Genomic DNA, 56,023 nt, shown 5'->3' with positions numbered 1-56,023 from the left:
CGGCACCCACTGATCGACCTTAGCGACCATGCGGTCCCAGTCGAGCAGGATATAGAAGGCGACAACCGGTGTGATGACGAGCAGCGAGATGACGTCGACGATCGCCTTGCCGGAATTCCAGATCTGGGCAAAGAGCCCCGTCAGGAAACCCATGCCTTCCGACAGGATGGTGGAGAAATTATTCTTGATGGTGCCGAGCTGGCTTTTGATCCAGCCGGGCAGCACGGAATCCTGGTAGTCGGTGATGAATTGCTGCAGCAAGGTGATATAGCCCGGCAGGCGCTGGGCGAAATCGTTGAACTGGGTAATGAGCACGGGAATGAGGATCATCAGCGCCAGCGCAAAGACGATGACGAAGGCCACCAGAATGACGATGGTTGCCATCAGGCGGCTCAGGCCCAGCCGCTCCAGCCTGTCGGCCACCGGATCGAGAAAATAAGCGATCGTCATGCCGGCGATGAAGGGCAGCAGGATCGAGCTGAAGATGTAAAGGAAAGCGACGAAGACGAGCAGAACCGTCGCCCAGAATATGACTTGGCGCTTTAATATCGTTCCGCTGACCTGTTGTGGCATCGCTTCCCCGCTGATCGCTCGCCCCTGCCCATGCCGCTTCAGAACGACCCTGGCCGCTTCAGCACATAGGATGGACGCGCAAAGATGGTCAACCCTGTTGCACCGAATCCGGAAAGCGCACAGGGATTAGCTGGAAAATGGGGGCTTTTCCCTTGCAACGCTTGCATAAAGCGCACTCTCATGCAATTGCGACCGGCATGTGACGCGGTCCTTTATCCGCAGCTTTAAATCCTCCGGAGATCAGCATGAGCCAGTCTGGAAAAAACGGTCTGACCTATAGCGATGCAGGCGTCGACATCGATGCCGGAAACCTGATGGTGGAGAAGATCAAGCCAGTCGTGCGCTCCACGCGCCGTCCGGGCGCCGATGGCGAGATCGGCGGCTTCGGCGGGCTCTTCGATCTCAAGGCCGCGGGCTTTACCGACCCGGTTCTGGTTGCCGCCAATGACGGCGTCGGCACCAAGCTGAAGATCGCCATCGATGCCGACTATCATGACACGGTCGGCATCGACCTCGTCGCCATGTGCGTCAACGACCTGGTGGTCCAGGGCGCAGAGCCGCTGTTCTTCCTCGACTATTTCGCGACCGGCAAGCTCGATCCGGATCAGGGTGCAGCGATCGTCGGCGGCATCGCTGCCGGCTGCCGCGAGGCGGGCTGTGCGCTGATCGGCGGAGAAACGGCGGAAATGCCGGGCATGTATTCCTCGGGCGATTATGATCTCGCCGGCTTTGCGGTGGGTGCGGCCGAACGCGGGAAGCTGCTGCCGTCGGGCGATATTGCGGAAGGCGACGTCATTCTCGGCCTCTCCTCCTCCGGCGTCCATTCCAACGGCTTCTCGCTGGTGCGCAAGATCGTTTCGCTTTCCGGCCTCGGCTGGGATGCGCCGGCGCCGTTTGCCGAGGGCAAGAAGCTCGGCGAAGCGCTGCTGACGCCGACCCGCATCTATGTGAAGCCGCTCTTGAAGGCGATCCGCGAGACGGGCGCGCTGAAGGCGCTCGCCCACATCACCGGCGGCGGTTTCCCCGAAAATATTCCGCGCGTGCTGCCGAAGCATCTCGCCGCCGAGATCGACCTTGCCGCCGTCGAGGCGCCGGCCGTTTTCTCGTGGCTTGCCAAGACAGGCGGCGTCGAAGCCAAGGAAATGCTGCGCACCTTCAACTGCGGCATCGGCATGATTGTCGTCGTCGCCGCAGAGAATGTTGCAGCAGTCTCCCAGGCGCTTGAAGCGGAAGGTGAAAAGGTGGTGACGCTCGGCCGCATGGTCGCCCGCACCGAGGGCGAAGCCGGCGTTATCTACAAGGGCACGCTCGCTCTATGAACTCGCCGCGCAAACGCACCGTCGTCTTCATTTCCGGCGGCGGCTCCAACATGATGGCGCTGCTGCAGGCGGCGAAGGCTGAGGATTATCCGGCCGAGATCGTCGGCGTGATTTCCGACAAGGCGGATGCAGGCGGTCTCGCCAAGGCAGCGGCCGAGGGCATTGCGACCTTCGCTTTCGTGCGCAAGGACTATGCCAGCAAGGACGCGCACGAGGCGGCGATCCTTGCCGCGCTTGACGAGCTTTCACCCGATATCATCTGCCTCGCCGGCTATATGCGGCTGCTCTCGGGCGCCTTCATCCAGCGCCATGAAGGCCGGATCATCAATATCCACCCTTCCCTGCTGCCGCTCTTCCCCGGGCTTCATACGCATCAGCGGGCAATCGACGCCGGAATGCGGATTGCCGGCTGCACCGTGCATTTCGTTACCGAAGGCATGGATGAAGGCCCTGTTATCGGCCAGGCGGCCGTGCCTGTGCTTGCGGGTGATACCGCCGATGCGCTGGCGGGACGCGTACTGACGATCGAACACCAGCTCTATCCACAGGCGCTGCGGCTCTTTGCTGAAGGCAGGGTGAAGATGGAAGGCGGGAAAGCGGTTGGAGCGACCGCTTCCGCCACCGCGCCGAAATCCCAGCTTATTTCGCTGATCGGCGACTAGCTTCAGGCCGCAAGAGCCTGAAGCGGATGCAATGTGCCGTCGCTATAGATGAACTGGCCGCCACGGAAGGTGGCGCGGATGCGATGGCCGTCGCCCGGCTCGACCGCCACCAGATCGGCGCGCTGGCCGATGGCGATCTCGCCACGATTCAGGCGACCGGCGGGCACGGCCCGCGTTGCCGGTCGCCATGGCAACGGCTGCCGGCGGGGCGCCCTCCACGATATCAGCGAGCTTGAAGATACAGGCGCGAAGGCGGCCAGATGATAATCGGCGGCGATGACGCCGAGCAGTCCGGCTCTCGCGGTATCGAGCGCGCTCAGATTTCCCGACATTGACTGGCCACGCGGCGGGTTCGGCGCGCCCATCACCAGGAACCAACAATCCCGAGCCATCGCATTGACTAGTTATAAACTAACTAGTAAGATTATGACTATGACATCAATCAAACGTTCTCCAATAGCGCTCGCTGTCCTTGCAATGCTCATGGAAGAGCCGCTGCATCCTTACCGAATGCAGCGGCTCATCAAGGAGCGCGGCAAGGACGAGGTGATCAATGTCTCGCAGAGGGCGAGCCTTTATCAAACAATCCAGCGGCTCGAACGCGAGGGTTTGATCACTCCGCAGAAAACTGTCCGGGACGACAAGCGTCCCGAGCGGACGGTGTATGAGATAACCGAGAAGGGCCGCGACGTCGCGCTGGACTGGATGCGGGCGATATTGTCGACCTTAACGCGGGAATATCCGGAATTCCCGGCAGCCATATCATTTCTTCCTCTGCTTACGCCTGATGATGTGGCGAGCCAGCTTGAGCTCAGAGCAAAAGCCATCGAGTCGGAGCTTCGCCGGATCGACGACGCCCTGCAGGAAGCGCGGGCCGTTCCAAGGCTCTTCCTTCTCGAGATGGAGTATCTCCGGGCGCTTCACGCAACCGAATTGTCCTGGGTCAACAGCATTGTCGGAGACCTGCGCGCCCAGCGCATCACCTGGACAGAAGAGTGGCTGAGGCAGATCGCCGCGAAATTCTCCATCGATCCTAAACTCGATCAGGACTAGCACCATGAAGGTTTTGATTATCGGCGCCGGGACCGGCGGCTTGGCGCTTGCTCATCTGCTCAAGCAGGCTGGCGTTTGCATTGCGGTGTATGAGCGCGACCTCGCGCCGAACGCCGATACCGGTGGTTATCGCGTCGGCATCAGCCCGGCTGGAAGCCGAGCGCTGAAAGCCTGTATCCCCAGCGAGCTCTACGATCTCTATGTCGCCACCTGCTCCAGGTCGCCGCGCTATTTCAACATGCTCACTGAACAGCTGGGCGAAGTGCTGAGCTTCGATATCGATGATCAAAGCCCGAAAGCTCTCGACGGTGAAAGGAACGTCATTCGAAAGACACTGAGGCGGGTTCTGCTCAGAGGGCTTGAAGACGACGTCTTCTTCGAGAAGGCGCTTGAAGGTTACTCAAGTAACGTCGACGGGTCGGTCACCGCTTGCTTTCAGGATGGAAGCCTCGCGACAGGCGATGTCCTTGTGGGGGCCGATGGCACGAGCTCGACCGTACGCAAACAACGTCTGCCGGAAGCGCGTCTGGAAGACACGGGGATCGTATCGCTCGGGGGAAAAATTCCTATGACGGCCGAGGCGAAAGCTCTGCTGTCGGACAAAATGTTCAAAGGCATGTCGCTGATTATGGCACCGATGGGCTTCGGTGCAATCGTCCACTCGCTCGAGTTCGCCAACATCAGAAGCGGTTCTGGTTTTGCTGCTCGTTGGCCGGATTTCGTCGAAGCACTCGACGAGGACAGCATCGGCTGGGGCATATGGGGCGCTCGGCAGAACTTCCCGCGGGACCCGACCGGCCTGAGCGGCGAACAGTTGCAAAAGCTGGGCTTGGAGATCACTCGGGACTGGCACCCGCACCTGCGTGCACTCATCCGTATGACCGAGCCCTCAACGATCCACGATGTCAAGATGAGGACCTCCGTTCCGCTGACGCCTTGGACGAGTTCGAATGTCACCCTTCTCGGTGACGCCATCCATACGATGACACCCGGACGAGGCGCGGGCGCCAATACAGCGCTTCGCGATGCCGCTCTGCTTGGACGCATGCTGGTCGAAGCGGACCAAGGACAAAAGCCGCTCCTCGAAGCCATACATGCCTACGAAGTCGAGATGCTTCGCTATAGTACCGAAGCAGTCCAGGAATCGAAAAAACAGATGGATGCCAGCGACCTGGCCCATCGGCCAATTGTCGGCAGACTTCAGCTGGCTGCGACGCGTGGCGCCATGCGCACCATCAACGCAATACCTGCACTAAAGCGGCGCGCCTTTCGGCAGATGATGCGAGTTCGCGGGGAAAACTAAGGCCGTCGAGGATAGTGTCGATCCGCCTCGGATGTAACTCGACGAATCAGGCGTCGATCGTCTCACCCGCTATCGAAGTTTGCCCTTATTCAGCAGCGCCCATTGAAGCAGCGTGATCGTCTTGAGATCGATGATCTCGCCCTTTTCGACCATCGCAAGGGCTTCCGGGAGCGGGATTTCCAGCACCTCGATATCCTCATGCTCTTCCTCAAGGCCGCCGCCGTCGGATGTGCGGTCGGCGGTATCGATCCTTGCTGCGAAGAAATGTACGACTTCGGTAATGGAGCCCGGAGCCGGATAGGACTTGAAAAGGAAACGGATGTCGCGGACCGTATAGCCGGTCTCCTCCATCGCCTCGCGACGGATCGCGGCCTCGGGTTCATCGCCGTCGAGCAGGCCGGCCGGGACTTCGATCATCCAGGCGGGATCGTCGTTTACATAGGCAGGCAGACGGAACTGCTTCACCAGCACGACGACATCGCGCTTGGGATCGTAAAGCAGAATGCAGGCGGCGGGCGTGCGGTGATAGACCTCGCGCGGCAAGCGATGCGTCACACCATTCCGGTCGGTGTAATCGATCCGGTAACTGGTCAGCTTCGTCCAGCCGTCGGACAGTATCTCCTTGCCGACGATTTCCACTTTTGCCTTAGATTGCGTCATATGACGTCCTTGCGAAGCCAGACCTTGTTGTCATGGACGGCAGCGCCGCCATAGGGCGCCACGGGATCGGCGCCGGTGAGTACGTTGATGCCTTCGCCGTCGACATGCGCCTTGTTGGGCCAGAGGCCTTCGGCAATCAGCACGCCGGGCTTGACCTCTGTCGTCACGCGGGCGTGGAGGCGCAGGTCGCCTCTGATATTGCCGATGCGGACGAGATCGCCGTTATCGACGCCATTGGCCTCAGCATCGGCGGGATTGATCATCACTTCCGGGCGGCCTTCCTTCTGACGTGAGGTCTTGGTTTCCGAGAAGCTCGAATTCAGGAAGTTGCGCGCCGGCGAGGTCGCCAGGCGGAAGGGATGCGCGGGATCGGCGAGCTCGATGACATCGACCTGATCCGGGAACGGCGGCAGCTCTGCATAAGGGCCGAGCGTACCGACGGAAGCCGGCGGCTTGTTCGGTGCGGGATCGTTCACCCAGTCCGGTCGGAAATGGAACTTGCCGTCGGGATGGGCGAAACCATCAAGATAATGTGCTTCCTCGAAGGCTGGCTGGCGGTCGAACCATTTATGCTCGAGGAAATAGTCGTAGTCCGGCAGGTTGCTCGCCGCCAGAACGCGATCGACCATCTCGCGCGCCGTGAAGCCGAAGCCGGGGCGATCGGCGACGCCGAGACGTTTGGCCAGTTCTTCGATGACGAAAAGATTGGTGCGCACGGTCAGTGGCGGCTCGACGAGCTTCGGCCCAAGCAGGATATGGTTCTGACCGCCAGCGCGGTAGATGTCGTCATGCTCGACGAACATGGTGGCGGGAATGACGATATCGGCCATATCGGCCGTCTCGGTCATGAACTGCTCGTGCACGGCGACGAAGAGATCGTCGCGGGCAAAGCCGCGCTTCACTAGCCGCTGTTCCGGAGCGATATTCACCGGATTGGTGTTCTGGATCAGCATGGCCGTCACTGGTCCGCGATGGCGGAGTGCGACGGCATCGCCGGTCAGCGCACGGCCGATCTGCGACTGGTCGATCATTCTGATGTCGGCATCCTTCATCGACTTGCCGGTCAGCTCCGCATTGTTCATGCGGAAGATATCGCTGTTGGAATGGAAGGCGCCGCCGCCCTCATATTGCCAGGAGCCGAGCACGGTGGCGATCGAGGCGGCCGCATGCATGGCGACCGCGCCATTGCGCTGACGGGTGAAGCCGTAACCGAGGCGGAAGAAAGTCTTTTTCGTCGTGCCGACGAGCTTGGCGAAGGCTTCGATCTCATCGACCGAAAGGCCGGTGATGGCGGCGGCCCATTCCGGTGTCTTTTTCTCCAGATGCGCTTCGAGGCCGGCGGGATCGTCGGCATATTTCGCCATGTAGTCGCGGTCGGCATAACCGTCGCGGAAGGCGATGTGCATGACGGCGCAGGCAAGTGCCGCATCGGTGCCGGGCTTGACGATGAGCGCCATGTCGGCCTGCTTCATCGTCGGATTGTCGTAGATATCGATGACGACGATCTTGGCGCCGCGCTCCTTGCGCGACCTGATCGCGTGGGTCATCACATTGACCTGCGTGGCAACCGCATTGGTGCCCCAGATGACGACGCAGTCGGTGCGCGCCATCTCGCGTGGATCCGGGCCGCGCAGCATGCCTGTCGCCATGGTGAAGCCGGTCCAGGCGGGGTTGGTGCAGATCGAGGAGAAGAAGCCGGAATAGCGCTTTGCATGGCGCAGGCGCTCGATCGAGTCGCGCTGCACCCAGCCCATGGTGCCGGCGTAGAAATACGGCCAGATGGCTTCGCTGCCATCCTTTGCCTCGGCCTTCACGAAGGCTTCGGCAATCTCGTCCAGCGCGTCATCCCAGGAGATCTGCTGCCACTGGCCCGCCCCCTTAGCGCCGGTGCGGCGCAACGGATGCATGAGACGATCGGGATGGTAGAGACGCTCGGCATAGCGGGCGACCTTGGCACAGATGACGCCCGACGTGTAGGAATGGTCATTGGCGCCCCGGACCCGGCCGATGCGGCCGTCTTCCGTCAGGTCTATCTCCAGTGCGCATGTGGAGGGACAGTCGTGCGGACAGGCCGTGTGACCGATCCGGGATTTGGCGTGGATGGGGGTCGCAATGTTCATGCGATTTCTATATGCCAAGGCTCGACCGCCCAAAAGGCACAAAAACTCCCAATGGTCCGAATTCATAACAGGCATCAGCGAAAATGAACTATCGCCACATCTACCATGCAGGCAATTTTGCCGATGTGCTGAAGCATGCGGTGCTGGCGCGGCTGGTCCGCTACATGCAGAAGAAGGACGCGGGCTTCCGCGTGCTCGACACACATGCCGGTATCGGCCTCTACGATCTCTCCTCCGAGGAAGCGCAGAAGACCGGCGAATGGCATGATGGTATCGGCAAGCTCCTGGAGACCGATCTTGGGCCGCAGGTCTCCGAGCTTCTGGAGCCCTATCTCTCTGCCGTGCGCGAACTGAACCCGCAGGGCGGCCTGCGCTTCTATCCCGGCTCGCCGAAGCTTGCCCGCATGCTCTTCCGCCCGCAGGACCGGCTTTCGGCGATGGAACTGCACCCGGAAGATTTTGTCCGGCTGCACCGCGTCTTCGAAGGCGATCACCATGCGCGCATCACCGAGCTTGACGGCTGGCTGGCGCTCGGCGCGCATCTGCCGCCGAAGGAAAAGCGCGGAATCGTGCTCGTCGATCCGCCTTTCGAGGAGGACGGCGAATATGAACGACTGGTGGATGGCCTCGCCAGGGCCTATCGGCGCTTTCCTGGCGGCACCTATTGCCTCTGGTATCCGTTGAAAAAGGGTGCGCCGATCAAGGAATTCCACGAAGCGCTGCAGGCGACGGACATTCCGAAGATACTCTGCGCCGAACTTGCCGTGCGCAGCGACCGAGAGACGACAGGGCTGACAGGCTCGGGCCTTATCATCGTCAATCCGCCCTTCACGCTGAAGGACGAGCTGCACCAGTTGCTGCCGGCCCTGAAGGACCATCTGGCGCAGGACCGTTTCGCCTCGCAACGGGCCTTCTGGCTGCGCGCAGAGACGAAGCCTGTCAAGGCCGATTGACCGACTCGGCGCCTAGGAATAGTCCGGCGCCATCCGTATACCAAAAAGGTGCCCCATGAAGCTTCTCTGCTCTCCGACCTCGCCTTTTTCCAGCAAGGTGCGCTTAGCTGCCCGCCATCTCGGCCTGGAGATCACGGAAATACGGGTCGATACGAATGCGGGACCGGCGATCCTCGTGGACAACAATCCGCTCGGCAAGATCCCGACGCTGCTGACGGATGACGGTGTTTCCATCTTCGACAGCATCGCCATCATGCATTATTTCGACCGGATGACGAAGGGCGCGCTCTACCCTTCCAAGAAGGGCAAACGCACCGATGCCGAAGTGCTGGAAGCGCTTTGCGACGGCCTCTGCGACTGCCTGCTGGCGATCGTCTATGAGCGCCGCTTCCGCGATGAAGAAAAGGTGCATCAGCCCTGGATCGACCGTCAATGGAAGAAGGTCGCCACTGCGCTGAACTATCTGGCGGCCAATACGCCGAAGCTCGGCAAGAGGCTGCATGGCGGGCATTTCGCACTCGCCGCCACGATCGGCTACCTCGACCTGCGCTTCAAGGGCCAGTGGGAAGAAGACCATGCCGAGCTGATCGGCTGGCTGGGAGAATTCGAGAAGAAGTTCGACGGCTATGAACGGCTGAAGCCTCAAGCCTGAAAGATTTGAAGGGCCTGAGAGATCTGCAGGATCTGAGAGACCTGGGATCGACGAAGACAACAAAAAAGCCGGGCACAAAGCCCGGCTTTTCTCGTATTCAGTGTGATCCGAATTAGAACTTGACGCCGATACCGACCTTGACGCTGTTTTCGTCGAAGCCGCGCGAAACGCTGCCGGAGTTCAGGTTGTAGTCCTTGTCCTGATAGTCGGTGTAGCGGTATTCGAGACGCGTCGTGATGTTGTTGGTCACGAAAGCTTCAACACCGGCGCCGACCGTATACCCATAGGCGGTCTTGCTGTCGGAAGACGTACCGTCGGAAACCTTGGTGTTGGCGAGCGCCAGACCTGCAGTACCATAGAGCAGGAAGGGGTTCAGGTCGTAACCGACGCGGCCGCGGACGGAGCCGTTCCAGTCGGTCTTGTTCTTGATGCCACCCTGGGTGACGTCTGCATTGCCATAACCGAGATCGGCTTCAGCGCCGTAAACGATCTGGCCCTGCTGGAAATTGTAGCCGGTAAAGAGTTGACCACCCCAATCATAGGTGTTGCGGTCGGAACCGAAGCTGCCCGCATTATAGGTCGCGGCGCCACCAAGGTAGAAGCCCTGCCAGTTGTTGACCGGAGCCGGGGTGTCCTCAGCGACCGGTGCCTGCGGGACCTGGTCCACGGCATCGGCTGCCTGGGCTACCGAGAAACCGCCAACGGCGAGAGCGGAAGCCATGAGACCAGCAAAAAGTATACGCATAATTATCTCCTTTCAGTCCCGCGCGCTCGTCAACTCAAACTTCGGCGAAGCATTCACGGGGGATTACTAAATGTCCCTTCCGGTTCGAGAGAGAAATTGGAATGCAAATGCGGATTTGAAAGAGCCAAATTGTGATATCATTGTGGCTCCGCGGCGGCAGAAATTCGATGTTGCTTGGCTGCAACATACCGTTTATTAAGGATAATAAACAGTTAAACTTACAATACTTATTTTAATAAATCGCGATCGCAAATAATACATAGAATATCCGGACCGAACAGGCAATGTTTTCGGCCTATTTATATAATCAGAGCCTGCCCTTATATAGTCAGCAAACGAACTCGCTGGACCAGAAGGCAGCATCTTGACCAAGAAAAGACTTCGCGCGGCGCTTGTGACGGGTGCTGCCAAAAGAATAGGCCGGGCAATCGCCGAAGACCTTGTTGCTGATGGATTTTCGGTCGCAATCCATGCCAACGGCTCGCTCGCCGAGGCTGAGGATTTTGTGGCGGAATTGCGGCAAAGGGGCCATCAAGCGGTTGCGATCAAGGCCGATCTCGCCAAAATCGATGAGACCGGAGGACTTGTCGGGAAGGCTTGCGAGGCGCTCGGCCCGATCGATCTTCTCGTCAACAACGCGTCGATTTTTCTCGAGGATTCGCTCCGCAAATTCGATGCGCAGGTGTGGGACGAGCATTTCGCCGTCCATGTTCGCGCGCCTTCGATACTCGCCGCTAAATTCGCCGAACAGCTGCCGGAAACGGCCGAAGGGCTGATCGTCAACATTATCGACCAGCGCGTCTGGGCGCTGCGGCCGAGCTTCTACTCCTATACCCTGTCGAAATCGGCGCTGTGGACGGCGACACAGACCATGGCACAGGCGCTGGCGCCGCGCATCCGCGTCAACGCGATCGGCCCCGGCCCTACAATGCCGAGCGAACGGCAATTGCAGGAAGACTTCCAAGCGCAGGTTTCAGCCCTTATCTTGAAGCGGGGACCTGAGCTCAAGGAATTCGGCCGAACGATTCGTTTTCTGTTCGAGACCCCTTCGATCACGGGTCAGATGATTGCACTCGACGGCGGCCAGCATCTCGCATGGCAGACGCCGGACGTGCTGGAGATCAAGGAATGAATGCCAAGAAGCTGCCCGATGGCGGTGTTCTTTACGACGAGACTGACGAGAACGACGACGACATCATCGAGGTGGAAGGCGAAGCCTCTGCCGCGCCGATTTCTGCGTCGGTCGACTGGAATGCCGGCAGCATCAATGAAACCGGCCTTGTCGGTGCGGATCTGATCGCCGAATTCGTCAAGCGCCTGCCGAACAGTCCCGGCGTCTACCGCATGTTCAACGAGGCGGGTGACGTTCTCTATGTCGGCAAGGCCCGCAGCCTGAAGAAGCGCGTCGGTAACTATGCGATGGGTCGCGTACACTCCAACCGCATCGCCCAGATGGTGCGCCAGACCGCCAATATGGAATTCGTCACGACGCGGACGGAGACAGAGGCGCTGCTGCTGGAAGCGAATCTCATCAAGCGCTTACGGCCGCGCTTTAACGTGCTGCTGCGCGACGACAAGTCGTTTCCCTATATCCTGATTACCGGCGATCATCGGGCACCGGCCATCTTCAAGCATCGCGGCGCCCGCGCCCGCAAGGGCGATTATTTCGGCCCCTTTGCTTCGGCAGGCGCGGTCGGTCGCACGATCAATTCGCTGCAGCGCGCCTTCCTGATCCGCACCTGTACCGATAGCGTCTTCGAGACGCGCACCCGGCCCTGCCTGCTCTACCAGATCAAGCGCTGTTCCGGGCCCTGCACCCGTGAGGTCAGCGACGAGGGCTATGCGGAGCTGGTTCAGGAAGCCAAGGACTTCCTGTCCGGCAAGAGCCAGAAGGTGAAGGAGCATATCGCGGAGGCGATGAACGCCGCCGCCGAGGACCTCGATTTCGAGCGCGCCGCGATCTATCGCGACCGTCTTGCCGCGCTCTCGCATGTGCAGAGCCACCAGGGCATCAATCCTGCCGGCGTCGAGGAGGCGGATGTCTTCGCCATCCATCACGAAGGCGGGATTTCCTGTATCCAGGTCTTCTTCTTCCGCACTGGCCAGAACTGGGGCAACCGCGCCTACTTCCCGAAGGCCGATCCGCAGCTTTCCGGCGCCGAGGTGCTGAACGCTTTCCTCGCGCAGTTCTACGACGACAAGCCGGTGCCGCGGCAGATCATGCTGTCGGAAACGGTGGAGGAGCTGGAGCTGCTTGCCGCCGCACTCAGCGAAAAGGCCGGGCACAAGGTTTCCATCCTCATTCCGCAGCGCGGTGAAAAGCGCGACCTTGTCGAACATGTCGTCGCCAACGCGCGCGAGGCGCATGGCCGCAAGCTTGCCGAAACGGCCTCGCAGTCGCGGCTGCTGGAAGGTTTCAAGGACACATTCGGCCTGCCCTATGTGCCGCAGCGCGTCGAGATCTACGACAACTCGCATATCATGGGCACGAATGCGGTCGGCGGCATGGTGGTCGCAGGGCCGGAAGGCTTCGTGAAGAACCAGTATCGCAAGTTCAACATCAAATCGACGGAGATCACGCCCGGCGACGACTTCGGCATGATGCGCGAAGTGATGACGCGGCGCTTCGCGCGCCTGCTCAAGGAAGAGGGCATCCCGGATCGTAGCACGCAGGTTTCCGCTGCCGATGCGGCCGATATGCCCTTCCCGGCCTGGCCCGACGTGATCCTCATCGACGGCGGCCAGGGGCAGATGACGGCGGTGCGGGCAATCCTCGAAGAGCTCGGCATTACCGACAACGTCATCGCCATCGGCGTCGCCAAGGGTGTGGACCGTGAGGCCGGCCGTGAACGTTTCTTCGCTCCCGGCAAGGGAAGCTTCACACTGCCGCCGCGCGATCCGGTTCTCTACTTCATCCAGCGTATGCGCGACGAGGCGCATCGTTTCGCGATCGGCTCTCATCGGGCGCGGCGCAAGAAGGAGATGGTCAAGAACCCGCTCGACGAGATCGGCGGCATCGGCCCATCCCGCAAGCGGGCGCTGCTGCAGCACTTCGGAACGGCGAAGGCGGTGTCGCGCGCTGCCCTTTCCGATCTCATGGCGGTGGAAGGGATTTCCGAGACCGTCGCAAAGCAGGTCTATAATCATTTTCACGACGACGCCGCGAAATAAGCGGTGCCGGTCGCAAATTCCACGCAAAGGCAGCGAAAAAACAGAAAGAATGTTGACGGTCGAGGGGCAAAGCCGTCATCTACCGCCGCATCAATACAGAGAACCGCATCATGGCATCGCGTGCGTATAACATCCCCAATCTCCTGACCTACGGCCGCATCCTGGCGGTGCCGCTGATCGTTGTCTGCTTCTTCATCGAAGGACGGCTGAGCAGCAGCGATACGGCGCGCTGGGTGGCGCTGTGGATCTTCGTCATCGCCTCGCTCACCGATTTCCTCGATGGCTACCTCGCGCGCATCTGGAACCAGACGTCGAATATCGGCCGCATGCTGGACCCGATCGCCGATAAGCTGCTGGTTTCCGCCATCCTGCTTTTGGTCGCTGCCGACGGCACGATTGCCGGCTGGTCGCTCTGGGCGGCGATCATCATCCTGTGCCGCGAAATCCTGGTTTCGGGGCTGCGCGAATATCTTGCGGGGCTGAAAGTCAGCGTGCCGGTGACGCGCATTGCCAAATGGAAGACGACGCTGCAGCTTGTCGCCATTGCCTTCCTGCTTGCCGGCCCGGCGGGCGACGCCATTTTCCCCTATACGACCTGGACGGGGATCGCGCTCCTCTGGATCGCCGCACTTCTGACGATCTATACCGGCTATGATTATTTCCGCGCCGGGCTGAAACACGTGGTGGACGACGAAGAATGACACGGCTTGTCTATTTCGCGTGGGTGCGCGAACGCATCGGCAAGGGAGAAGAGGAAATCGACCTCCCCGCTTCCGTCGTCAGCGTTGCCGATCTTCTGAACCATTTGAAGGGCCTGGGCGAAGAATATGAGATGGCTCTTCAATATCCCGATGTGATCCGGGTCGCGATCGATCAGGAGCATGTGGAGCATGACGAGCCGATAACAGGCGCGAAGGAAATCGGCATTTTCCCGCCGATGACGGGTGGCTGAGAACAGCCAATCCCGCCGGGAGGAGGAGCCTGCTGTGACCATTACCCCTACCATCCGCGTCCAGCGCGAGGACTTCGATCTGCAGGCGGAAGTTGACCGGCTTTCCAAAGGCAAGCCCGGCATCGGCGCAATCGTCACATTCTCCGGTCTCTGCCGCGATGAGGGCGGGACACTGTCGGCGCTTGAGCTCGAACATTATCCCGTCATGGCCGAAGCGGAGATGAGCCGCATCGGCGAGCTCGCCATCGAACGGTTCGGGCTCGATGGCCTGACCGCCATCCATCGTTTCGGAAAGATCGCGGCCGGCGAAAATATCGTGCTAGTCGTCGCCGCAGCTCCGCACCGGCAGGCGGCCTTCGACGGTGCAAACTTCGTCATGGATTTCCTGAAAACTTCGGCTCCCTTCTGGAAGAAGGAACACGGCAAGGACGGTGGCACCGGCGACTGGATCGCGGCTAAGGATGCCGACAACACCGCGCGCGACCGCTGGAAATAGTCAGAGCACGACGCGCTCGCGCCTGCTCAGCACCAGCAGGAACACTAGCAGCGAGAAGATGGCGAGATCGCGCCAGATGAAGGACCCGTAGGCGCCCCAGAGCGTCTCGACAAGCGCCAGACCGGCGGCACCACCCGCCGAGCGCAGCGGATCGGAATAGCCGCCGACGGCCGCGATCAGCAGCACCTTGAGGCCGAACATCAGCCCAGCGCCGAAATCCATCGACCCGTAATAGAAGGTTGCAAGGATGCCACAGCAGGTGGCGACGAGCGCCGCCGCCCCATAAGACACCAGGAAGACACGGCTGGCGCTGGTGCCACAGAGTTCGGCGGCGAGCGGATCGTCGATGACCGCGCGCCATAGGCGGCCCCAGGAGGTACGCTTCAGGATCCATGCGCCGATCGCAATGATCGCGCACATCAGGACGGTATCCAGAAGCTGGATATAGGTGAGCGTGACCTTGAAGGTGCCGTCGCTCCAGAAGGTCACGTTGTCGCTCAACAGCGGCGGCAACCAGATGGCGCGGGTATTGGCGGCAAGGCGCGCCGTCTCCATCAGCACGATCATCATGCCGAGTGCGGCGACGATGACCGTGTTCGGCGATTTGCTGGCGAGCGGCTGCATGACGAAGCGGCCGATCCAGACCCCTGCCCCCACCGAATAGATCAGTGAGGCGCAGATGCCGATCGCGATCGCCGCCGGCAGCACCAGCCAGAGGCGGTTATAGGCCATATCCGTGAAGAGCAGCAGGATCTGGCCGGCAAAGGCGATAATCGCCCCATAGGTAATGTCGGGGCGCTTGGTGACACCGAAGGCGATCGAATAACCGAAGGCAAGCGTGGCGTAGAGCGCTGCGAGCGGTACCGCATTCGCCAGTTGCTGCAGAAGATAGGCCATTCGGTCACTCCAGATCGGCCTAAAATAATAACTGGCAAAATGTGTTTTACCAGTTATATTTTTCCCATGAGCTTCTCCTGGACCCCTCACCGTTTTTCCGGCGGCGCATTGGCGCTCGATGTCGCCAACAGCGTCATCCTGCGTCACGATACTGCGCGCCGCATCGACCGCTTCGAGGCCGAAGGGCAGATGGAGCGTTTCCCCGAGGCGGCGCAGGAATTCTGCGCCGAACGGGCACTTTTTGGCGACATAGTGCCGGTTGGAGCGCAGAATAGAGCCAACTTCATCGAACTGCGCGAAGCGACGGACCGCTACTTCCGCCAACGCGTGCTCGAAGGCAATGACGACCGGCTTCTTGCCGAACTGCTGGAAGCGCTGGCGCGCACGCTGCGGGGTGCTGAGGAAAAGGGTCTCGATGCGGCGACGGCCCATTCGGTTCTACGGCTGATCGCCATGCCCGATCCGGAGCGGATGAAGATTTGCGGCAATTGCGGCTGGCTGTTCATCGACCGCAGCAAGAACAAAAGCCGGGCCTGGTGCGACATGGCCGTCTGTGGCAACCGCGCCAAGGCCAACAGGCATTACCGGAGGAAAAAGAAGGAGGAGACGCCATGAAGCGGCGCTCGATCATCACGGCCCTAGCGGCAGCGGGGCTTGTGCTCTCCGCCTGCCAGCGCGAGGCCGAAAGCATGCTGGAAGTGACGGGCCATCTCTTCGTCTTCAACTACCGCGTCGCAAGCGCCACCTATCTGCTGACGCTGAAGAAGACGGCGCCGATTCCCGATGGCTCGACCATCGTCGCCGAATTCGAAAACCCGCAGGGCGGAGCGCCGCTGGTGCTGAACCAGAAGGTGTTTCCGATGGAGGACAAGATTTCAGTCCAGAGCGAGAACCTGCATTGCGTGCGCAAGGACCGGCCCTATGCCGTCACCGTCAGGCTGGTCGACAAGGACGGCAAGCTCTTGCAGGAGCTGAAGACGCAGTTCAAATCCGATCTCGACCAGAGTGTCTTGCCGAGCAAGCCGCTGGTTCTCGGTGCCGGATACGAGAAGAACCCGGAGGTTTTCAAATCTGAAGGATCGACGGATTTTTCCAATACTGACAAATGCCCCGCCTGAACCCGGGACATAAAAAAGCCGGGACGAACCCGGCTTTCATGAGTCAATTCAATGCATTCCGAGGGAATGCTCTGGGGCTGAATCAGCCGACGATTTCGGTGTCGGAGAACCAGTACTTGATTTCCTGGGCAGCGGTTTCCGGAGCGTCGGAACCGTGAACCGAGTTTTCGCCGATCGACAGAGCGTGAACCTTGCGGATCGTGCCTTCGGCAGCGTTTGCCGGGTTGGTCGCGCCCATGATTTCGCGGTTCTTCAGGATGGCGCCTTCGCCTTCCAGAACCTGAACGATGGTCGGGCCGGAGGTCATGCCTTCAACGAGTTCGCCGAAGAACGGACGTTCCTTGTGAACGGCGTAGAAGCCTTCTGCTTCGCGCTTGCTCATCCAGACGCGCTTGGAGGCGACGACGCGCAGGCCGGCATCTTCGAGCATCTTGGTGATAGCGCCCGTCAGGTTGCGCTTCGTTGCATCCGGCTTGATCATCGAGAAGGTGCGTTCAATCGCCATAATTCGGATCCTCATACTCAGGGAAAAGTGGGCGGTCTTTACCCGCCTCACCGCCCGAAAACAAGGGGGCTCCGGCAATTTCACGCCGCTGTCACAGTCCGGCCCCGGCTTTCATGAAGATCGAGGCAGCGTTCGAACCAGGCCATGACGGGGTCGTCAGGGGCCAGCATGGCGAGGCCTGCGGCGATGCGCAGCCATTGCAGCGCACCAAAGACGATGTAGTCGGCAAAGAGCGGGCTGTCGCCGCCGATGAAGGGCTGGAAGCGCAACATGTGGCGCATCGGTTCCAGCTTGGCGGCAAAGGCCTCTCTCTCCGCGTCGCGGCCGGCGGCGAAATCCTCCAGCGGCTTGCCCAGGCGGCCTTCGCGACTGACGCGGAAATAGGCCTTGTCGCCCTCATCGAGAATAGAATGAATATCGAGAAGCGCGATCCGCATGATCGCCGGATGGATGATCATCTGCGAATAACCCTCGACCATGCGCGACAGAGCCTTGCCGCCCTCGCCACCGAAAAGCGACGGACGGTCCGGATAGGCATCTTCCAGGTAATGGGCGATATCGAAACTGTCTGATATCAGCCGGCCATTGTCATCCAGGACCGGCACGGTCTTGGAGAAGCCGCCGCCGATCGCGGCGATGCGGCTATAAGTCGTCGGCACCTCCTCGAAATCGAGGCCCTTGTGGGCAAGCGCCATCACCGCCTTCCAGCAATGCGGCGAGAAGAAATGACGCGCGTCGGCGCCGCACAGGGAATAGAGAGCTCTGGTCATGGCCATCCTTTCGCAATCGCAACGGGTTCATTCCACGCCAGAAAGCCGGCGCGATCAAATCAGGAATTTTCATGGCGCCCATCGCGTCTGTTGCTGAAACGGACACGGCCATTCCCGATCGGGACGCAGCAAGGGTGCATTAACCGGTTTTGCGGCTTCCGCCCCACAACCTTTGAAAATTCAATGTCTCTTAAAAGCTTGCCTGCATAGCGGAAGCAGAAGAGCCGATGGCCCAAGAGAACCAACGGCAATGAGGGGATCGTCATGCAGAGTGCCGTTGCAAATGCATTGAATGCGCACGAGGCGACCCGGCCGGCGCCGGCGGCCGACGTGCAGAAAGTTGCTCAGCACATGATGCGGCTGAACGTGGCGGGCCTGCCGCGCAACTATGAACTGTTCCACGAGGCACTGATCGGCCTGAATGCCGGGTTGGCGCAGGATATCGCAGCCCTCGGTTCGCATCCGCAGCAGGAAGCCTTGGACGAACTCGGCCTGCGCTACCGGCTTGTCGGCCATTACGGGCTGGCGGGCGACCGCTCGCGCAACGAGGCGAGCCGAATGCTTAAGGAAACGGCGGAGCGACTGGCCGAGGGGCGCCTGCATCACCAGGCCTTTGCGCGCGCCTGCGAGACCATCCTCAAATCCGTCTCGGGTCAGCAGGAGCACCAGAGCCTTGCCGATTTCATGGCCGAGGTCGAATATCTCGCCGCCTCGCTTTCGGCCGTCCTTGCAGCAGAACGAACGATCGGCACAAAGCTGGAAGAGGATATTGAGCGGCTGACGGCGCTGGAGCGTGGCATTTCCGCCGTGCAGACGGCTGCTATCACGGACAAGATCACCGGCCTGCCCAACCGTATCGGACTCAACCGTGCGCTCGACGATCTCTACGGTCAGGAAGAGGGTGCGGCCGGCAGCGCGCTGATCATGATCGACATCGACGATTTCAAGGAGCTTACCGCCCGCTACGGCGCGCAGACCGGCAACAAGCTCCTGAAGAAGCTTGCCGGCCTCTTCCGCAAGACGGTGAAGAAGAACGATTTCATTGCGCGCCTGGAGGCCGACGAATTCGCCTTCCTCTTTGCCAATGTCGGCAAGCAGGATGCATTGGCGATCGCCGAGCGGCTGCGCAGTTCCGTCGAGGACAATCTTGTTTTCGCAGCGTCGGACACTTCGGATGCAAGCGGTTTGACGATTTCGGTCGGCGTGGCGTTGAGCGGCGATGCGGCCACACCCGGGCAGCTTCAGGCCAATGCACGCGTGGCGCTGCTTGCCGCCCAGTCCAATCCGCGCCTGCCGGTGCAAGCCTTCGGCCGGTAAGGCGTTCCGCTGTGCGCTATTGATGGCAAACAGTGGCAAACACGCCGCTGATCCATCTTGCCTTGGCGGCGGCTTTCGGCCAAAACCGCGCGCATGATCACGATTTCAGACATTTCCGCCCGCATTGCCGGCCGCCTGCTCCTCGACCATGCCAGCGTCTCGCTGCCGTCAGGCACGAAGGCCGGGCTCGTGGGGCGCAACGGCGCCGGCAAATCCACCCTCTTCCGCGTCATAACGGGTGACCTCGGCGCCGAAAGCGGGACAATATCGATTCCCAAGAATGCGCGCATGGGACAGGTGAAGCAGGAAGCGCCGGGAATCGAGGATTCGCTGATCACGATCGTGCTTTCTGCTGACAAGGAGCGCGCCGCGCTGCTTGCCGAGGCGGAAACCGCAACCGATCCGCATCGTATCGCCGAAATCCAAATGCGCCTCGTCGATATCGACGCCCATTCGGCGGAAGCACGCGCCGCCAGCATCCTCTCGGGCCTTGGCTTCGATCAGGAAGCGCAGGCCCGGCCCGCATCCTCCTTCTCGGGCGGCTGGCGCATGCGCGTGGCGCTCGCCTCCGTGCTCTTTACCGAGCCGGACCTGCTGCTGCTCGACGAGCCGACCAACTATCTCGACCTCGAAGGCACGATGTGGCTGGAGGATTACATCCGCCGCTATCCGCACACGGTCATCATCATCAGCCACGATCGCGATCTGCTGAACAACGCGGTCAATTCGATCGTGCATCTCGATCAGAAGAAGCTCACGTTCTACCGCGGCAACTACGACCAGTTCGAGCGGCAGAAGGCGGAAGCCGACGAACTGCAGATAAAGGCCAAGGCGAAGAACGATGCGGCGCGCAAGCATCTGCAGAGCTTCATCGACCGCTTCAAGGCCAAGGCCTCCAAGGCGAAGCAGGCCCAATCGCGTGTCAAGGCGCTGGAGCGCATGGGCACGGTCGCGGCCGTGATCGAGGATCACGTTCAGCCGATCACCTTCCCCGAACCCGAAAAGCAGCCGGCCTCGCCGATCGTCGCGGTCAGCGGCGGCGCAGTCGGCTACGAACCCGGCAAGCCGATCCTCAAGGGGCTCAACCTGCGCATCGACAATGACGACCGCATCGCCCTGCTTGGCTCGAACGGCAACGGCAAATCGACCTTTGCGAAATTCATCTCGGGACGGCTGGCGGCCGAGAGCGGTGAAGTGCGTCTGGCGCCGGGGCTGAAGATTGGTTTCTTCGCGCAGCATCAGCTCGACGATCTCGTACCAAATGAGACGCCTGTCGAACATGTGCGGCGGCTGATGCCGACGGAGCCCGAAGCGAAGGTGCGTTCCCGCGTGGCGCAGATGGGCCTTGCGACCGAGAAGATGGCGACGGCCGCGAAAGATCTTTCGGGTGGCGAAAAGGCACGCCTGCTGATGGGGCTCGCCGCCTTTTATGCGCCGAACCTTTTGATCCTTGACGAGCCGACGAACCATCTCGACATCGACAGCCGCCGCGCTCTGATCGAGGCGCTGAACGACTACGACGGGGCCGTCATCCTGATCTCGCACGACCGGCACCTGATCGAAGCGACCGTCGACCGCCTCTGGCTGGTCAACAACGGCACGGTGACGAGTTTCGAAGGCGATATGGAAGAATATCGCGACCTGATCGTCGCTTCCGGCAAAAAAAAAGACGACGAAAAACAGAAGCAGTCTGAAGACCAGTCCTCGAAGGCCGACCAGCGCAAGCTGAATGCCGACAGGCGTGCTTCGCTCGCCCCCCTCAAGAAAAAGATCAACGAAATCGAATCCTTGACGGGCAAGCTGGAGAAACTGATTCAGGCACTTGATGCGGAACTTGCGGATCCGGCGCTCTATGAAAAGGCGCCCGCCAAGGCCGCCGACAAAGCTAGGCAGCGTGGCGAAGCAGCCGCCAGGCTCGCTGCCGCCGAGGAGCAATGGCTGGAGCTCTCCGCTGAATATGAAGGAGCCATGGCGAGCTGAGACTCCGCCAGCGCAGGTAACTGTCTCTAGATACTTTGCTGCGGCGCAAGAACCATCGCGCTCTCCAAGAGCTAGACAATTACCCAAAAATCGCGTCGTCTGTTCTTAAAGACCAGACTTGCCCGCAGACCGCTTTCTGATAAAACGGCGCGCAATAAGTCATACTTTTAGCGAAACACCGAACGCGAGCTTTACAATGTCAGCCATCAACCTCGCCATCGTTGGCGTCGGCAAGATCGTCCGCGACCAGCACCTCCCCTCCATCGCTGCCAATGCCGATTTCAAGCTGGTGGCGACGGCAAGCCGCAACGGTACGGTCGACGGCGTTACCGCCTATACGTCGATCGACGACATGCTCGACGCCGAACCATCGATCGATGCCGTTTCGCTCTGCATGCCGCCGCAGTATCGCTATGAAGCGGCTTACAAGGCGCTGGCCGCCGGCAAACACGTTTTCCTTGAAAAGCCGCCGGGCGCGACGCTGAGTGAAGTGGCGGATCTGGAGGACCTCGCGAACAAGCAGGGTGCGACGCTGTTTGCAAGCTGGCATTCGCGTTATGCAGCGGCCGTCGAAGCTGCCAAATCGTTCCTCGCCTCGACCGAGATCAAGAGCATGCACGTCATCTGGAAGGAAGACGTGCGCCATTGGCATCCGAACCAGGAATGGATCTGGCAGGCCGGCGGTCTCGGCGTTTTCGATCCGGGCATCAACGCGCTTTCGATCGTCACGCATATCCTGCCGAAGGCGATGTTCCTTAGCGCCGGCACGCTGGAATTCCCTGAAAACCGCGACTCGCCGATTGCTGCCGATCTGCATTTCCGCAATGTCGATCACGTTCCTGTTCACGCCGAATTCGACTGGCGCCAGACGGGCAAGCAGAGCTGGGACATCATCGCGGAGACGGCAGCCGGACAGATGGTTCTTTCCGAAGGCGGCTCGAAGCTCTCGGTCAATGGCGCGCTGACATTCTCTGCACCGGAAGCCGAATATCCGTCGCTCTATCGCCGTTTCGCCGAGCTCATCAAGGCCGGCAAGTCGGATGTCGATCTGGCGCCGCTGCGCCATGTCGCCGATGCCTTCATGCTCGGCAAGCGCAAATTCGTCGAGGCGTTCTACGACTGATCGGCCTCACGGGCAGATGCCATTGTGCCTGCAGAATGCTAGAATAGGAAAACGAAACGTGAGGGACGTTTTCCATGCAGCAGGAGCAGGATGAATCGTTTGGATTGGGCGTCCCACATCTGGCAGTGAGACTCGCCGACCCCAACGCCAAGTGGCAGGAGGCCTATCTGCTGGAAGAGGCCAGGATCCGCGACGCGCTTGGCCCTCTGGCAATCGATATACAGCACTTCGGCAGCACTGCCATTCCAGGCATCAAGGCGAAACCGATCATCGATATCCTGATCGGCGTTCGCCGCCTTGATGACGGACTTGCCTGCATCAAGCCTATGGAGGCGATCGGCTATGACTATGCCGGTGCCGACATCGTACCCGACGACCATCTCTTCGGCCGCGGTGTCATGGGCGAGACGCGCACGCATCTCGCCCATGTCGTCGAATATCAGGGCTTCAACTGGAGGCGGGACATCTTCTTCCGCGACAGGCTGCAGGGCGATCCAGCCCTTGCGCTGGCCTATGAGGAGCTGAAGATCGGACTTGCGCAAAAATATGCCGAGAGCCGAGCCGCCTATACCGGAGCGAAGAAGGATTTCATCGACAGGGTTCTGGCGGAAGCGGGCCTTGCCTGACGATCGGGGTCAGGCCTTCTTCTCCCACCGCCCTTCCGGCGTCTGCTGCCAATAGGTGAGGCTATGCCCCTCGCCTTTCAGCTTTTTCCACTGGGCGCGCGCGCCTTCAAGCTGCTCCTGGTCATACCCGTCGAACATGAAGACGATCCGCTCATAATCCGCGACCGCCGGCGGCTCGGCGCCATCGACGATGAAGCGGACGGTAGCAGCATTCGGATTGTCAGCCGAAACCGTCAGGAGAACCGGCTGATCCCCGGCGAAATCGGCCTCATCCGTGCCATGCGGCAGGAAGCTGTCTTCCCGATAGGTCCATAGATGCTGATCCAGCGCATCGCGCCGCGCGGCCTCCTTCATCTGGACGGCGACGCGCCAGCCGCGCTCGACACTCTTGTCGAGCAACGGCGGAAGCGCGTCTTCCAGCTTCGATTCCGTCAGATGGTAGAAGAGGATTTCCGTCATCGTGTTTCGTAGTTCGAGCGGACCAGTTCATCAAGCAGGCGCACGCCGAAACCGGAGCCCCAGGACTGGTTGATCTCGTCCTGCACCGAGCCCATGGCCGTGCCGGCGATATCGAGATGCGCCCAGGGCGTATCCTGCACGAAGCGCTTGAGGAAATGCGCTGCGGTGATGGAACCGGCGAGACGACCGCCGGTATTCTTCATATCGGCGAACTTGCTGTCGATCATCTTGTCATATTCCTTGCCGAGCGGCATGCGCCACAGCTTCTCGTTCGTGACGAGGCCAGCGGTCGTCAGCTGCGCCGACAGCGGATCGTCATTCGAGAAGAGACCCGCATGGCTGTTGCCGAGCGCGACCATGATGGCGCCTGTCAGCGTCGCGAGATTGATCATAAACTGTGGCTTGAAGCGGTCGTTGCAATACCAGAGCGCATCGCAGAGCACGAGGCGGCCTTCCGCATCCGTGTTGATGATCTCGATCGTCTGGCCGGACATGGAGGTGACGATGTCGCCCGGACGCTGGGCGTTGCCATCAGGCATGTTTTCCACAAGGCCGATGATGCCCACGACATTGACCGGCGCCTTGCGGGCGGCAAGCGTGTGCATAAGGCCGGTGACGGCAGCCGCACCGCCCATATCGCCCTTCATGTCTTCCATATTGGCAGCCGGCTTGATGGAGATGCCGCCGGTATCGAAGACGACGCCTTTGCCGATGAAGGCAATCGGCCGATCCTTGCCCTTTCCGCCCTTCCATTGCATGACAGCCAGGCGCGGCGGGCGCACGGAGCCCTGGGCGACGCCGAGCAGCGCGCCCATGCCGAGACGGCGCATTTCGCGCTCGGTGAGGATTTCCACCTCGACGCCAAGCTTCTCGAGCTCCTTTGCCTTGGCCGCAAATTCGATGGGGCCGAGGACGTTCGGCGGCTCGTTGACCAGGTCACGAGCGAGATTGACGCCGTCGGCAACCGCTTCGGCATCGGCGAAGGCCTTCTTGGCGGCAGCCGCATCGGCCGTGACGATCGTCACCTTGACCGACTTCGCCTGTTTCTCCTCGTCGTCATTCTTCTTCGTCTTATAGGTATCGAAGCTGTAGGCGCGCATCAGCATGCCGAGAGCGAAATCGGCCGCAGCCTTGGCGCTGACATCTGCGCCCGGCGCATCGATGAAGATCGTCGCTTTCTCAGTATTCTTGATCCGCGAGGCAGCGCTGCCGCCGGCCTTCAGCCAATCGTGGACGGTCAGGTCTGCCGGCTTGCCGAGGCCAAGGACGATGATACGCTCGACAGGCGCACCCTCTGGCGCCACTAGGTCGAGGGCAGCCAACGACTTTGCCGAGAAGCGCGCAATCTTCGACGCCTTGGCAATCACTCCCGCCGGATCGGCAATATCGGCCCCAGCCGCGGTGTCGGCTTCGGACGTCTTCAGAAGAATCGCGAGGCCGCTGCTGAGCTTTGCCGATTTTGAGAATGAAATTTCGAATTTTGCAGACATGTCTTCTCCGATGGGATTCATGAAATCCGTTCCAGGGGATAATTTCGCGTTTGACGGGTCTGTCAATGGCCGGCGACAGTTGTTATGTTCCGCGCGGCCGCCCGGCCAAAAGGTTTTCGTCAGTTTCGTAGATGTTTGCGTTGACAGTTTTTTCGAAAAATCGATGGCGGGGTCCGGCAGTTCGCCTGCCGCAAACGGCATTCGGCGTCTTTGTCCTGCTTTTCTGGGTATGGTGGCTGCTGCTTGCCCTGTTCCGCGCGTTTCCCGGGATAGACATTTATTTTTCCCAGCTTTTTTTCGTGCAGGCGGCCTGCGACGCGTCGGCCCCAGCAACCGAGATCTGTGGCTCCTTCCCCTATCGGAGCGAGGCGATCCTCGGTCTCTTACGCACGCTCTTCTTCTACGTTCCCTATGTCGTGACCGCGGTCATGCTATGGAAACTGGTCGAGTGCTATCAGCAGCATGGCGCTACATTCAACGCACCGCGCGCCCGCGATCTGAAGGTTGCGCTCGGCACGCTGCTGATCGGTCCCGTTCTTCTCGTCAATGTGATCCTCAAGGAACATTGGGGTCGGCCGCGGCCTGTGCAGACGGATTTCTTCGGCGGTACGCTGCATTTCGCCGAAGCCGGTTCATTGGCCGGCAAGTGCGTCTCGAACTGCTCCTTCATTTCCGGCGAGGCGGCAAGCGCGGGCTGGCTGTTCTGCCTGCTGATCTTCGTTCCGAAGTCGATACGTTATGCGCTTGTGGCACCCGTCGCCGCCGTTTCCATCCTGACACCCGCGATGCGGCTCTCCTTCGGCGCACATTATCTATCCGACGTCGTGCTGGGATGGCTTTCTTCGGTCGTCATATTCACCGCGCTGATGGCACTTGCTGAGTCGCCACGGCAACAAAAAAATTCTGAAAATTGAATGAATTTTTGACACTGACTTGTCGCAAAACCGAGACAAACAGCGTAGAGGGAATCTCCTGCTGATCATATCGACCTGCAGGCGCGTTCAAGGGCGAGCATGAAACTACTCGAGACATATATATTGCGGCGTGTCGGCCAGATGTTTCTCGTGGCCCTGCTCCCGGTGCTCGCGATCATCTGGACCACCCAGGTCCTGCAGCGCATCAATCTGGTGACCGACAGCGGCCAGTCGATCGGCTCCTTCGCCACGCTTGCGACGCTGATCCTGCCGTCGATCATTCCCATCGTGCTGCCCTTTGCACTCGTCATCGGCATTACCCAGACGCTGACGACGATGAACAACGATTCCGAACTGACCGTGATCGATGCCGCCGGCGCCCGCCGCACTATCCTGGCGCGGCCGATCCTGCTGCTCGCGATCCTCATCAGCGTCTTCTCGTTCTTCGTCGACAATGTCGTCGAGCCACGCGCGAAGACGGTCGTGCGGCAGATGATCGCCGAGACCTATGCCGATCTTCTTTCGTCCGTGATCGAGGAAAAGACCTTCCGCAAGATCGATGAAGGCCTCTATGTGCAGATCTCGCAGCGGCTCGCCGGCCGCACGCTCAAAGGTCTCTTCGTCGCCGACGAGCGCGAGCCGAATAACGAACTCATCTATTATGCGCGCGAAGGCGCCGTGGATGATATCGGCACGTCGCTGATCATGCATGATGGCGAAGTCCATCGCAAAACGCCCGATGGAAACGTCTCGGTCATCAAGTTCGATTCCTATTCCTTCGACCTTTCGGATATGACGGAAAATAACGGACAGGCGACGCTTCGCGCGAGCGACCGCGATCTCGCTTTCCTGCTCAATCCCGATCCGAAAGATCCTGATTATATCGCCAAGCCCGGCAGCTATACCGCCGAGCTTCATCGCCGCCTGACCGACTGGATGCTTCCCTTCGTTTTCGCGCTATTCTCGCTCGCCATAGCCGGGGATGCGCGATCGCATCGCGAGGCACGCATGCATCCGATGATCGGCGCACTGGGCCTCGCGTTCGTCCTGCGCTGGGCGGCGTTTTACGTTGCCAACCAGATCGACAAAAGCACGATCTATATCCCGATCCTCTATGCGATCCCGATCGTGACCAGCCTGGTTTCGATTATTTTCCTGAACATGCATAAGCGGCTGGCCATGCCGCTTGTCGTCAGAAACCGCACCTCGACGATCTGGAAGCGCGCCCAGAAGCGGGTACTTGCCGCGACGGACCGGACCGGCGGAGGCGCTGTGCGATGATTTTCGGGACATTGTCGCGGTATTTCTTCCGCCGGTATGTCGTAACCACGATGTGGTTCCTGATCGGCATGAGCGCCATCACCTTCCTGCTGGACTTCAGCGAGACGGCAAGCCGCATCTCCAATTTCCCCGGCTACACGCTGGGTGGTGCTGTGCTGCTCACCGCCGTTCGCCTACCGTTGATCCTGCAGCAGACCATCCCCTTCGTGGCGTTGTTCGTCGGCATCACCGTGCTGATCGGCCTCAACCGGAAATATGAACTCGTCGTCACCCGTGCGGCGGGCATCTCGGTCTGGCAGTTCATGCTGCCTTTTATCGCGGGGTCCCTGATTCTCGGGGTGCTGACGGTGGTCGCGCTCAATCCGCTCGCAGCCTGGGGCCAGAGGCAGGCAACACAATTCGAAACGGCCTGGCGCGGTCAGGACAATGCCATGATCAGGGCACTGCAGGTTCCGTGGCTGCGCCAGATCAGCGGCCGGGACGATGTCATCATCGGCGCCAAGACCGTGCTGGAGAACGGCACGCTGCTTATGGACGCCGTGCTTGTCCACTTCGATTCCACCGGTCAGGTCATTCTGAGGCAGGATGCCTCATCCGCCAAATTGGAAGATGGTTACTGGCAGCTTAACAACGTCGTCGAACGCAAGCCTGGGGAAATCCCGGTGCGTAAGGCTACGGAGCAGCTTCGTACCAATCTGAAGCAAGACTTCATCAAGGAGCGGCTCACAGCGCCGGAAACAATTGGTTTCTTTGACCTTTCCAACCGTATCGCTGCCGCCAAATCCTTCGGAATTTCAACGAAGGCACTTGAGACTCAATTCAACTCTCTGCTGTCGCAGCCGCTGCTCTTGGTGGCCATGACTCTCATTGCTGCAACAGTGTCTCTGAAATTTAGCCGGTTCAACCAATCACGCTCTGTGATTCTGGGTGGAATCCTTTCAGGCTTCATGCTTTATGTCGTCACCGTGCTTGTAAAAGCATTCGGAAGCAGCGGTGTCGTGCCGCCGTTTGTGGCGACTTGGATACCGGTGGTCGTAGCGCTCGCTTTAGGCGCAACGATCCTGCTTCATCAGGAGGATGGCTAGTGGCGGTAGGCGACCGCAAGGTTGTTAGTAAACAGTTGGTTGCCCTGCTCCTAGGTGCGGCTCTGTGTAGCTATTTCGAAAGTGCTCCGCTGGCCTATGGCCAAGAGAACAATACAGGCATGCCTGCGATCGGCCAGAATGTCTCGCCGGATGCTAAGCTGATGCTGTCCGCGAACGAGCTCCTCTATAATAGGGACCAGGAGCTCGTCTCTGTGATCGGCGGCGTGCAGATCAACTACGGCGGCTACAGGCTGGTCGCCCAGAAGGTCGACTATAACCAGAAGACCGGCCGCATGATGGCGACCGGCAACATCGAGATGGTGACGCCCGACGGCAACCGAATCTATGCCGACCACCTCGATGTGACCGACAATTTCGCAGACGGCTTCATGAATGCGCTGCGAATCGAGACAAGCGATAATACCCGCCTCGTTGCCGAAACCGGCCAGCGAGTCGGCGGTACGCAGATGATTCTCAATAAAGGCGTCTACACGGCCTGCTTGCCCTGCGCGGAAAAGCCCGAACGCGCGCCCTTCTGGCAGGTCAAGGCCGAACGCGTTATCCAGAACAGTGAGAAGCATACGATCCGCCTTGAAAAGGCGCGTTTCCAGCTGCTTGGCCGTTCGCTCGCATACCTGCCGTGGATCGAAGTCCCCGACAATACCGTGAAGCGCAAGTCCGGCTTCCTGTTCCCGTCGATGAGCGTTTCACAAAATCTCGGCTACGGTCTGTCCGTTCCCTATTATTACGTCATCTCCCCGAGTTCGGATTTCACCGTCACGGGCACCGGCTATACCTCGCAAGGCTTCCTGCTCGAGGGCGAATATCGCCGTCGCTTCGAAAACGGCACGGTGACGATGCACGTCGCCGGCATCGATCAGATGAATCCCGGTAATTTCAGCGCCGGTACAAGCGATGCCGAAGCTGAACAGCGCGGCATGGTCGCGTCGAAGGGGGATTTCAGGATCAATCCCCGCTGGACCTTCGGCTGGGATGTGATGGTGCAGAGCGACAACAACTTCTCGCGCACCTACAAGATCGATGGTTACGACAACACGCCGCAGGTCAATACCGTCTATCTGACGGGTCTCGGCAAGCGGAATTACTTCGACCTGCGCGCCTTCTATTTCGACGTTCAGGACGCCGATTCCGGCAGCACCGCTGAAAAGCAGCAGCCAATCGTCTATCCGACGCTTGACTATCACTATGTCGCGCCGCAGCCGCTCGCAGGCGGTGAGCTTTCCGCCGATGTCAATCTGACCAATCTTTCGCGCTCTCAGGACGACTTTACCACCGTCGACGGTTTCGATCGCTTCCCCGGCCTGGAAGGTCAGACCACACGTTTGACCACGGAACTACAGTGGAAACGGACCTTCGTAACACCCACTGGGCTGGTTATCACGCCGTTGCTCGCGGCACGCGGCGATGCTCTGGCGCTCAACATGCAAAGTCCGGTCGATGCCAACGGCGTTCCCTATGCCGGCAATTATCTGGACGATAATGCGGCAACGCGCGGAATGGTGACGGCCGGGCTGGAAATGCGCTACCCGATCCTGTTCACGACCAGCAACAGCACGCATGTTCTGGAGCCGATTGCGCAGATCTACGCACGACCGGATGAACCACTCGCCGGCCGGCTGCCGAACGAAGATGCGCAAAGCTTCGTCTTCGATGCGACCAACCTTTTCGATCGTGACAGGTTCTCCGGCTACGACCGTATCGAGGGCGGCACGCGCGCAAACGTCGGCTTCCAGTATACAGGCACCTTCGACAGCGGCTACAAGCTGCACGGCATCTTCGGACAGTCCTACCAGCTCGCCGGCCAGAATTCGTTTGCGACCGACGACCTCGTGAATGTCGGCGCCGATTCCGGCCTTGAGACCGACCGTTCCGACTATGTTGGCCTCGGCGGCATCGAAATGCCTTTCGGTCTCTCCGTGGCAGCATCCTACCGACTGGACGAGAAGGATTTCGCCTTCAATCGCGGCGACCTGACGACGGCCTATCAGAACGATACCTTCTCGGGCCAGGTCACCTATACGCACGTGGGTGCCCAGCCGGCATACGGCTTTGCTGAAGACCAAGACGAGATTCAGGCGAGCAGCAGGATCAAGTTCAAGGATTACTGGTCGATCTTCGGTGGTATCGCCTGGGATCTGAACAATGACGTTGTTGTCAGGCGTTCGCTCGGCATTTCCTATCAGGACGAGTGCACCATCTTCACCATCGCCTATGTGGATAGGCGGGATACGACGGATCAGACGGCAAGCGACTGGACGATCGCCGCCCGCCTGACCTTCCGCACGCTCGGCGATATCCGGCTGGGCACGGGTGATGCTGCGAATAACCTCTGATGACAGATGGACGGCCGGAGATTTCCGGCCGGGCCATTCTTTCGCCGTAAGCCTGTGCAGGACATTGCGACCAGTCGTTATGTGAGACATAGGGTGTCGCGGAGCAAGAGATGCGATTTCCGCTGGTCTCAGTGTATGGTAAGAACGCCGCGCGTTGGATCGTGCGGCGCTATCGGGAGGTCAACAGATGATTGACGCGAAGAAAACCGTAACCACGCTTATTGCAGGCGCAGCCTTCATGCTTGCTGCCTTCAGTACACCTGTCTTCGCCGCCAGCGAAGTCAAGGCAGTGGTAAACGGTACCGCGATTACCAGTGGCGACGTTGCAAAACGACAGGCCTTCATGCGCCTGCAGCGCTTGAAACCCGACGCCAAGGCTGCCGAAGAACAGCTTGTCGACGAGGCGCTGAAGCGGCAGGAAGTCTCCCGCGTGCGCATGTCCGTCTCGCAGGACGACGTCAACGCCTCCTTCGCTCGGTTTGCCGCCAGCAACAAGCTTTCCGTCGAGCAGATGGGGCAGATCCTCGACCGCGCCGGCGTCGGCGTCGATCATTTCAAGAACTTCATTGCCGTGCAGATGAGCTGGCCGCGCGTCGTCAACGCGCGTTACGGCTCCAGCGCACGCCTATCGAATTTCGACCTCGTCAACCGCATGATGCAGAACAACAAGCAGAAGCCGGTGACGACAGAATATATGCTGCAGCAGGTCATCTTCGTTGTTCCCGCATCCAAGCGCAACGCGATCACGGCGAAGCGCAAGAGCGAGGCTGAGGCGTCACGCTCCAAATATCCGGGTTGTGACCAGGCAAAGACTTTCGCCGCCACAATGCGGGACGTTTCGATCCGCGATCTCGGCCGCATGCTGGCCCCGGAAATTCCGGCGGACTGGAAGGATCTGGTCATAGGGGCCAAGGGCAACACCACGGCTACGCGCGTGACCGACAAGGGCGTGGAATATCTCGCGATCTGCAGCCAGCGCCAGGTCTCGGATGACCAGGCGGCTGAAATGGTGTTCCGTCAGGAAGACCTTGACAAGGCAAAGGCAGACAAGTCCGCGGCGCCGGAAAACGAAAACGCCACCAAATATCTGGATGAACTGCGTAAACACGCGCAGATCATCTATCGCTGATTTTTCCATGGCGACACCGTTTTCGCGACCGCTTGCACTGACGCAGGGCGACCCTGCCGGCGTTGGGCCTGATATAACGCTCATGGCTTGGCTTCGCAGGCGCGAGCTTGGACTGCCGCCGTTCTTCCTGATCGGCGATCCCGATGTGCTTGCGGTGCGGGCACGAAAGCTCGGACTCGACGTTCCCCTGCGCAGCATCGGCAACGCCGCGGAAAGTCTCGGTATATTTGCGGACGCGTTGCCTGTCTTGGCGATACCCGCAGGCGTCGATGTTGCGGCAGGAGAGCCGCATGTCGCGACGGCGAAGGGTACGATCGCCTCGATCGAGGCGGCGGTAGCATTCGTCATGCAGGGCGAGGCGCTTGCAGTCGTCACCAATCCGATCGCCAAGTCGGTGCTCTATGAGGCAGGGTTCAAATTTCCAGGCCATACGGAATTCCTTGCCGATCTTGCCATGCATGCGACCGGTCAGTCGGTCATGCCCGTCATGATGCTTGCGGGACCGAAACTGCGCGCCATTCCTGTCACCATCCACATTCCGCTCAAGGATGTGCCGCAGGCGTTGACGCTCGGCCTGATCGTCGAAACCTGCCGGATCGCGGACAAGGACCTTAAGCAGCGTTTCGGGATCGACTCCCCGCGCCTGGCCATTGCAGGGCTCAATCCACATGCGGGCGAAGGCGGCGCGATCGGCAAGGAGGATGAGACCATCATCCATCCGGCGGTGCAGATCCTTCGTGACGAGGGTATCGATGCGATCGGTCCCCTCCCCGCCGATACGATGTTTCATGACGAAGCGCGCGCACGTTACGACGTGGCCATCTGCATGTATCACGATCAGGCGCTGATCCCGGCCAAGGCGCTCGGTTTCGACGATTCCGTCAATGTGACGCTCGGCCTTCCTTTCGTGCGCACCTCCCCCGATCATGGCACCGCCTTCGGCATTGCCGGCAAGGGACTTGCCCGCGAAACGAGCCTCGTTGCTGCGCTGAAGCTCAGCGCGCAGCTTGGCCGGACTGCGGAAAGCCACCGTTAATGGCTGCACTCGACGGTCTGCCGCCGCTTCGCGAGGTTATCCAGCGCCATGGGCTCGATGCGCGCAAGGCGCTCGGGCAGAACTTCCTGCTCGATCTCAACCTGACGCAGAAGGTTGCCCGCACGGCCGGCGCGCTTGACGACGCGACAGTCTTTGAAGTCGGTCCCGGTCCCGGCGGCTTGACGCGGGCCATACTGGCGCTCGGTGCGAAGAAGGTCATCGCGGTCGAGCGCGATGCACGCTGCCTGCCGGCTCTCGCCGAGATCGCCGACCATTATCCCGGACGGCTGGAAGTCATCGAGGGCGATGCGCTGAAGACCGATTTCGAGGCGCTGGCACTGGAAGGTCCAGTCAAGATCATCGCCAACCTGCCCTACAATGTCGGCACCCAGCTTCTGGTGAACTGGCTGCTGCCGAAGGCATGGCCGCCCTTCTGGCAATCTCTGACGCTGATGTTCCAGAAGGAAGTCGGCGAGCGGATCGTCGCCTCCGAAGACGACGATCACTATGGCCGCCTCGGCGTGCTTACGGGATGGCGCACACATTCCCACATGGCATTCGATATTCCGCCACAGGCTTTCACGCCGCCGCCGAAGGTCACCTCGACGGTGGTCTACCTGACGCCGAACGAAAACCCGATCCCCTGCTCTGTCGCCAATCTGGAGAAGGTGACGCAGGCAGCCTTCGGCCAGCGCCGCAAGATGCTGCGCCAGAGCCTGAAGCCGATCGGCGGGGAGAGCTTGCTCGTCAAAGCCGGCATCGATCCGGCGCGGCGCGCGGAGACTCTTTCGGTGGAGGAATTCTGCCGGCTGGCGAACAGCCTTTAAAGAACCGGCGTCTCTTCCAGCAATTCGCGGACGAAATCGAACATGCCGTGGCGACGGTCGCGGCGCAGGCGCTCGGCCTTGACAATCGACTGCACCGCATCGAAGGCAGCGTTCAGGTCATCATTGATGATGACGTAATCATATTCGCGCCAGTGGGCGATCTCGGCACGAGAATTGGCCAGGCGCGTCTGGATGACCTCCTCGGAATCCTCGGCGCGGCGATGCAAGCGGGATTGCAGCTCGGTCATGGTCGGCGGCAGTACGAAGATCGAGACCACATCGGCCTGCATCTTCTGCTGCAATTGCTGAGCGCCCTGCCAGTCGATATCGAACAGCATGTCGCGGCCTTCGGACATGGCCTGCTCAACCGGCTCGCGGGGCGTGCCGTAGAAATTGCCGTGAACCTCGGCCCATTCCAGCAGAGAATCGGAATCGCGCAGCCGCTCGAATTCCCGCACGGTTTTGAAATGATAGTGAACGCCTTCCACTTCGCTCGGCCGGCGCTGGCGTGTCGTGACGCTGACGGAAAGGCCGATCTGCTTGTCCGTTTCCAGAAGCGTACGCGCGATGGTGGATTTACCGGCGCCCGAGGGCGACGAGATGACCAGCATCAGACCGCGACGGGCGATCTGGATGGGCGAGATTTTCGCCGGGCTCATATCCTACTCCAAATTCTGGACCTGCTCGCGGAACTGATCGATCACCACCTTCAGCTCGATGCCCGCTGCGGTGACGGCCGATGCGTTCGACTTCGAGCAGATTGTATTCGATTCTCGGTTAAATTCCTGTGCAAGGAAATCGAGCTTTCGGCCAACCGGGCCACCTTTTGTCACGAGATCGCGGGCGGCGGCGACATGGGCCTTCAGCCGATCGATCTCTTCGCGCAGATCCGCCTTGGTGGCGAGCAATGCTGCCTCGGCGTGCAGCCGGTCACGGTCGAGCCCGCCCGCTCCCTCCATGAGGAGTGCGACCTGCGCGGAGAGCCTTGTCGCGATCTCCTGCGGCGAGCGCGAGGGATCGGCCTCGATCGTGCTTGTCAGCGCTTCGATCGTCGTGACATGGCCGAGAAGCACACGCGCGAGTGCTGCTCCCTCATGCTCACGCATAGCCCTGAGATCGGAAAGAGCAGCCATCAGTCCAGACAGGATATCGGCATCGCGCGCGGCAATCGCCTCTTCGCTGTCCTGCGTCTCGCGGAAATCGACGAGGCCGCGGATGGAAAGCAGGGTATCGAGCCTCAGCGGCGCCGGATCGATGAGACCTTCCAGCTTGTCGCGCATGGTGAGAACGGCGGCGAAGGCATCCTGATTGAGCACGGCTTCAAGCTGGCTTTCGCCTGTCGTCAGGGACAACGTGGCCTGCAGGTTGCCGCGGCTGAAATTCTCGCCGGCAATGCGGCGAACATCCGTTTCGAGGCGCTCCAGACCGGGCGGGAGGCGGAGGCGGAGATCAAGGCCCTTGCCGTTGACCGAACGCAGTTCCCATGCCCAGCGCCAGCGGCCGGTCGTTCCCTCGCGCCGCGCAAAACCAGTCATGGACTGCAATGCCATCAAAGGCCTCCCGATATCAGTTGATCTTCTTTTTCTTCGGCGGAACCGCGGATGTATTGTCCGCAGGCTGGTCCTCCGGCTGTCCGTCGACGACAATTTCGGGATCGGCGCCCTTGTCGGCTTCCAGCTTACGCCAGCGCTTGACGTTGGCGTTGTGGTCTTCGAGCGTTGCCGCAAAGACGTGACCGCCGGTGCCATCGGCAACGAAATAGAGGTCCTGCGTCTTCCAGGGATTGGCGACAGCTTCCAGCGCGTCTTTGCCGGGATTGGCGATCGGCGTCGGCGGTAGGCCCTTGATGACGTAGGTATTGAAGGGCGTCTCTTTTTTCAGGTCCGACTGATAGATCGGCCGGTCTGCGGGTTTACCATCGCCACCGAAGAGACCGTAGATGATGGTCGGATCGGACTGCAGACGCATGCCCTTGCCCAGACGGTTCAGGAAGACGGAGGCGACATGAGCGCGCTCGTCCGGCACTCCCGTCTCCTTCTCGACGATGGAGGCGAGCGTGACGAACTCTTCCTTGCTCTTCAAAAGCAGGGACGGATCACGCCGTTCCCAGATTTGGTCGACCAGCTTCTGCTGGGCGGCAGCCATCTGATCGATGATCTCAGACCGCTTGGTGCCGCGCGAGAACTTGTAGGTATCGGGCCGCAGGCTGCCTTCTGCCGGCAGAGCCGCCGGCAGGTCGCCTTCGAGCACCGGATCGTCCAGCATGCGGTCGAACATCTGCCGCACCGTCAGACCTTCGGGGAAGGAGACGGAATAGAGGATCGACTTGCCTGATTTCAGAAGCTCCATGATCTCGTTCATGGATGCATGCGCCTTGATCTCGTATTCACCCGCCTTGAGGCTTTCGCCGGCGCTCAGATGCGTCGCGGTCAGATAACGGAAGACGCGCGCGTCCGAGATGATGAGATTGCGCTCGAGATTCGTGGCGATTTCCGCGAGGCCTGCGCCATTGCGGACGATGAAGTTGGTGTTCGTCTGCAGCGGGCCGGGGTTCTGATAGGCAGTGATGGCGTAGTAGAAGCCGATGAGACCCGCGATGCAGACGACCACCGCCATGGTCATGACGAAATTCAGGAAGAGGACGACCTGGCTGCGGGCATTCCTGGAGCGCTTCGGCGGCTCGGGAACACGTTCCGGCCGCAGGGCTTCGCTCGGCGATTTCGGGATGATCGGTCCCTTCTGCGCCGGCTGGCCGTTGTCGCTGCTCTGGTTGGTCGTATCGCTCACCGGCAATCCTCTAAAACTTGGCCCCCGCTTCGCTATTTCGCGAAGTAATGCGGCAAAAACAGGTTCTGCCGCGCTTCATGACGCCGTTTGACGTTCGCCCGTGCTCGGTGAACCACCTGTTACGCGACGTAGCGGCGCAACACGAGCGATGCATTCGTGCCGCCGAATCCGAACGAGTTGGATAGCGCCACGTTGATTTCTCGCTCACGAGCCTTGTGCGGAACAAGATCGATCGCAGTCTCCCGCTCAGGATTGTCGAGATTGAGCGTCGGAGGGGCGACGTTATCCCGAATTGCGAGGGTCGTGAAGATCGCCTCGATGGCGCCGGCAGCACCGAGCAGGTGGCCGGTCGCGGATTTGGTCGACGACATCGAGATCTTCGACGCCGCATTGCCGACGAGGCGCTCGACGGCACCGAGCTCGATCGTATCGGCCATGGTCGAGGTGCCGTGGGCGTTGATATAGTCGATATCGGCAGGCGTCAGGCCGGCGCGCTTCAGCGCCATGGTCATGCAGCGGAACGCGCCGTCGCCGTCTTCCGACGGAGCGGTGATGTGGAAGGCATCGCCGGAAAGCCCGTAACCGACCACTTCGGCATAGATCTTGGCGCCGCGTGCCAGCGCATGGTCGAGCTCTTCGAGTACCACGATACCGGCGCCCTCGCCCATGACGAAACCATCACGGTCCTTGTCATAGGGGCGCGACGCCTTCTGCGGGTCGTCGTTGTGCTGCGTCGACAGTGCCTTGCAGGCGGCAAAGCCGGCAAGCGAAATGCGGCTGACCGGAGATTCCGTGCCGCCGGCTACCATGACATCGGCATCGCCGAGCGCGATAAGGCGGGCAGCATCACCAATGGCATGCGCACCGGTGGAGCAGGCGGTGACGACCGAATGGTTCGGGCCGCGCAGCTTGTGGCGAATGGAAACCTGGCCGGAGACGAGGTTGATTAGTCGGCCTGGAATGAAAAAAGGAGAGATGCGGCGCGGGCCCTTGTCGCGCAGCGTATAGCCGGCTTCGACAATGCCTTCGATGCCGCCGATGCCGGAGCCGATCAGCACGCCTGTCGAGATCTGGTCCTCATCGGTTTCGGGATGCCAGTCGGCATCCTTGAGCGCCATATCGGCGGCGGCCATGCCGTAGATGATGAAGGGGTCTACCTTGCGCTGTTCCTTCGGCTCCATCCAGTCGTCAGCATTGAAGGTGCCGTCCGAACCATCGCCAACGGGAATGCGGCAAGCAATCTTGGCAGGGAGATCATCGACCTCGAATTCGGTCACGAGGCGGGCGCCGTTTGCTCCCGCACGCAGGCGGGACCAGGTAATTTCTGCTCCGCATCCCAAGGGCGATACCATGCCGGCACCTGTTATGACGACCCTTCTCATCGACTGCTTTCCCCCGTCTGTTATGTTTTATGGAGAAACATGCTCAAAAGAAAAGGGCGGACTCTTGGCCCGCCCTTTCTCGAATGCGCAGAATCAGGCCTGAGCCTTTTCAATAAACTTCACGGCATCGCCAACCGTCAGGATCGAGTCAGCGGCATCATCGGGGATTTCAACGCCGAATTCTTCTTCGAAGGCCATGACCAGTTCGACCGTGTCGAGCGAGTCTGCGCCCAGATCGTCGATAAAGCTGGCGCTCTCGACGACCTTGTCGGCATCGACGCCAAGATGATCAATAACAATTTTCTTTACGCGTTCTGCGATATCGCTCATGTCGGTTTCCTCGACCTTATGTCCTGATCGGAATGTCTTTCTGACACCCCTACCCTGTTTCAGCCTGCGATGCTTTCAGACATCCTCGGCAAACTCGTTTACCCGGCTTTAGAGAAGTCCCAGGCTTGCGAAAAGCCCGCCGGTCCGTCTGCTTTTTTCGGGACGACTGTTGACAGTCATGGCCCGCTTAACATGCTTTAAGTCTGCCGCAAAGCCAGAAAATCAACCGTTCGTGATTGCTCAACACGCTATTGGCTGAAATCGGCGGCTGCGGCAGCTAATCGTTTCAGATCATGGCCATGCCGCCGTTTACGTGCAGCGTCTGACCCGTCATATAGGCCGCTTCCGAGGAGGCGAGATAGACGACGGCAGAGGCCACTTCGGCACCGGTTCCCATGCGCTTCATGGGGATCGCACCCATGATCGTTTCCTTCTGCTTGTCGTTCAGCTTGCCGGTCATGGCGCTTTCGATGAAGCCCGGCGCAACGCAGTTGACCGTCACGTTGCGGGTGGCGATTTCCTGTGCCAGCGACTTCGAGAAGCCGATCATGCCCGCCTTGGAGGCGCAGTAGTTGGCTTGGCCCGGGTTGCCGGTGACGCCGACGATCGAGGTGATGTTGATGATGCGGCCATAACGGCGGCGCATCATCGGATGGGTGAGCTCGCGTGTCAGGCGGAAGGTCGCCGTCAGGTTCACTTCGAGAACGGCATCCCAGTCCTCGTCGCTCATGCGCACGAAGAGGCCGTCCTTGGTGATGCCGGCATTGTTGACCAGGATATCGACGCCTTCGAGATCGGCTTCCGCCTTCTGGCCGAGAGCCTTCACCTCATCGCGATCCGACAGGTTCGCCGGGAAGATCTTGACGCGGTCGCCTAGCTCATTTGCCAAGGCCTCGAGCTTTTCGACACGGGTGCCGTGCAGGCCGACAATGGCGCCCTGTTTATGGAGAAGGCGGGCGATTTCTTCGCCAATGCCGCCCGATGCGCCGGTGACGAGAGCCTTGCGGCCGGAAAGATCGAACATGGGAACGTTCCTTATATGAAGTGGGGCAATCAGGCCGTGAGAGCGGTAATGGCAGCGTCGATATCGGCAGGGCCGTTTACAGAGACGCCATTGATATTCTTGTCGATGCGGCGCGCAAGGCCGGTCAGCACCTTGCCGGCACCGAGTTCATAGAGCGTTGTGACGCCATTTGCGGCGAACCATTCCACCGTTTCGCGCCAGCGAACCTGTCCGGTGACCTGCTCGACGAGAAGTGCGGCGATCTCCTCAGCGTCAGTGACTGGAGTAGCGCGGACATTGGCGATGACAGGCACGGCCGGATTGGTCTTCTTCACACCGGCGAGTGCCTCACGCATGGCGTCTGCGGCAGGCGCCATCAGCTTCGAATGGAAGGGGGCGGAAACCGGCAGCAGGATGGCGCGCTTGGCGCCCTTGTCGGTCGCGAGGCCGGCGGCCTTTTCGACGGCCGACTTCTCACCTGATATGACGAGCTGGCCGCCGCCATTGTCATTGGCGATCTGACAGGAGCCGATCGCTGCGGCTTCTTCGCAGATGGCCTGCACGTCGGCATGTTCGAGGCCGATGATGGCGGCCATGGCGCCGACACCGACAGGCACGGCGGCCTGCATGGCGTTGCCGCGGATGCGCAGAAGTCGAGCCGTGTCGGCGATCGAGAAAGTGCCGGCGGCACAGAGGGCGGAATATTCGCCGAGCGAATGGCCGGCGACGTAAGCGACCTTCGCCTTCAGGTCGAGGCCCTTGGCTTCCAGAACGCGGATGACGGCCATCGAGACGGCCATCAGCGCCGGCTGGGCGTTTGCCGTCAGCGTCAGCTTGTCCTCGGGACCGTTGAAGATGACATCGGAAAGCTTTTCACCGAGCGCTTCATCGACCTCTTCGAAAACGGCGCGGGCTTCCGCAAAGTTCTCGGCGAGATCCTTGCCCATGCCGACGGCCTGGCTGCCCTGGCCGGGAAAAGTGAAAGCAATGGTCATTTTTCGGTCCCTCGATAGTGCCCATTGGGCCATTTCGCCTCCAATTGACATTCTTTCTTTCAGAGTCAAGTGGCGGCAGATTCTCTCCAAAGCCTTTCGCCTCAGCGGGAACACCCGGTTTTTCCTCTTGCGCTTCGGCAAATCCAGCCTAGATTTGCGCGGCTCTTCCCAAGCTCTTCCTTTCCCAGACCACGCCCAAGGTTTCCGATGAAATACAATAAATTAGGCCGCACAGATATTTCCGTTTCCGAGATTTGCCTTGGCACCATGACCTGGGGCACGCAGAACAGCGAGGCGGAAGCCCATGAACAGATGGACTACGCCGTCCAGGAAGGCATCAATTTCTTCGATACTGCCGAGCTTTATCCGACGACGCCCGTTTCGGCCGAAACGCAGGGCCGCACGGAAGACTATATCGGCAGTTGGTTCGAAAAGACCGGCAAGCGCAAGGATATCGTGCTCGCCACCAAGGTTGCCGGCACCGGCCGCTCCTATCTGCGCAACGGCGAAGGCGCCGACGCCAAGAATATCCGCCTCGCGCTCGAGGCCAGCCTGAAGCGACTGAAGACCGACTATGTTGATCTCTACCAAATCCACTGGCCGAACCGCGGCCATTTCCATTTTCGCCAGAGCTGGCATTACGACCCTTTCAAGCAGGACCGCGCCAAAGCCGTAGCGAATATGACCGACATTCTGGAGACGGTGGGCGAGCTGGTGAAGGAAGGCAAGATCCGCGCCTTCGGCCTGTCCAACGAGACGACCTGGGGTATCCAGAAATATTTGACGCTGTCCGAGCAGATGAACCTGCCGCGCGTCGCCAGCGTCCAGAACGAATACAATCTCCTCTACCGCCATTTCGATCTCGACCTGGCGGAACTCTCCCACCACGAAGATGTCGGCCTGCTCGCCTATTCGCCGCTTGCCGCCGGCATCCTGACCGGCAAGTACATCAACGGCCAGAAGCCGGCGGGCACGCGCGCATCGATCAACGGCGACCTCGGCGGCCGGTTGCAGCCGCTGCAGGAAGCGCCGACGAAGGCTTATCTCGACATCGCCGCCCGCCATGGCCTCGATCCCTCGCAGATGGCGCTCGCCTTCTGCCTGACCCGTCGCTTCATGACGTCAGTCATCATTGGCGCAACCTCGATGGCGCAGTTGAAGACGGATATCGGCTCGGCGAACGTGGGGCTCAGCAACGATGCGCTTGCCGAGATCGAGAAGGTTCACCGGCAGTATCCGATGCCGCTCTGAGAGCTTTCTGTCCCAAATATGTGGAGGCGCGAGCAATCGCGCCTCTTTTATTCCCAGAGGCATCTACCAATGTTTGCAGCTGCATTTCGCACTTCGCTGTTAAGTGGCATTTAACCGATCACCGGCACCATCCCGCTCAGTTTCAGCAATGATTTTCCCGCCATGACAGCGGCCATCGATCTTCGGGCTTCATGAGAAGGCAAAGAAGACGGGAGGAGCTTTGCAGTGATCGGTATTTCCCAGACATTTCATGCCCGTTTCCGCGGCGAGTATGCGCTTCAGCTGCTTCAGACCGCGTCAATCAACAATGGCGGCGGCAAACATGAACCTGGCGTCTTCGCCCAAGTCGGTGTCACAGCGGCCGGCGCAAATGGTGGCGCAATCGACAGCATCATGCGGATCATCATGGATGCGAAGGGTAATGCCGGCGTACTGATCAACTCCCCTGGCGGCGCAGCCTCAGTGACGACAGGCAGCGGGAATGATGTTGTCGATATCACCGCCAATGAGGTCAACAAGGTATCGACCGGACGCGGCGACGACGTCATCAACATCCGCGCCGGGGGACAAGGCCAGGAACAGACCTCCAATCCCTCCGTGGCGCACATCAAGTCGGGCAGAGGCGACGACTCCATCTCGATTACCAGCGGCGGGAATGTCGGCTGGGTTGATGGCGGCGGCGGTGACGATCAAATTTCCATCGAAACAACTGCTGATGTCAGCGGGCCGCTCGGCACCATTGAAAATCTGGTCAAGGGGATCGGCTCCACCGGCGGCGGCAAAGGCGACGATACGATCGCCCTTGAAAGCACGACCAGCGTGAGGGAGCACCGATGGCGACGATGGCAACGACACAATCAACATCAGTTCCGCTGCCTTTGCGTTTAGTACGGCAGGCGGGAAAGGCGATGACGCGATAACCGTCAGTTCGCGGAATGTATTCAGCGTTGACGGCGGCAGCGGCGATGATCTCATCGAAGTGACGGCCGTCAATGCGAGCGGTATCGATGGCGGCGACGGCAACGACGTCATCTCCGTCAATGCGACGGCTGCTGCGTACAATATTTCCGGCGGCAAGGGCGATGATTATGTCGTCATCAACAGCACATCCACCGTGCAATCGACCTATCATTTCGCCGAGGGCGATGGTCATGATATCATCGAGACGAACAATCCCATGGAGATCATGCGCTTCAGTTCTGATGGAACCGACCGGGGTGACATGGCAGATGCTGTCATAGAACGGCAGGGCAATACACTGCAGATCAGTTTTGCCGACAGCGCAGATACGATAACGATCAACCTCACTGGCCGCATGGCGGAGGCAGAGAGTTTGCAATTCGCCTATAAGAGCGGAACACAATCGCTGCTGATTGCCGACGACCAGTTCTTCGTCGATAATCCACCGGGACAGACCGTCTTCGTCCGGCCCGAGGTGACGAAATAAGGTTTCTTGCCCGGTTCCCTTGCCTTTCGCTCAAAAATCCGTATAAGCGCGCCTGTTCGTTAACCCGGTCTTCTGGCTGGTGGCTGAACGGAGGGCCGGTTTGCTTCATGCGAACCGTTCGGAACGGAAGCGTTCCAGCCTCCCGTGTCTCCGCTCTCGACCGTCTCGGAAACGCTTTTCTTGCTTGGCGCTTATCGCCTCTCAGGAGCAGTCGTTGAGGCTTAGCCGCCGAATGCCGGGTTCTGATCAACGCAAGAAAGGCAAAGCTGTCATGGCTCTTTATGAACATGTATTCCTTGCCCGACAGGATATCACGTCGCAGCAGGTCGATGCCCTCGTAGAACAGTACAAGGGCGTGATCGAAGCAAACGGCGGTAAAGTCGGGCGTATCGAAAACTGGGGCCTCAAGTCCCTCACCTACCGCATCAAGAAGAACCGCAAGGCTCACTACGCCCTGATGGACATTGATGCACCGGCAGCTGCGATCCAGGAAATGGAACGCCAGATGCGCATCAGCGAAGACGTTCTTCGCTACATGACCATCGCTGTTGAAAAGCACGAAGATGGTCCGTCTGCCATGATGCAGAAGCGCGACCGCGACGACCGTGGCCCGCGTGAAGGCGGCGACCGTGGCCCGCGCCGCGAATTCGGCGATCGTCCGCCGCGCCGTGACGGCGACTTCCAGCGTGGCCCGCGTCCTGATCGCGCTCCCCGCGAAGACCGTGCATAAGGAGAAATAAGAATGTCTGAATCTTCCTCCGCTCCGGTCCGTCGTCCGTTCCACCGTCGTCGCAAGACCTGCCCGTTCTCCGGTGCAAACGCTCCGCGCATCGACTACAAGGACGTCCGTCTCCTGCAGCGCTACATTTCCGAGCGCGGCAAGATCGTTCCGTCCCGCATCACGGCCGTTTCCCAGAAGAAGCAGCGCGAACTCGCCCAGGCGATCAAGCGCGCCCGCTTCCTCGGCCTGCTGCCGTACGTCGTCGCCTAATTGACTATTGGAGCCCCGGATCTTCGGATCCGGGGCTTCCTCCCTTCCGCGATGGGCGCGGATCGGAACCTTAAAACCCATGTTGAGGCATCTCCCGAACTCTCTCAGGGAAATCCTCTAACTGCTTGATGAAGCAGGACAGCGAAGTGACAAAACTGAACCCGAAAACGCTTGCGATCGGCGCACTCGCCGGATTGACCGCCGCCTTGCTTGTGCTTGGCGCGAGCATGCAGCCGTCGTTCAGCGCTGTGCTTTACGCCGCTTCCGCACTTCCGATCCTGCTCGTCGGCCTCGGTTGGGGCAATCTCGCCGCCATTTCCGCTGTCGTCACCGCTGCCGTGCTCGGCGCGATTGCCATTTCGCCCTCCTTCGCGCTCGTCATGACGCTGGTGACGCTGCTGCCGGCAGGCTGGCTGAGCCACCTTGCGAACCTTGCGCGCCCGGCCTCCGAACTCGGCGGCCCCGACAATCTGCTCGCCTGGTATCCGCTTTCCGATATCCTGCTGCATCTCTGCGGTCTCGTCACCTTTGCCGTCATCGTGACCGGCATCATGATCGGCTACGGGCCTGAGATCACCGACCAGATGGTCGATGTGCTGATGGCCTCGCTGCAGGAGCAGCAGCCGACATTCGTTCCGGATCCCGTCGCGACTGCGCAAACGAAGTCGCTCGTCGTCCTGATGCTGCCGGCCCTGCAGGGCGCCATCTGGGTGGTAATGCTGTTTGCCGCCTATTACATCGCGACGCGCATCGTTGCCGCTTCCGGTAAAGGCCTGCGCCCGCGCGAGGATATTCCCTCGTCGCTGCGCATGAACCGCAATTCGATCTTCATCTTCCTCGCCGGTCTTGCCGCCACCTTCATGGGCGGCGTCCCGGCAATGATCGGCGCCACGGTTGTCGGAGCCTTCGGCGCCGGCTTCCTGATGTCCGGCTTCGCCGCGTTGCATTTCCGCACGCGCGGCAAGGACTGGCGCTTGCCGGCCCTCATCCTCTGCTACCTGGCATCCACCATGATGCTGCCAGCCCTTTTCATCCTCGTGCTTGGTCTCGCCGATACCCGCAAGGCGATCGCCCTGACCCCGACCAAGGATGCTGATGCCCCCAAACAACCCGATAGCGAAATCTGAGAATAAGAAAGGAAAAACACCATGGACGTCATCCTCCTCGAACGCATCTCCAAGCTCGGCCAGATGGGCGAAACCGTAAAGGTTCGCGACGGCTTCGCACGCAACTACCTCCTGCCGCTCGGCAAGGCACTGCGCGCCAACGCTGCCAACAAGGCCCGTTTCGAATCCGAGCGCGCAACGCTCGAAGCCCGTAACCTCGAGCGCAAGTCCGAAGCCCAGAAGGTTGCCGACGTTCTCGACGGCAAGTCCTTCATCGTCGTCCGCTCTGCCGGCGAAACCGGCCAGCTCTACGGCTCCGTCGCTGCCCGTGACGTCGTCGACATTCTGGCCGCCGAAGGCTTCAACATCGCTCGCAACCAGGTTCACCTCAACACGCCGATCAAGGCGATCGGCCTGCACAAGGTCGAGCTGCAGCTCCATGCTGAAGTTGAGATCAACATCGAGCTGAACGTTGCCCGCTCCTCCGAAGAAGCCGAGCGCCAGTCCAAGGGCGAAGAGCTCACCTCTGTCGACGCCATCTACGGCGTTGACGAAGACGCCCTGCGTCCGGAAGACTTCTTCGATCCGGAAGCCGACGGCATCGACGAAGACGAAGCATAATCTCTGTCTTCAGACAGAACGGAAAGCCCGGCTCGCGCCGGGCTTTTTTGTTGCTTAGATGTGGGTCTTCAGAAGAATGTCGGGCTTTTCTGCTGCGCCTTCCAATCAGGGGCGATAAGATAACGGAATGTTGGAATGACGAAGTGAGTCGCCGCGGGCTGCGTGTCCCGCAAGTGACAGTCAGGATATTTCTCCTCAGCGGATCCGCCGACTGTGGAGAAGTCGAAGAACGTGCACAGCGCTGCTAATTTGACGACCGCTTGAACGCAGTTGCTGCGCGAGACTTGATTTTATGCGGCCCGCCCTGCAAATCCGAGTTTTGGAAAAAGACAGTACGGATGACGATGAACGAAGCTGCACGAAAGATTGCCGCCGTTGCTCCTGCAGAGCAGCACTATCGCGAAGCGCCGAACAACATCGAGGCCGAACAGGCGCTGCTCGGCGCCATCCTGATGAACAACGACGCCTATTACCGCGTCTCGGACTTCCTCAAGCCCACGCATCTTTACGAGCCGCTGCACCGGAAGATCTTCGAAGTCGCCGGCGACATCATCCGCATGGGCAAGATCGCCAACCCGGTCACGGTCAAGACCTTCCTGCCGGCCGACGAAAAAGTCGGCGACATCACCGTTTCGCAATATCTCGCCAGCCTCGTCACCGGCGCCGTGACGATCATCAACGCCGAGGACTATGGCCGGGCAATCTATGACCTGGCGATCCGCCGCGCGCTCATCACCATTGGCGAGGATGTCGTCAATATCGCCTATGACGCGCCGCTCGACATGCCGCCGCAAGCGCAGATCGAAGATACCGAACGACGTCTTTTCGAGCTTGCCGAAAACGGCCGCTACGATGGCGGCTTCCAGGCTTTCAACGATGCCGTGGCGCTCGCCATCGACATGGCGGCCGTTGCCAAGGAACGCGACGGCGGCCTCTCCGGCATTTCCACCGGCATCCATTCGCTCGATTCCAAGATGGGCGGCTTGCAGCGGTCGGACTTGATCGTGCTCGCCGGTCGTCCCGGCATGGGCAAGACCTCGCTTGCCACCAACATCGCCTATAACATCGCTGCCGCCTACGAAGGCGAAGTGCAGTCCGATGGCAGCATGAAGGCGAAGAACGGCGGCGTCGTCGGCTTCTACTCGCTGGAAATGTCGTCCGAACAGCTCGCCACGCGTATTATCTCCGAGCAGACGGAAGTCTCTTCCTCGAAGATCCGCCGCGGCGACATCAACGATGCCGATTTCGAAAAGCTCGTCGCCTGCTCGATGATGATGCAGAAAGTGCCGCTCTTCATTGACCAGACCGGTGGTATCTCGATCGCCCAGCTGTCGGCGCGCGCCCGCCGACTCAAGCGCCAGCGCGGTCTCGACGTGCTCGTGGTCGACTACGTGCAGCTGATGACCGGTTCCGGCAAGTCCAACGAGAACCGCGTTCAGGAAATCACCCAGATCACCACGGGTCTCAAGGCGCTCGGCAAGGAACTGAACGTGCCGATCATCGCGCTCTCCCAGCTCTCGCGTGCCGTCGAAAGCCGCGAAGACAAGCGCCCGCAGCTTTCCGACCTTCGTGAATCCGGCTCGATCGAGCAGGACGCCGACGTCGTGCTCTTCGTATTCCGCGAGGAATATTACGTGAAGAACATGGAACCGCGTGATATCCACGACCCGAAATATCCGGAATGGGAAGCACTGTTCGACAAGGTGAAAGGCACGGCAGACGTCATCATCGCCAAGCAGCGTCACGGACCGACCGGCACTGTGAAGCTCGCCTTCCAGTCGGAATTCACGCGCTTTGCCGATCTCGCCGATCCGTCCTTCACTCAGTACGAGGAACATTGACGCGGGCTTTCCGCGTCAACTTCTTCTAGAGTCCTGCAGCTCGCAGCAAAGCCACTGTTGCAACGCCGACAACGACGCTTGCCAGCATCGGCAAGCGGGTGGCGGCGATTGCGGTAACCACACATGCCAGCGTCTCCGCCCAGCCGGTCGCGAAAGCGGTCGGGGCAATGACAGCCATCAGCACAGCCGGCGGGATGGCTTCGATTGCCGTTTTCCTGTTCTCGTCAATTTCCACATAGCGGATCAGCACGAGGCCGCTGATACGAGTGAAGATCGTCGCGGCAGCCATGACGAGGATGGCGAGCAGTGTATTGAGATCGAGCGTCATGCCGCTTGCTCCCGCATCCTGCCTCTCCAGAGAGCCATTGCCAGCCCAGCCAGTGCGCCGGCTGCGATATACCAGACACCTGGCACAAACTGATGGACCGCAACGGCCGCAATCCCGCTTGCGGCGAGAACGGCACCGGTTTCCGGTCCCTTCCAGAAGCCCATGACCAGCACGATGAAGACGGCCGGAAAGGCGAAGTCGAGCCCGATGACGGCGGGATCGCCGAGAAAGGCGCCGAGCAGCGCACCTGCAAGCGATGAGCCGACCCAGGTGAGGTAGAAGGGCATGACGATGCCTGCATACCAGGCCGGGGTCAGACGCGTGCTGCCGGCGCGGAATTCCGCCATGGCCCAGAGCTCATCGGCGAGGAAGAGCATGGCGATATAACGCTTGATGCCGGAGAAGGACTGCATCTTCGTGCCGATCGAGGCGCTCATCAGTACGTGGCGGATATTGACCAGCAAGGCCGCGAAACCGACACCGATCCAGCTTGCCGGATGCGTCCAGATATCCATCGCCACGAATTGCGAGCCGCCGGCAAAGACGAGCGCGCTCATCAACGTCGTTTCCAGGGCCGAGAGACCCTTGGTCGCCGAAACTGCGCCGAAGACGAGTCCGATCGGCAGGACCGCGACGATCAATGGGAAAATGGCTCGCATTCCGGCAAGAAATTCGCCGGCTGGCCGGCTTTGCTGCAACATTGGCAATCTCCGCATCAAGATGGCGGAGAAGTAGCCGAACAATGGAAGCCTGTATTGAACGAAAGTGATCAGGCGACGCGGAACTGGCCGGGGGTGACGCCGGTGCGCGATTTGAAGTGGCGGGTGAAATGCGCCTGATCGGCAAAGCCGCATTCAACGGCGACATCGGCCGGCATGCGGCCCTCCCTCAGCAACCGACGAGCGACGAGCACGCGCCGATCGGTCAGGAAGGCATGCGGGGTGATATAGTATTCCCTGCGGAAGGCGCGGATCAGATGGGCGCGGCTTAGCCCTGCCACCTTGGCCAGTTCCTCGAGGCCGACATCGCTGTCGAAATTCTCGGTGAGGTAATCGCGGGCGCGGCCGACAGCGCTGCGCTCCTTGGTGTCGACGGGCAGGACGATCGTGCTGCCATAGCGGGCGAAGATCGCAGCCAGCACCGAGAACATGCTTTCATCGGATTCCAGCGCGCCCGCTCCACTTTCAAGCGTGCGGTGGGCAGTGTGGAAAGCTTTTGCAAGTTGCGGATCGCGCGGCAGCGCTCCCGCAAAGGACGGTGTCGCGTTGAAGGCCTTGCCGGTGACATCCTCCAGTATGTCGATGAAGAGCTTCGTATCCGGGTAGATCATCCGATAGCGATACCCCTCGCCGCCGGGAGTGCCATCGTGCACCACACCGGGGTCGATCAGATAGAGGTCGCCCGGACCGGTCTCTTCCCGCCTGCCGCGCACGGTGGCGATCTGGCTGCCGCTTTCGATCGCGCCAATGCTGAAAGTGTCGTGGGCATGCGGGGCATATTCATGTGTTAGGAAGCTGGCGCTCAGGCACTCCATGTCGCGAAAGCGGCTATCCCGCCAGAAGCGGGCCGATTCCACCTTGGCGAGCGGCATGGCGTCTGCCGCCTCTTTCTGCGAAACGTTCTGCATCCCGCCAGATTAGCGCGCTGGCCACGCTACGTCTTGAACAAAAGTGATCGCATGTGGGAAAGGCTGGTATGTCGCCCCCTGTGCTTTCTCTTTGCCACAATGCTCTTTAGAGTGTTTGCAGCGATTTTCCTTTCCCTTTCAGCGCGGCGATTCATGACAGATTTTTCCATTCCCTTTGAAGACGACGACCTTTTCGCTTCCGCCGGCCTGCGGCTGACCGTCGATCTGACGGCGCTGGCCGACAACTGGCGGGATATGGCGCGCCGCTCCGGAAAGGCGCGCACGGCCGCTGTCGTCAAGGCGGATGCCTATGGGATGGGGATCGAGGATGCCGGCGAAGCGCTCTATCTTGCCGGCGCGCGGGATTTCTTCGTCGCCACCGTCGATGAAGGTGTCACGCTGCGCATGTTTGCGCCTGAGGCACGCATCTTCGTACTGGCGGGAATCTGGCCGGGCACCGAGCGGCGTTTCTTCGAAAACGATCTTGTGCCGATCATCTCCTCGGAAGAGCAGCTTGCCTTCTGGATGGCGGTGCTTGCCGATTATGGCGACTATCCGTGCGCGCTGCATGTCGATACCGGATTCAACAGGCTCGGCCTGACGGTGGACGAAGCAATTGCGCTCGCCAACGACGTGTCACGGCCGGCGAGTTTCGCTCCCGTTCTCGTCATGAGCCATCTTGCCTGCGGCGACGATCATTCCTCGGCGATGAACAAGCAGCAGCTTGAATCATTCCGCACGGTTAGCGCCGCCTATGAAGGTATCGATTCAAGCCTTGCTGCCTCCGGCGGCATCTTCCTGGGGGATGATTATCACTTCGATCTCACCCGGCCGGGCATCGCGCTCTATGGCGGCCAGGCGGTCAATGGTATCGCAAACCCGATGCGGCCGGTGGCAACTGCCGAGGCGCGCATCATCCAGATCCGCACGGTCAAGGCCGGTGAAACCGTCAGTTACGGGCGAGCACTGCAGCTGACGCGTGACAGCCGGCTGGCGATTGTCTCGGCCGGTTATGCCGATGGCTATATGCGCAGCCAGTCGAGTGGCGGCGTGCCGCTGCGCGAGGTCGTGCCGCAGGGTGGACAGGGTTTCGTTGCCGGCCAGAAGGTACCGGTCGCCGGTCGTATCACCATGGACCAGACGATCTTCGACGTGACCGACCTGCCGGAGGGCGCAGTGCGCGCCGGTGACTATATCGAACTCTTCGGCAAGAATGTCCTCGTCGACGATGCGGCGAAGTCGGCGGGTACGATCGGCTATGAGATGCTGACCAGCATCGGCCTGCGCCACGAGCGCAAGTACGAAATGGACGAGGAATAGTCTCTAGCGTGTCGTGAGCGCGAGGCGGACACCAAGCGCCACGAAGAGCGCGCCGAGACCACGGTCGAGCCACAGGCCGATTTTCGTATTGTTCTTGAAGAGATCGGCAAGGCGGCCTCCGGCCAGGATCAGCGGCGGCTCGATGAAAAACGCCACCACAATGATCAGGCCACCGTGAACGGCAAGCTGCAGCCATGCAGGACCTGCGCCCTCGACGACGAATTGCGGCAGGAAGGCAAGGAAAAAGATCGCTACCTTCGGATTGAGCAGCGAGACCAATACGCCCTGTCGATAGATGCGCCGCCAGCCGAGCGTTTCGCCTGCCACCCGCACGAAGCCGCCCTCACCTTTCGACCGCAGCGCCTGGATGCCGAGCCAGACGAGATAGATCGCGCCCACCCATTTGACGGTGGAGAAGGCGATTGCCGAGGCAGCAAGGATCGCCGACAGGCCGAAGGCGGCGAGAAGCACATGGATGCAGGCACCCGTCCAGATGCCGAAGACGGCCGAGAAGCCGGCCCGTGTGCCGCTCTTCATCGTGTGGCCGAGGATGAAGGCCATGTCAGGACCTGGCGAGATGTTCAAAAGAACCGCCGCGGTAAAGAAACCGATCCAGTGAGCGAGCGAATAATCGAGCATGGCCTGTCCTTTGAGAGCGCGGCAATGCTGCCAGCCCGGTCGCTGATAGGAAAATCATTAGTTTTGATCGATGCCGGAAGCCATTATCTAGGGCAAAACTCCGATTCGGGCGCTTGCCGCGCCCCCTTACCCGAAAGCAGTCATTGATGGCCAAGGCCAGAACACAATTCATCTGCCAGAGTTGCGGCGCGGTGCATAATCGCTGGGCCGGCAAATGCGAAAATTGCGGCGAGTGGAACACCATCGTCGAGGAAGATCCAATGGGCGGCATCGGCGGCGGCCCTGCCAAGACGCCGAAGAAGGGCCGGCCGGTCGCATTGACGGCTCTCTCCGGTGAGATCGAGGAAGCGCCGCGCATCCAAACTGGTATTTCCGAACTCGACCGAGTGACCGGCGGCGGCTTCGTGCGCGGTTCTGCCGTGCTCGTCGGCGGCGATCCCGGCATCGGCAAGTCGACGCTGCTGATGCAGGGAGCTGCGGCGCTTTCGCGTCGCGGGCACCGGATCATCTACGTCTCCGGCGAAGAGGCGGTGGCGCAGGTGCGGCTGCGCGCACAGCGGCTCCATGCCGCCGATACGGATGTGTTGCTGGCGGCGGAAACCAATGTCGAGGACATTCTTGCCACGCTGGCGGAGGGCAAACGCCCTGATCTCGTCATCATCGATTCCATCCAGACGCTCTGGAGCGAGCTTGCCGAATCTGCGCCGGGCACAGTCACCCAAGTGCGTACCGGCGTGCAGTCGATGATCCGCTTTGCCAAGCAGACGGGTGCGGCCATGGTGCTCGTCGGCCATGTGACCAAGGATGGGCAGATCGCCGGCCCGCGTGTCGTCGAGCATATGGTCGATGCCGTGCTCTATTTCGAGGGCGACCGCGGACATCACTATCGCATCCTGCGCACCGTGAAGAACCGCTTCGGACCGACCGACGAGATCGGCGTTTTCGAAATGTCGGACAAGGGCCTGCGCGAGGTCGCCAACCCATCCGAACTCTTTCTCGGCGAGCGCAATTCGAAATCGCCGGGTGCTGCAGTCTTTGCCGGCATGGAAGGCACGCGGCCCGTACTCGTCGAAGTGCAGGCGCTGGTCGCCCCCACTTCGCTCGGCACGCCGCGGCGCGCGGTCGTCGGCTGGGACTCTGCCCGCCTGTCGATGATCCTTGCGGTTCTGGAGGCCCATTGCGGCGTTCGGCTCGGCCAGCATGACGTCTATCTCAACATTGCCGGCGGCTTTCGCATCAGCGAGCCGGCGGCCGATCTTGCGGTCGCATCGGCCCTCGTTTCCTCGCTTGCCGGTATTGCCCTTCCGGCCGATTGCGTCTATTTCGGCGAAGTCAGCCTGTCGGGCGCCGTCCGGCCTGTTGCGCAAACCGCTCAGCGCCTTAAAGAAGCCGAAAAGCTGGGGTTCTCGGCAGCTCTGCTACCGTCCGGTTCCGTCGATCTGCCGAAGGGTAACGGCCGCTGGAGCGAGATCGAGAGCCTGCCGGATCTGGTCGCGCGCATTGCAGGGTCGAAAGGGGCGTTGCAGCGTGTGGAAGAAGACGTTTGATCCTTCATCACCGATAGCGGGAATGCTATAGGATCAGCCAAACAAGGCGCGACGCGGCCCGCAAGGCGGCAGTCTGGAGTGGAATTTATATGCCCATTACGATTTTCGACGGTATTGTCATCGGCGTCGTGCTCTTCTCCGCCGTTCTGGCAATGGTCCGCGGCTTTTCGCGCGAAGTCCTTTCGATCGCGAGTTGGGGCGGCTCAGCCGCTGCCGCCTACTACCTCTACCCCTATCTCGTGCCTTATGCGAAGCGGTACACGGATGATGACCGCATCGCGATCGTTGGTTCGGCTGCCGTCGTCTTCCTCATCGCGCTGATCGTCATCTCCTTCATTACGATGAAGGTCGCCGATTTCATCATCGACAGCCGCATCGGCGCGCTCGACCGCACTTTGGGCTTCCTCTTCGGTGCTGCGCGCGGCATACTTCTGCTCGTCGTCGCCGTTGCTTTCTGGAACTGGCTGGTCGATGCCGATCATCGCCCGTCCTGGGTCAATAATGCCAAATCGAAGCCGTTCCTGGATTCTCTCGTCGTTCGCCTGCAGGCAGTGCTGCCGGATGAATTCGCGCAGATGATCCAGAAGAGCATCACCGAGAAGCTTGGTGGCGCGCGCACGACGGAAGAAAATGCGCCGGCCAACAACGATCAGGCTCCGGCAGAAGACGCAGCACCCGCGCCTAACAATGGCGCACAGCAGCCATCGAATTGACGCAGTGTTCACTAGCTTGACCCGCGGCCTGGCAATTGCCATTTGAGCGGGACGTAAGATCAAAGGTCCGGCCGGGCATTTCGCTCTGCCGGGCCTCAGCCGTTTCAGAGCCGGTGAACGGGCTTTGAGGCAGGTGTTATCAGCATGAACTTATCGGAAAGCAGCATTTTTTCCGGTATCATGCTACTGGAAAAGCCGATCCATTCTTGTGAGAGCAGAGGCCCGCAGAAATGAACCAGTCCCATTCCTTCCCGATTGACGATCCGCTCGACGGAGATACGCTGCATGAGGAATGCGGCGTTTTCGGAATTCTGGGACATCCCGATGCGGCAGCGCTGACGGCGCTTGGCTTGCATGCGCTTCAGCATCGCGGGCAGGAAGCGGCCGGTATCGTCTCCTTCGACGGCAAGCGCTTCCATCAGGAACGCCATATGGGCCTCGTCGGCGACCATTATACCAACCCGATGACGCTCGCCCGCCTGCCCGGCAGCATGTCGATCGGCCATACGCGCTATTCGACAACAGGCGAAGTGGCGATGCGCAACGTGCAGCCGCTCTTTGCCGAGCTGGAAGAAGGCGGCATCGCCATTGCCCATAACGGCAATTTCACCAATGGCCTGACGCTGCGCCGCCAGATCATCGCAACCGGCGCCATCTGTCAGTCGACGTCGGATACCGAAGTCGTCCTTCACCTCATCGCCCGCTCCCGCCACACTTCCACAACCGATCGCTTCATCGACGCCATCCGCCAGATGGAAGGCGGCTATTCGATGCTCGCCATGACGCGCACGAAGCTGATTGCCGCGCGTGACCCCACCGGCATCCGCCCGCTGGTCATGGGTGAACTCGACGGCAAGCCGATCTTCTGCTCGGAAACCTGCGCTCTCGACATCATCGGCGCCAAGTTCATCCGCGACGTGGAGAATGGCGAAGTCGTCATCTGCGAAATCCAGCCCGACGGTTCGATCAGCATCGATGCGCGCAAGCCCAGCAAGCCGCAGCCGGAACGCCTCTGCCTGTTCGAATATGTCTATTTCGCCCGTCCGGATTCGGTCGTCGGCGGCCGCAACGTCTATACGACGCGCAAGAGCATGGGCATGAACCTTGCCAAGGAATCGCCTGTCGATGCCGACGTGATCGTGCCTGTTCCCGATGGCGGCACACCTGCTGCTCTCGGCTATGCGCAGGCAAGCGGCATTCCCTTCGAATACGGCATCATCCGTAACCACTATGTCGGCCGCACGTTCATCGAGCCGACGCAGCAGATCCGCGCTTTCGGCGTGAAGCTGAAGCATTCCGCCAACCGGGCGATGATCGAAGGCAAGCGCGTGGTACTGGTGGACGATTCCATCGTGCGCGGTACGACCTCGCTGAAGATCGTGCAGATGATCCGTGAAGCCGGCGCCAAGGAAGTGCATATCCGCGTTGCGAGCCCGATGATCTTCTTTCCGGATTTCTACGGTATCGATACGCCTGACGCCGATAAGCTCCTGGCAAACCAGTATGCCGATGTCGAAGCCATGGCCAAATATATCGGCGCGGATTCGCTGGCCTTCCTGTCGATCAACGGCCTCTATCGCGCCGTCGGCGGCGAAGACCGCAACAACGCCCGCCCGCAGTTCACCGACCACTATTTCACCGGTGACTATCCGACCCGCCTGCTCGACAAGAACGGCGAGTCCATGGGCAACAAGATTTCCATGCTTGCCAGCAACGGCTGAGCCGCTTCCGCTTTGACTTTCCTATCTGGGGCGCCTATTGCGCCCCTTACCTTTTCAAGCGCATCGGGAACCGGGGCAGATGAACATCAATCTTGAAGGCAAGATCGCGCTGGTCACAGGCGCATCGCGCGGCATCGGCTATTTCACGGCACTCGAACTCGCCAAGGCCGGTGCGCATGTGATTGCCTGCGCCCGCACCGTTGGCGGCTTGGAAGAGCTCGACGATGCCATCAAGGCCGCGGGCGGTTCCGCGACGCTGGTTCCCTTCGATCTCGCCGACATGGAAGCGATCGACCGCCTCGGCGGCTCGATCTTCGAGCGCTGGGGCAAGCTCGACATTCTCGTCGCCAATGCCGGCGTGCTCGGCGTCATCTCGCCGATCGGCCATATCGAGGCGAAGGTCTTCGAGAAGGTCATGAACATCAACGTGAATGCCACCTGGCGTCTCATCCGCTCGGTCGATCCGCTGCTGACCCGCTCTGATGCCGGCCGCGCCGTCATCATGTCCTCAGGCGCCGCCCACAAATGCCGGCCCTTCTGGAGCGCCTATTCCGCCTCCAAGGCCGCTGTCGAAGCATTGGCGCGCACCTGGGCCGGCGAGACGCAATCGACGCCGCTGCGTATCACCAGCGTCGATCCGGGTGCCACGCGCACCGCCATGCGCGCGCAGGCGGTTCCGGGTGAAGACCCGATGAGCCTGCCGCATCCTTCCGAGGTGGCGAAAGCAATCCTTCCCTTGCTCGGCCCCGGCGTGACCGAGACCGGTAAGCTGTTCATTGTACGCGAGAACAAGCTGGTGGATTA

The 56,023-nt window shown here is 60.5% G+C and carries 57 protein-coding genes and 1 pseudogene (2 of these 58 running past the window's edge); 37 read left to right on the top strand and 21 right to left on the bottom strand.

Annotated elements, in window-relative coordinates; translation table 11 throughout:
• Nucleotides 1–573, bottom strand: partial view of an AI-2E family transporter gene (locus AB4Z13_RS06795; RefSeq protein WP_439014549.1) — the 5' portion only. 552 nt of this gene lie to the left of the window's left edge; the window shows 573 of its 1,125 coding nt (coding positions 1–573); its start codon is at nt 571–573; the stop codon falls past the left edge of the window.
• A 245-nt stretch (nt 574–818) separates the two neighbouring features.
• Here AB4Z13_RS06795 and purM point away from each other — a divergent pair, with 245 nt between their 5' ends.
• Together purM and purN are read left to right on the top strand one after the other, a co-directional pair.
• Complete coding sequence (gene purM, locus AB4Z13_RS06790) at nt 819–1,892, top strand: phosphoribosylformylglycinamidine cyclo-ligase (RefSeq protein WP_439014548.1); 1,074 nt, start codon at nt 819–821, stop codon at nt 1,890–1,892.
• Complete coding sequence (gene purN, locus AB4Z13_RS06785; RefSeq protein ID WP_439014547.1) at nt 1,889–2,554, top strand: phosphoribosylglycinamide formyltransferase; 666 nt, start codon at nt 1,889–1,891, stop codon at nt 2,552–2,554. The genes purM and purN overlap by 4 nt, the downstream gene beginning before the upstream one ends.
• A 2-nt stretch (nt 2,555–2,556) precedes the next feature.
• Here the strand turns inward: purN and AB4Z13_RS06780 are convergent.
• Nucleotides 2,557–2,934: pseudogene (locus AB4Z13_RS06780) on the bottom strand (alpha-D-ribose 1-methylphosphonate 5-triphosphate diphosphatase); the annotation flags it as partial.
• A 52-nt stretch (nt 2,935–2,986) separates the two neighbouring features.
• On the opposite strand from AB4Z13_RS06780, the gene AB4Z13_RS06775 reads away from it, so the two are divergent.
• Nucleotides 2,987–3,607, top strand: a complete 621-nt coding sequence (locus AB4Z13_RS06775) for a PadR family transcriptional regulator (RefSeq protein WP_439017190.1) — start codon at nt 2,987–2,989, stop codon at nt 3,605–3,607.
• Between the two features lie 4 nt (nt 3,608–3,611).
• The gene (locus AB4Z13_RS06770) at nt 3,612–4,910 is read left to right on the top strand and encodes an FAD-dependent oxidoreductase (RefSeq protein ID WP_439014546.1); all 1,299 of its coding nucleotides are present in this window, start codon (nt 3,612–3,614) and stop codon (nt 4,908–4,910) included.
• Between the two features lie 69 nt (nt 4,911–4,979).
• On the opposite strand, the gene AB4Z13_RS06765 is transcribed toward AB4Z13_RS06770, so the two are convergent.
• Together AB4Z13_RS06765 and AB4Z13_RS06760 are read right to left on the bottom strand one after the other, a co-directional pair.
• Nucleotides 4,980–5,570 (bottom strand): NUDIX domain-containing protein, encoded by a 591-nt coding sequence (locus AB4Z13_RS06765; protein ID WP_439014545.1) that lies wholly within the window; start codon nt 5,568–5,570, stop codon nt 4,980–4,982.
• Nucleotides 5,567–7,756, bottom strand: coding sequence for a molybdopterin-containing oxidoreductase family protein (locus AB4Z13_RS06760; RefSeq protein ID WP_439014544.1), 2,190 nt, complete (start codon nt 7,754–7,756; stop codon nt 5,567–5,569). The genes AB4Z13_RS06765 and AB4Z13_RS06760 overlap by 4 nt, the downstream gene beginning before the upstream one ends.
• Nucleotides 7,757–7,773: 17 nt before the next feature.
• Here AB4Z13_RS06760 and AB4Z13_RS06755 point away from each other — a divergent pair, with 17 nt between their 5' ends.
• Together AB4Z13_RS06755 and AB4Z13_RS06750 are read left to right on the top strand one after the other, a co-directional pair.
• Nucleotides 7,774–8,643, top strand: a complete 870-nt coding sequence (locus AB4Z13_RS06755; protein WP_439014543.1) for a 23S rRNA (adenine(2030)-N(6))-methyltransferase RlmJ — start codon at nt 7,774–7,776, stop codon at nt 8,641–8,643.
• A gap of 55 nt (nt 8,644–8,698) precedes the next feature.
• The gene (locus AB4Z13_RS06750; RefSeq protein WP_439014542.1) at nt 8,699–9,295 is read left to right on the top strand and encodes a glutathione S-transferase; all 597 of its coding nucleotides are present in this window, start codon (nt 8,699–8,701) and stop codon (nt 9,293–9,295) included.
• A 112-nt stretch (nt 9,296–9,407) separates the two neighbouring features.
• On the opposite strand, the gene AB4Z13_RS06745 is transcribed toward AB4Z13_RS06750, so the two are convergent.
• Nucleotides 9,408–10,040 carry an outer membrane protein gene (locus AB4Z13_RS06745; RefSeq protein WP_439014541.1) on the bottom strand — a complete coding sequence of 211 codons (633 nt, stop codon included), beginning with the start codon at nt 10,038–10,040 and terminating at the stop codon, nt 9,408–9,410.
• A gap of 364 nt (nt 10,041–10,404) precedes the next feature.
• On the opposite strand from AB4Z13_RS06745, the gene AB4Z13_RS06740 reads away from it, so the two are divergent.
• The 5 genes from AB4Z13_RS06740 to AB4Z13_RS06720 all read left to right on the top strand — a co-directional run bounded on the left by AB4Z13_RS06740 (nt 10,405) and on the right by AB4Z13_RS06720 (nt 14,659).
• Nucleotides 10,405–11,172: an SDR family oxidoreductase gene (locus tag AB4Z13_RS06740; protein WP_439014540.1), complete on the top strand. Its 768-nt coding sequence runs from the start codon at nt 10,405–10,407 to the stop codon at nt 11,170–11,172.
• Nucleotides 11,169–13,211 (top strand): excinuclease ABC subunit UvrC, encoded by a 2,043-nt coding sequence (uvrC, locus tag AB4Z13_RS06735; RefSeq protein WP_439014539.1) that lies wholly within the window; start codon nt 11,169–11,171, stop codon nt 13,209–13,211. Before AB4Z13_RS06740 ends, uvrC begins: the two co-directional genes overlap by 4 nt.
• Before the next feature lie 110 nt (nt 13,212–13,321).
• A complete protein-coding gene (pgsA, locus tag AB4Z13_RS06730) occupies nt 13,322–13,912 on the top strand; it encodes a CDP-diacylglycerol--glycerol-3-phosphate 3-phosphatidyltransferase (RefSeq protein WP_113323400.1) in 591 nt (196 codons plus the stop codon).
• Nucleotides 13,909–14,163, top strand: a complete 255-nt coding sequence (gene moaD, locus AB4Z13_RS06725; protein WP_007820055.1) for a molybdopterin converting factor subunit 1 — start codon at nt 13,909–13,911, stop codon at nt 14,161–14,163. Before pgsA ends, moaD begins: the two co-directional genes overlap by 4 nt.
• 34 nt (nt 14,164–14,197) lie before the next feature.
• Nucleotides 14,198–14,659, top strand: a complete 462-nt coding sequence (locus AB4Z13_RS06720) for a molybdenum cofactor biosynthesis protein MoaE (RefSeq protein WP_439014538.1) — start codon at nt 14,198–14,200, stop codon at nt 14,657–14,659.
• Here the strand turns inward: AB4Z13_RS06720 and AB4Z13_RS06715 are convergent, their stop codons facing one another.
• Nucleotides 14,660–15,556, bottom strand: coding sequence for a branched-chain amino acid ABC transporter permease (locus AB4Z13_RS06715; protein ID WP_439014537.1), 897 nt, complete (start codon nt 15,554–15,556; stop codon nt 14,660–14,662).
• A 66-nt stretch (nt 15,557–15,622) separates the two neighbouring features.
• On the opposite strand from AB4Z13_RS06715, the gene AB4Z13_RS06710 reads away from it, so the two are divergent.
• Nucleotides 15,623–16,171, top strand: a complete 549-nt coding sequence (locus tag AB4Z13_RS06710; protein ID WP_113323398.1) for a CGNR zinc finger domain-containing protein — start codon at nt 15,623–15,625, stop codon at nt 16,169–16,171.
• A complete protein-coding gene (locus AB4Z13_RS06705; protein ID WP_439014536.1) occupies nt 16,168–16,674 on the top strand; it encodes a hypothetical protein in 507 nt (168 codons plus the stop codon). Before AB4Z13_RS06710 ends, AB4Z13_RS06705 begins: the two co-directional genes overlap by 4 nt.
• Nucleotides 16,675–16,756: 82 nt before the next feature.
• Here AB4Z13_RS06705 and ndk read toward each other — a convergent pair whose 3' ends face one another.
• Both ndk and AB4Z13_RS06695 read right to left on the bottom strand, forming a co-directional pair.
• On the bottom strand, nt 16,757–17,179 hold the full coding sequence (gene ndk / locus AB4Z13_RS06700) for a nucleoside-diphosphate kinase (RefSeq protein WP_007820064.1): 423 nt from the start codon (nt 17,177–17,179) through the stop codon (nt 16,757–16,759).
• 80 nt (nt 17,180–17,259) lie between these two features.
• On the bottom strand, nt 17,260–17,949 hold the full coding sequence (locus tag AB4Z13_RS06695; RefSeq protein ID WP_439014535.1) for a glutathione S-transferase family protein: 690 nt from the start codon (nt 17,947–17,949) through the stop codon (nt 17,260–17,262).
• Between the two features lie 264 nt (nt 17,950–18,213).
• Here AB4Z13_RS06695 and AB4Z13_RS06690 point away from each other — a divergent pair, with 264 nt between their 5' ends.
• The 4 genes from AB4Z13_RS06690 to AB4Z13_RS06675 all read left to right on the top strand — a co-directional run bounded on the left by AB4Z13_RS06690 (nt 18,214) and on the right by AB4Z13_RS06675 (nt 22,995).
• Nucleotides 18,214–19,266: a diguanylate cyclase domain-containing protein gene (locus AB4Z13_RS06690; protein WP_439014534.1), complete on the top strand. Its 1,053-nt coding sequence runs from the start codon at nt 18,214–18,216 to the stop codon at nt 19,264–19,266.
• A gap of 93 nt (nt 19,267–19,359) precedes the next feature.
• Nucleotides 19,360–21,246 carry an ABC-F family ATP-binding cassette domain-containing protein gene (locus AB4Z13_RS06685; protein WP_439014533.1) on the top strand — a complete coding sequence of 629 codons (1,887 nt, stop codon included), beginning with the start codon at nt 19,360–19,362 and terminating at the stop codon, nt 21,244–21,246.
• 196 nt (nt 21,247–21,442) lie between these two features.
• Nucleotides 21,443–22,369, top strand: coding sequence for a Gfo/Idh/MocA family protein (locus AB4Z13_RS06680; protein ID WP_439014532.1), 927 nt, complete (start codon nt 21,443–21,445; stop codon nt 22,367–22,369).
• A 74-nt stretch (nt 22,370–22,443) separates the two neighbouring features.
• Nucleotides 22,444–22,995: a GrpB family protein gene (locus AB4Z13_RS06675; protein WP_439014531.1), complete on the top strand. Its 552-nt coding sequence runs from the start codon at nt 22,444–22,446 to the stop codon at nt 22,993–22,995.
• 9 nt (nt 22,996–23,004) lie between these two features.
• On the opposite strand, the gene AB4Z13_RS06670 is transcribed toward AB4Z13_RS06675, so the two are convergent.
• Nucleotides 23,005–23,454 (bottom strand): DNA polymerase III subunit chi, encoded by a 450-nt coding sequence (locus AB4Z13_RS06670; protein WP_439014530.1) that lies wholly within the window; start codon nt 23,452–23,454, stop codon nt 23,005–23,007.
• Nucleotides 23,451–24,944, bottom strand: coding sequence for a leucyl aminopeptidase (locus AB4Z13_RS06665; RefSeq protein ID WP_439014529.1), 1,494 nt, complete (start codon nt 24,942–24,944; stop codon nt 23,451–23,453). Before AB4Z13_RS06665 ends, AB4Z13_RS06670 begins: the two co-directional genes overlap by 4 nt.
• A 140-nt stretch (nt 24,945–25,084) precedes the next feature.
• Between AB4Z13_RS06665 and AB4Z13_RS06660 the strand changes: the two genes are divergently transcribed.
• The 7 genes from AB4Z13_RS06660 to rsmA all read left to right on the top strand — a co-directional run bounded on the left by AB4Z13_RS06660 (nt 25,085) and on the right by rsmA (nt 33,570).
• Entirely contained in the window at nt 25,085–25,858 is a 774-nt protein-coding gene (locus AB4Z13_RS06660; protein ID WP_439014528.1) for a phosphatase PAP2 family protein, read from the top strand.
• 99 nt (nt 25,859–25,957) lie between these two features.
• Entirely contained in the window at nt 25,958–27,139 is a 1,182-nt protein-coding gene (locus AB4Z13_RS06655; protein WP_439014527.1) for an LptF/LptG family permease, read from the top strand.
• A complete protein-coding gene (gene lptG / locus AB4Z13_RS06650; RefSeq protein ID WP_113323387.1) occupies nt 27,136–28,224 on the top strand; it encodes an LPS export ABC transporter permease LptG in 1,089 nt (362 codons plus the stop codon). Before AB4Z13_RS06655 ends, lptG begins: the two co-directional genes overlap by 4 nt.
• Entirely contained in the window at nt 28,224–30,578 is a 2,355-nt protein-coding gene (locus AB4Z13_RS06645) for an LPS-assembly protein LptD (protein WP_439014525.1), read from the top strand. The genes lptG and AB4Z13_RS06645 overlap by 1 nt, the downstream gene beginning before the upstream one ends.
• 187 nt (nt 30,579–30,765) lie before the next feature.
• On the top strand, nt 30,766–31,707 hold the full coding sequence (locus tag AB4Z13_RS06640; protein ID WP_439014524.1) for a peptidylprolyl isomerase: 942 nt from the start codon (nt 30,766–30,768) through the stop codon (nt 31,705–31,707).
• Nucleotides 31,708–31,714: 7 nt separating this feature from the next.
• The gene (gene pdxA / locus AB4Z13_RS06635) at nt 31,715–32,743 is read left to right on the top strand and encodes a 4-hydroxythreonine-4-phosphate dehydrogenase PdxA (protein WP_439014523.1); all 1,029 of its coding nucleotides are present in this window, start codon (nt 31,715–31,717) and stop codon (nt 32,741–32,743) included.
• Entirely contained in the window at nt 32,743–33,570 is an 828-nt protein-coding gene (gene rsmA, locus AB4Z13_RS06630) for a 16S rRNA (adenine(1518)-N(6)/adenine(1519)-N(6))-dimethyltransferase RsmA (protein WP_439014522.1), read from the top strand. The genes pdxA and rsmA overlap by 1 nt, the downstream gene beginning before the upstream one ends.
• Here the strand turns inward: rsmA and gmk are convergent.
• The 7 genes from gmk to fabD all read right to left on the bottom strand — a co-directional run bounded on the left by gmk (nt 33,567) and on the right by fabD (nt 40,067).
• On the bottom strand, nt 33,567–34,229 hold the full coding sequence (gene gmk / locus AB4Z13_RS06625; RefSeq protein ID WP_113323382.1) for a guanylate kinase: 663 nt from the start codon (nt 34,227–34,229) through the stop codon (nt 33,567–33,569). The genes rsmA and gmk overlap by 4 nt on opposite strands.
• A 3-nt stretch (nt 34,230–34,232) precedes the next feature.
• Entirely contained in the window at nt 34,233–35,120 is an 888-nt protein-coding gene (locus AB4Z13_RS06620) for a YicC/YloC family endoribonuclease (protein WP_439014521.1), read from the bottom strand.
• 16 nt (nt 35,121–35,136) lie between these two features.
• Nucleotides 35,137–36,357, bottom strand: a complete 1,221-nt coding sequence (gene mltG, locus AB4Z13_RS06615; protein ID WP_310382859.1) for an endolytic transglycosylase MltG — start codon at nt 36,355–36,357, stop codon at nt 35,137–35,139.
• 119 nt (nt 36,358–36,476) lie between these two features.
• A complete protein-coding gene (gene fabF, locus AB4Z13_RS06610) occupies nt 36,477–37,739 on the bottom strand; it encodes a beta-ketoacyl-ACP synthase II (protein ID WP_439014520.1) in 1,263 nt (420 codons plus the stop codon).
• 93 nt (nt 37,740–37,832) lie between these two features.
• Nucleotides 37,833–38,069: an acyl carrier protein gene (locus AB4Z13_RS06605; RefSeq protein WP_003547058.1), complete on the bottom strand. Its 237-nt coding sequence runs from the start codon at nt 38,067–38,069 to the stop codon at nt 37,833–37,835.
• Between the two features lie 286 nt (nt 38,070–38,355).
• Nucleotides 38,356–39,093: a 3-oxoacyl-[acyl-carrier-protein] reductase gene (gene fabG / locus AB4Z13_RS06600; protein ID WP_113311640.1), complete on the bottom strand. Its 738-nt coding sequence runs from the start codon at nt 39,091–39,093 to the stop codon at nt 38,356–38,358.
• A 29-nt stretch (nt 39,094–39,122) separates the two neighbouring features.
• Nucleotides 39,123–40,067, bottom strand: coding sequence for an ACP S-malonyltransferase (gene fabD / locus AB4Z13_RS06595; RefSeq protein WP_439014519.1), 945 nt, complete (start codon nt 40,065–40,067; stop codon nt 39,123–39,125).
• A 207-nt stretch (nt 40,068–40,274) separates the two neighbouring features.
• Between fabD and AB4Z13_RS06590 the strand changes: the two genes are divergently transcribed.
• The 8 genes from AB4Z13_RS06590 to AB4Z13_RS06555 all read left to right on the top strand — a co-directional run bounded on the left by AB4Z13_RS06590 (nt 40,275) and on the right by AB4Z13_RS06555 (nt 47,324).
• Nucleotides 40,275–41,318: an aldo/keto reductase gene (locus AB4Z13_RS06590; protein WP_439014518.1), complete on the top strand. Its 1,044-nt coding sequence runs from the start codon at nt 40,275–40,277 to the stop codon at nt 41,316–41,318.
• Nucleotides 41,319–41,543: 225 nt separating this feature from the next.
• Nucleotides 41,544–42,206: a hypothetical protein gene (locus tag AB4Z13_RS06585; protein WP_439014517.1), complete on the top strand. Its 663-nt coding sequence runs from the start codon at nt 41,544–41,546 to the stop codon at nt 42,204–42,206.
• A gap of 91 nt (nt 42,207–42,297) precedes the next feature.
• Nucleotides 42,298–42,765 carry a hypothetical protein gene (locus AB4Z13_RS06580; RefSeq protein ID WP_439014516.1) on the top strand — a complete coding sequence of 156 codons (468 nt, stop codon included), beginning with the start codon at nt 42,298–42,300 and terminating at the stop codon, nt 42,763–42,765.
• Between the two features lie 271 nt (nt 42,766–43,036).
• The gene (gene rpsF / locus AB4Z13_RS06575) at nt 43,037–43,495 is read left to right on the top strand and encodes a 30S ribosomal protein S6 (protein WP_007820237.1); all 459 of its coding nucleotides are present in this window, start codon (nt 43,037–43,039) and stop codon (nt 43,493–43,495) included.
• 12 nt (nt 43,496–43,507) lie between these two features.
• Nucleotides 43,508–43,756 (top strand): 30S ribosomal protein S18, encoded by a 249-nt coding sequence (gene rpsR / locus AB4Z13_RS06570; RefSeq protein ID WP_007531286.1) that lies wholly within the window; start codon nt 43,508–43,510, stop codon nt 43,754–43,756.
• 128 nt (nt 43,757–43,884) lie between these two features.
• Nucleotides 43,885–44,883: a DUF2232 domain-containing protein gene (locus AB4Z13_RS06565; protein ID WP_439017189.1), complete on the top strand. Its 999-nt coding sequence runs from the start codon at nt 43,885–43,887 to the stop codon at nt 44,881–44,883.
• 21 nt (nt 44,884–44,904) lie between these two features.
• Nucleotides 44,905–45,483 (top strand): 50S ribosomal protein L9, encoded by a 579-nt coding sequence (gene rplI / locus AB4Z13_RS06560; RefSeq protein WP_113323376.1) that lies wholly within the window; start codon nt 44,905–44,907, stop codon nt 45,481–45,483.
• A 344-nt stretch (nt 45,484–45,827) separates the two neighbouring features.
• Nucleotides 45,828–47,324, top strand: a complete 1,497-nt coding sequence (locus tag AB4Z13_RS06555; RefSeq protein ID WP_007820234.1) for a replicative DNA helicase — start codon at nt 45,828–45,830, stop codon at nt 47,322–47,324.
• A gap of 25 nt (nt 47,325–47,349) precedes the next feature.
• On the opposite strand, the gene AB4Z13_RS06550 is transcribed toward AB4Z13_RS06555, so the two are convergent.
• The 3 genes from AB4Z13_RS06550 to AB4Z13_RS06540 form a co-directional block, all read right to left on the bottom strand.
• Complete coding sequence (locus tag AB4Z13_RS06550; RefSeq protein ID WP_113323375.1) at nt 47,350–47,652, bottom strand: AzlD domain-containing protein; 303 nt, start codon at nt 47,650–47,652, stop codon at nt 47,350–47,352.
• Nucleotides 47,649–48,353 (bottom strand): AzlC family ABC transporter permease, encoded by a 705-nt coding sequence (locus AB4Z13_RS06545; RefSeq protein WP_439014515.1) that lies wholly within the window; start codon nt 48,351–48,353, stop codon nt 47,649–47,651. The genes AB4Z13_RS06550 and AB4Z13_RS06545 overlap by 4 nt, the downstream gene beginning before the upstream one ends.
• Nucleotides 48,354–48,421: 68 nt before the next feature.
• The gene (locus AB4Z13_RS06540; protein ID WP_439017188.1) at nt 48,422–49,243 is read right to left on the bottom strand and encodes an AraC family transcriptional regulator; all 822 of its coding nucleotides are present in this window, start codon (nt 49,241–49,243) and stop codon (nt 48,422–48,424) included.
• A gap of 189 nt (nt 49,244–49,432) precedes the next feature.
• Between AB4Z13_RS06540 and alr the strand changes: the two genes are divergently transcribed.
• Nucleotides 49,433–50,599 (top strand): alanine racemase, encoded by a 1,167-nt coding sequence (gene alr / locus AB4Z13_RS06535; RefSeq protein WP_439014514.1) that lies wholly within the window; start codon nt 49,433–49,435, stop codon nt 50,597–50,599.
• Between the two features lie 3 nt (nt 50,600–50,602).
• Here alr and AB4Z13_RS06530 read toward each other — a convergent pair whose 3' ends face one another.
• Nucleotides 50,603–51,238 carry a LysE family translocator gene (locus tag AB4Z13_RS06530; protein ID WP_439014513.1) on the bottom strand — a complete coding sequence of 212 codons (636 nt, stop codon included), beginning with the start codon at nt 51,236–51,238 and terminating at the stop codon, nt 50,603–50,605.
• 146 nt (nt 51,239–51,384) lie between these two features.
• On the opposite strand from AB4Z13_RS06530, the gene radA reads away from it, so the two are divergent.
• The 4 genes from radA to AB4Z13_RS06510 form a co-directional block, all read left to right on the top strand.
• Nucleotides 51,385–52,785 (top strand): DNA repair protein RadA, encoded by a 1,401-nt coding sequence (radA, locus tag AB4Z13_RS06525; RefSeq protein WP_310382839.1) that lies wholly within the window; start codon nt 51,385–51,387, stop codon nt 52,783–52,785.
• A gap of 89 nt (nt 52,786–52,874) precedes the next feature.
• The gene (locus tag AB4Z13_RS06520; protein ID WP_439014512.1) at nt 52,875–53,498 is read left to right on the top strand and encodes a CvpA family protein; all 624 of its coding nucleotides are present in this window, start codon (nt 52,875–52,877) and stop codon (nt 53,496–53,498) included.
• 230 nt (nt 53,499–53,728) lie between these two features.
• A complete protein-coding gene (purF, locus tag AB4Z13_RS06515; protein ID WP_439014511.1) occupies nt 53,729–55,219 on the top strand; it encodes an amidophosphoribosyltransferase in 1,491 nt (496 codons plus the stop codon).
• A gap of 79 nt (nt 55,220–55,298) precedes the next feature.
• On the top strand, nt 55,299–56,023 hold the 5' portion of the coding sequence (locus AB4Z13_RS06510) for an SDR family NAD(P)-dependent oxidoreductase (RefSeq protein ID WP_310382837.1). It continues 16 nt past the right edge of the window; the window shows 725 of its 741 coding nt (coding positions 1–725); the start codon lies at nt 55,299–55,301; its stop codon lies off the right edge, out of view.

This window comes from Rhizobium sp. YAF28 (genome assembly GCF_052113285.1).
GTDB lineage: Bacteria > Pseudomonadota > Alphaproteobacteria > Rhizobiales > Rhizobiaceae > Rhizobium.
This window is presented reverse-complemented; position numbering and strand designations above follow the sequence as displayed.

Coding starts and splice junctions, on each gene's coding strand:
- AB4Z13_RS06710 (WP_113323398.1), top strand. CDS start 15,623: ATGAGCTTCTCCTGGACCCCTCACCGTTTTTCCGGCGGCGCATTGGCG.
- purM (WP_439014548.1), top strand. CDS start 819: ATGAGCCAGTCTGGAAAAAACGGTCTGACCTATAGCGATGCAGGCGTC.
- ndk (WP_007820064.1), bottom strand. CDS start 17,179: ATGGCGATTGAACGCACCTTCTCGATGATCAAGCCGGATGCAACGAAG.
- AB4Z13_RS06765 (WP_439014545.1), bottom strand. CDS start 5,570: ATGACGCAATCTAAGGCAAAAGTGGAAATCGTCGGCAAGGAGATACTG.
- purF (WP_439014511.1), top strand. CDS start 53,729: ATGAACCAGTCCCATTCCTTCCCGATTGACGATCCGCTCGACGGAGAT.
- fabG (WP_113311640.1), bottom strand. CDS start 39,093: ATGTTCGATCTTTCCGGCCGCAAGGCTCTCGTCACCGGCGCATCGGGC.
- moaD (WP_007820055.1), top strand. CDS start 13,909: ATGACACGGCTTGTCTATTTCGCGTGGGTGCGCGAACGCATCGGCAAG.
- AB4Z13_RS06675 (WP_439014531.1), top strand. CDS start 22,444: ATGCAGCAGGAGCAGGATGAATCGTTTGGATTGGGCGTCCCACATCTG.
- fabD (WP_439014519.1), bottom strand. CDS start 40,067: ATGACCATTGCTTTCACTTTTCCCGGCCAGGGCAGCCAGGCCGTCGGC.
- AB4Z13_RS06690 (WP_439014534.1), top strand. CDS start 18,214: ATGCAGAGTGCCGTTGCAAATGCATTGAATGCGCACGAGGCGACCCGG.
- AB4Z13_RS06750 (WP_439014542.1), top strand. CDS start 8,699: ATGAAGCTTCTCTGCTCTCCGACCTCGCCTTTTTCCAGCAAGGTGCGC.
- rpsF (WP_007820237.1), top strand. CDS start 43,037: ATGGCTCTTTATGAACATGTATTCCTTGCCCGACAGGATATCACGTCG.
- pdxA (WP_439014523.1), top strand. CDS start 31,715: ATGGCGACACCGTTTTCGCGACCGCTTGCACTGACGCAGGGCGACCCT.
- AB4Z13_RS06530 (WP_439014513.1), bottom strand. CDS start 51,238: ATGCTCGATTATTCGCTCGCTCACTGGATCGGTTTCTTTACCGCGGCG.
- pgsA (WP_113323400.1), top strand. CDS start 13,322: ATGGCATCGCGTGCGTATAACATCCCCAATCTCCTGACCTACGGCCGC.
- AB4Z13_RS06665 (WP_439014529.1), bottom strand. CDS start 24,944: ATGTCTGCAAAATTCGAAATTTCATTCTCAAAATCGGCAAAGCTCAGC.
- AB4Z13_RS06590 (WP_439014518.1), top strand. CDS start 40,275: ATGAAATACAATAAATTAGGCCGCACAGATATTTCCGTTTCCGAGATT.
- alr (WP_439014514.1), top strand. CDS start 49,433: ATGACAGATTTTTCCATTCCCTTTGAAGACGACGACCTTTTCGCTTCC.
- AB4Z13_RS06685 (WP_439014533.1), top strand. CDS start 19,360: ATGATCACGATTTCAGACATTTCCGCCCGCATTGCCGGCCGCCTGCTC.
- AB4Z13_RS06680 (WP_439014532.1), top strand. CDS start 21,443: ATGTCAGCCATCAACCTCGCCATCGTTGGCGTCGGCAAGATCGTCCGC.
- AB4Z13_RS06540 (WP_439017188.1), bottom strand. CDS start 49,243: ATGCCGCTCGCCAAGGTGGAATCGGCCCGCTTCTGGCGGGATAGCCGC.
- rsmA (WP_439014522.1), top strand. CDS start 32,743: ATGGCTGCACTCGACGGTCTGCCGCCGCTTCGCGAGGTTATCCAGCGC.
- AB4Z13_RS06760 (WP_439014544.1), bottom strand. CDS start 7,756: ATGAATTCGGACCATTGGGAGTTTTTGTGCCTTTTGGGCGGTCGAGCC.
- AB4Z13_RS06520 (WP_439014512.1), top strand. CDS start 52,875: ATGCCCATTACGATTTTCGACGGTATTGTCATCGGCGTCGTGCTCTTC.
- radA (WP_310382839.1), top strand. CDS start 51,385: ATGGCCAAGGCCAGAACACAATTCATCTGCCAGAGTTGCGGCGCGGTG.
- uvrC (WP_439014539.1), top strand. CDS start 11,169: ATGAATGCCAAGAAGCTGCCCGATGGCGGTGTTCTTTACGACGAGACT.
- lptG (WP_113323387.1), top strand. CDS start 27,136: ATGATTTTCGGGACATTGTCGCGGTATTTCTTCCGCCGGTATGTCGTA.
- AB4Z13_RS06705 (WP_439014536.1), top strand. CDS start 16,168: ATGAAGCGGCGCTCGATCATCACGGCCCTAGCGGCAGCGGGGCTTGTG.
- AB4Z13_RS06770 (WP_439014546.1), top strand. CDS start 3,612: ATGAAGGTTTTGATTATCGGCGCCGGGACCGGCGGCTTGGCGCTTGCT.
- AB4Z13_RS06745 (WP_439014541.1), bottom strand. CDS start 10,040: ATGCGTATACTTTTTGCTGGTCTCATGGCTTCCGCTCTCGCCGTTGGC.
- AB4Z13_RS06715 (WP_439014537.1), bottom strand. CDS start 15,556: ATGGCCTATCTTCTGCAGCAACTGGCGAATGCGGTACCGCTCGCAGCG.
- fabF (WP_439014520.1), bottom strand. CDS start 37,739: ATGAGAAGGGTCGTCATAACAGGTGCCGGCATGGTATCGCCCTTGGGA.
- AB4Z13_RS06775 (WP_439017190.1), top strand. CDS start 2,987: ATGACATCAATCAAACGTTCTCCAATAGCGCTCGCTGTCCTTGCAATG.
- AB4Z13_RS06605 (WP_003547058.1), bottom strand. CDS start 38,069: ATGAGCGATATCGCAGAACGCGTAAAGAAAATTGTTATTGATCATCTT.
- AB4Z13_RS06655 (WP_439014527.1), top strand. CDS start 25,958: ATGAAACTACTCGAGACATATATATTGCGGCGTGTCGGCCAGATGTTT.
- AB4Z13_RS06620 (WP_439014521.1), bottom strand. CDS start 35,120: ATGGCATTGCAGTCCATGACTGGTTTTGCGCGGCGCGAGGGAACGACC.
- rplI (WP_113323376.1), top strand. CDS start 44,905: ATGGACGTCATCCTCCTCGAACGCATCTCCAAGCTCGGCCAGATGGGC.
- AB4Z13_RS06545 (WP_439014515.1), bottom strand. CDS start 48,353: ATGTTGCAGCAAAGCCGGCCAGCCGGCGAATTTCTTGCCGGAATGCGA.
- AB4Z13_RS06640 (WP_439014524.1), top strand. CDS start 30,766: ATGATTGACGCGAAGAAAACCGTAACCACGCTTATTGCAGGCGCAGCC.
- gmk (WP_113323382.1), bottom strand. CDS start 34,229: ATGAGCCCGGCGAAAATCTCGCCCATCCAGATCGCCCGTCGCGGTCTG.
- AB4Z13_RS06670 (WP_439014530.1), bottom strand. CDS start 23,454: ATGACGGAAATCCTCTTCTACCATCTGACGGAATCGAAGCTGGAAGAC.
- AB4Z13_RS06550 (WP_113323375.1), bottom strand. CDS start 47,652: ATGACGCTCGATCTCAATACACTGCTCGCCATCCTCGTCATGGCTGCC.
- AB4Z13_RS06695 (WP_439014535.1), bottom strand. CDS start 17,949: ATGACCAGAGCTCTCTATTCCCTGTGCGGCGCCGACGCGCGTCATTTC.
- purN (WP_439014547.1), top strand. CDS start 1,889: ATGAACTCGCCGCGCAAACGCACCGTCGTCTTCATTTCCGGCGGCGGC.
- rpsR (WP_007531286.1), top strand. CDS start 43,508: ATGTCTGAATCTTCCTCCGCTCCGGTCCGTCGTCCGTTCCACCGTCGT.
- AB4Z13_RS06755 (WP_439014543.1), top strand. CDS start 7,774: ATGAACTATCGCCACATCTACCATGCAGGCAATTTTGCCGATGTGCTG.
- AB4Z13_RS06555 (WP_007820234.1), top strand. CDS start 45,828: ATGAACGAAGCTGCACGAAAGATTGCCGCCGTTGCTCCTGCAGAGCAG.
- AB4Z13_RS06565 (WP_439017189.1), top strand. CDS start 43,885: ATGAAGCAGGACAGCGAAGTGACAAAACTGAACCCGAAAACGCTTGCG.